The following is a 55,753-nucleotide window of genomic DNA, read 5'->3' as shown; positions in this document are numbered from 1 at the left end:
CCGGCGATTCCGTCGAGGTCGACGAGAAGCTCGTGCCGGTGTTCAAGACCGGCAAGGAACTGCGCCTGCGGCTGAACGGCAAGGCCTGAGCAGCGGATTCCGGAGGTACCGAATGAAGGCTTTCTTCAAGGCGCTCGTGCTTGTCCCGGTGGCGCTGCTGATCGTCCTGTTCTCGGTCGCGAACCGTGCGCCGGTGCGCGTTTCCTTCGATCCGATCAGCCGTGACGCGCCCGTCCTCGCTTTCGATCTGCCGCTTTTCGCCGTCATCCTGGCTGCTATCGCTCTCGGCGTGCTGATCGGCGGCTGCGCCTCCTGGCTCGCCCAGGGCAAGCACCGCAAGGCCGCCCGCATCAATAGGCGCGAGGCCGAGAAGCTGCGCGGCGAGGCACAGTCCCTGCGTGCGGCCGTCCCCGATTCCGCGCTGCCCGCGCTGACCAGCCGAGTCTGAATCTCCTCATGCGTTTCTTCTCCGCCGCCGAGATCGACGGCCTGCTCACCTTTCCTGCGCTCGTCGATGCCCTGGGTGCCGCCTTTCGCGGCGATGTCGTAACTCCGACCCGCCACCACCACGAGATCGCGCGTCCCGATACCGACGGGACCTTGCTGTTGATGCCGGCCTGGACCGGGCCGGAGGTCGTTCCGGCTTATGTCGGCACCAAGGTCGCGACGGTCTATCCGGGCAACGCGGCCAAGGGCGTGCCCAGCGTGATGGGCACTTATCTCCTGATGGACGGCGCCACCGGGCAGCCGCTGGCAGCGCTCGACGGCACGCGTCTGACCTTGTGGCGTACGGCGGCGGCTTCGGCGCTCGCCTCGCGCATGCTGGAGCGGCCGGACAGCAAGCGGATGCTGATGGTCGGAGCCGGTGCGCTCTCGCCCTTCCTGATCAAGGCGCATCGCAGCGTCCGGCATTTCGAGGATGTCGCGATCTGGGCCCGCCGCCCGGAGGCGGCCGCCGAGGTCGTCGCCGAGCTGGCGGCGGACGGCATCGAGGCGCGGGTCGCCGAGGACCTCGAAGCGGAAGCACGCCAGGCCGACCTGATCTCCTGCGCCACGCTCTCGCGCGAGCCGATCGTCCAGGGACGCTGGCTGAAGCGCACCGCCCATCTCGATCTGGTCGGCGCCTTCAACATGTCAATGCGCGAGGCCGATGACGAGGCGCTGCAGCGCGCCCATGTCTTCGTCGATACCGAAGCGGCCCTGCATGAGGGCGGCGATGTCGCCGTCGCGATCAAGTCCGGAACCTATGAGGCGAGCAAGGTGGCCGGCACGCTGGCCGGGCTCTGCCGCAGTGAGTACGATACCGCCGCCGAGCGCGACGACGTCACGCTGTTCAAGTCGGTCGGGACGGCGCTCGAGGATCTCGCTGCTGCGATTCTGGTCTGGCAGCTCGCCAACTGAGCGCTACGCCGGCATCACGGCGGAAGGCGAGCTGCGCCTTCCGCGAACCTTAGCTTCGCTGACGCCTAGACGCGCACCGGCGCGCCGCCGAGCGCCCCGAGCAGCCAGAGCACGAGAACGATCGCCAGTACCAGCCCGACGACGCCGCCAACTCCGGCGCCACCATAGCTGTGATGGCCGTAATAGCCGCCGCCGCCGAGCAGGATGATCAGCAGCACGATGATCAGGACGGTGGACATGATGCGCCTCCTTCGGGTCAGCGCGGCACCGTCGCCGATCGACGGGAGCGCATCCGAAGAACGTCAGGCGGCCGGCGGAAGTTCCGTCTTCGGCTGCCGGGGCAGGGCGCCGGGTCGTTCCTGTCTCGCTGCCCTCGTTCGCTCGTAGCGCGCTTGACCTTTCCTGGCGGAGCTTGCGAGTCTGCTTCGATGTCACGCTTCTGTCGTCTCGCCCTCCTGATTCTGCTGCCGGTCGCTCTCATGGCTGGCGCCGCGCACGCCCAGTCCACTGCCGAGGACGAGGCCAGGCGCCGTGCCGCCAATATCGCCGCCTTCCCGGATGCGGCGCGCGCCCATTTCGGCCAGGTCACGACGCCTGCCGCGGCGATGAGGGCGCGCGCCATCGGCTCCTATGCCCGCGGCTGCCTCGCCGGCGGCAAGGCTCTGGTCCCCGAGGGCGAGAACTGGCAGGTGATGCGCCGGGCCCGCAATCGCAATTGGGGCCACCCGGAGCTAATCAACTATCTCGAAAAATTCGCTCGTGACGTGCCCAAGATCACCGGCTGGGCCGGGCTTCTGGTCGGCGACATCTCCCAGGCCCGGGGCGGACCGATGCTGACCGGCCATGCCTCGCACCAGATCGGCCTCGATGCGGATATCTGGCTGACGCCGATGCCGAGGAAGCGCCTCGATGCCGACGATCTGGAGAACATGCCGGCGGTCAACATGGCCCGTGCGGACTGGCGCGACGTCGACCCGAAGAACTGGACGCCGGCGCATACCCGGCTGATCAAGGCCGCCGCCAGCGAGCCGCGGGTCGAGCGCATCTTCGTCAACTCGGCGCTGAAGGTCGCGCTCTGCCGCGAAGCCGGTTCGGATCGGAGCTGGCTGAACAAGGTCAGGCCGATCTGGGGGCACAACTACCACTTCCACATCAGGATGAGCTGCCCGCCGGGTGTCGAAGGCTGCTCGGGCCAGGAGCCGCCGAATTTCGGGGATGGCTGCGGCGAGGAGCTCTCCGGCTGGATCGAGCGCCAACATCAGGCGATCTTCAATCCGCCCAAGCCGAAGCCCGGCCCGAAGCCGAAACCCAAGCCGCCCATGTCGCTCGACGCGCTGCCGCAGGAATGCCGGCAGGTGCTGGTCTCGCGCTGAGGCGCACGGAAGGCTCCAATTTCAAGCTCGTCCCTGAGCTGGCGGGAGCAGGGAGGCTATTGCGCGCCTTGCTGCGTCCCATGGCCAGTGCCCGCATTTGCGCCTAGCCTGAGCCGTCAGCCAGCGAGAGGGAGGAAGCAATGAGCGTCAAGCCGACGATCGTCCTCGTCCATGGATTCTGGGGCGGAGCGGCCCATTGGGGCAAGGTGATCCTGGAGCTGTCCCGCAAGGGCTATACTGATCTGCGGGCGGTCGAGATGCCGCTGACCTCGCTCGCCGAGGATGCCGAGCGGACCCGCAAGATGGTGAAGCAGCAGCCCGGGCAGGTGCTGCTCGTCGGCCACTCCTATGGCGGTGCGGTCATCACCGAAGCGGGCGACCTGCCCAATGTCGTCGGTCTGGTCTACATCGCGGCCTTCGCGCCCGATGCCGGCGAGAGCCCCGGCGGGATCAGCCAGGCGCTCCCGCCCGCGGCCTTCCCCAATCTGGCGCCGGACAGCGACGGCTATCTCTGGATCAAGTTCGACAAATACCGTGAGAGCTTCTGCCCGGACCTCTCGGCCGACGAGGCACTGGTCATGGCCGTCGGCCAGAAGGCGCCGCTGGCCAGCACCTTCGGCGATGCCGTCACCGCACCGGCCTGGAAGAAGAAGCCGAGCTGGTACCAGCTTTCCAGCCAGGACCGGATGATCCATCCCGACAATCAGAAGCGCATGGCCGAGCGGATGAAGCCGCGCCGGATCCTCACGCTCGACGCCAGCCACGCTTCGCTCGCCTCGCGGCCGGTCGAGGTCGCGGCGCTGATCGACGAGGCGGCGAAGGAGGTCGCGCAGGGCTGACGCCCCGCATGACCGGCCCTGGGTGCGCTAGCGCCTGATCGAGCCTGTCTGTTGGCCGGGGCGGTAGGCGAACGGGTCGTTCTGCGGGGTGATCCCCGCCTCGCCTTCGCCCTGCTGCATCTCGTCGAGGATGCCATTGCCCTCCTCGTCGCCGAGGATCAGCTCTTCGGTCGGCGGCACGGAGCCCGGCAGCATCAGCGGCCCGCGCTGCTCGCTCGGCGTCGGCTCCGGGCGATAGGTCTGCGGCTGGGGCGTATTGTAGCGGGGCGCGCTGAGGCCCGGACCGGCCATCGCATAGGTGCCGTGGCCGATGCCGCCTGGCGGGCGCAATCCGCCTGGCGCCGGAGCCGGCCGGGTCGCCAGCTGTGCCGGCAGGCCCTCATAGCGTGGCTGCGGGGCAGCCGGCGCGAGCGCGACGCTGCGCGCCGGGTCGGGCGGCGGGAGGTTGTAGTTCGGCTCGTACTTGATCGCCGGCTTGCAGATCTGCCGGCCCTTGGAGTGGCGCGCCAGGTCGATATGGAAATGGTCGTAGTGGAAGGCGTCGGCGCCGGGGCCGAGCACGGTCGAGTACATCTGGCAGGCGCCGACGAAGACCTCGCGCAGGAAGGCCTGCTCCTCGGGCGAGCCGCGCCAGCCATCCTTGACGGTGATGTTGCGGCCGTCGTTCAGCCGGAAGGAGAACACGTCGACGGCGTTGCCGAAGGCGTGTTCGGAGGTCCGCCGCGTGCCGGAGCCGTTGTTCATCGCGCGGCAGGAATAGGAGCCGGCCCGAAGCTCGATCACCTGCGCGCCGAGCACGTTCTGGGCCGCCGGCTGCACCACCTCGGCCAGCCATTTGTCGGTGGTCGCGACGATCGGGCAGGCGAGCGTCGCATTGCTGGTCAGGCCGATGCCGCCATTGCTGAAGGCCGAGACCTTGAGCGGCCTTTCCATGCCGCAGGTGCCGGGCCCGTCGATCGGCTTCTCGCGCAGGCTGACATAGGAGGAGAACTGCACCTGGCGGGAGGCCAGGCACTGGGCTTCCGCCTGGTCCCGCCAGGCGGCGCGCTGGGGCTTCTGGAACTTGCCGCAGCCGGCAAGTCCGACACCGATGGCGCCAAGCGCGAGGAGGGCGAGATGAACGCGACGCATATCGATCAAATGCGAGGCGTTGGATGAACGGTTTATTGACCGGCTGCGGCCGGGAAGCCACGGGCGGATTAAGTTTGGCACTGGCGTTAAGCGCCAGTTAATCGGCGGTTTGCGGCCTTTACCAAGCTCTCAGGCGCCACGAGGGTGCGGCGCTCTCGTTCATGCCGGCAGGCGCTGGCATTTCTGCACGGTGATGACGGTTGCGCCGCTGTTGCGGCCGAACCAAGCTGGTAACAACGTCGCGACACCTCCCTGCGGCGTCCTCCCCGAGCGTGGTCGCCTGTCGACCCTTTTGCCATCCGAGGTTCCCGCTGATGTTCGATCTCTCCGCCTTCCCGATCGTGCTGCGCTGGCCGGCGCAGCACCCCGACCGCTTGCAGCTTTACTCCCTGCCGACGCCGAACGGCGTCAAGGTCTCGATCATGCTCGAGGAAATCGGCCTGCCCTATGAGCCGCATACGATCAATATCGGCCAGAACGAGACCTGGACGCCGGAGTTCCTCTCGCTCAATCCCAATGGCAAGATCCCGGCGATCCTCGATCCCGACGGTCCGGGCGGCAAGCCGCTGGCGCTCTTCGAATCCGGCGCGATCCTGGTCTATCTCGCCGAGAAGACCGGCAAGCTGCTGCCGAAGGACCCGGCCGAGCGCTACGAGACGCTGCAATGGGTCTTCTTCCAGATGGCCGCGATCGGCCCAATCTTCGGCCAGCTCGGCTTCTTCCATAAGTTCGCCGGGCGCGAATACGAGGATAAGCGCCCGCGCGACCGCTACGCCAATGAGAGCAAGCGCCTGCTCGGCGTGCTCGAGACCAGGCTGGCCGGCCGCGACTGGCTGATGGGCAGCGAATACACCATCGCCGATATCGCGACGCTGGGCTGGGTCCGCAATCTCGTCGGCTTCTACGGCGCCGGCGAACTCGTCGAATATGACAAGCTCAAGCGCGTTCCGGCCTGGCTCGAGCGCGGCCTGGCGCGGCCGGCTGTCCAGCGTGGTCTGGAGATCCCCAAGCGACCCTGATTGCTGCCGAAGCCGGGCCGGCGCGAAAGCGCAGGCCCGGTCTCGCGAGCGTTCAGCCGCCGAGCTGACCGATCCGCTCGAGCGCCGGGCCGAAGCCGTTAAGCTGGATGTTGAAGCTGATAACCTCGCCGCTGGAGAGGTTGAGCGCGGCGGCGGTCAGCGTCTTGCCGGCCTTCATCGCGTCGGTCGCGACCGTCGGGAAGGAGATCGGCAGGAGGCAGCCGGACGGGACGCAGGTGGAAAAGCGCAGGCCCTGGCCGAGATCCTTCTCGTCGAGCTTGAGTACGGCGCCGTTCTCGAGCTTGACGCCGAACGGCATCAGGATCGTGCCTTCGGCCTTGCCGTCCTTCGGCGCGCGTAGCTCGATCGCGAAGACGCGCTGATTGGTCCGGCTGTCGCCCTGGGTCTGGGTCAGCAGGCACAGCTTCTGCCCGTCGGTGATCCGGCAATCGACCGTCCAGTCGCCATAGACCTCGTTGATCGCCGAGGCGCCGTTCGGCAGCGTCGCCGCGGCCGGCTTCGGCTGGTTCACCGCAGGGGCGGCCTGGGCGGTCGCAGGCCGCGCGGCAGGCTGCCGGGTCGGCTCGCGCTGCTGGGCAAGCGTCGGGCCGGCCAGCAAGGCGAAGGCAGCGGCGAGAATGGCGGTCGAGCAGGTGGTGCTGGCGTTGCGCATGATGTCGGACTTGTTTTCGGGGATCGGCAAGGAAGGTCGCGTGAAGCGGCCGCGCTCTTCTAGCGCAATGGACGTGGCTGTCTACCGCGAACACTGATTTGAGGTTAGGTTGTCGGCCCGTTGGATTGGATGTTTACTGTATTAATTCTAATCTGAGGCTGCCCATTTGCGATTCTGCAGCCGTTTCGAATGGCTGTGACTGAGCCGGCAGCCTGCGACATTCGCCCTGCGGACAACTCCCCGTGGCGACTTGTTTCCGCGACGGCGCGGGGCAACATGTGACGGCGTTTCCCTCCCAGGCCGAGTCTCCCATGCTCTTGCGTTTCGTCGTTCTGTCGCTCGCCGCGATGCTGCTGGCGGGCGGCGGGGCCTTGGCCCAGCGTGCCGAGGTCCCGGCAGAGGTGACCGCCGTCCGGGAGGAGCTTCGGCAGCAATGCGACGGCAAGGCCAGCTTCAAGCCGCGCTTCCAGAGTGTCGCGGACCTGAATGGCGACGGACTGCCCGACTATCTCCTGGACTACGGCGCGGTGGTCTGTGGCGAAGGCAACAAGGTCAACCGGTTCTGCGGCTCCGGCGGCTGCACACTCGATATCTTCATGTCGGGCGCGGGCGGCTATCGCCAGGTCTACGGCGACAATGTCCGCGCCTGGTCGATCAAGCAGGCGAGAGGCAAGCCCGTGCTCGAGCTCAGCCTGCATGGCGGCTATTGCGATCTTGCCGGTTACCAGCCCTGCCATAAGCGGCTGAGCTGGGATGGCGACGATTTCGTCGAGGTCGCCGCCCGCTGAACGGCGGGCCGGCTTGCCGGGTGGACTTCAGCCCGCCGTGCCGAGGCCGCGCCTGCCCGCGATGCCGAAATGGCAGATCGCCTCGCCAAGCTTCGGGGCCTTGTTCGGGAAGATGACGAAGCCGTCGCGCGGCGCGGTGACCGGCGTGCCGTCGGCGCGGCGGGCGATGATCGCGCCGCCCGGCACGGCATCGCCGGTCCGCCAGGGGCCTTCGGCCGCGTCGCCTTGAGTCTCGCAAACCAGGACGTCGACCATTTCGATCACATCCCTGAGGGCGGCGGCCGGACTTTCGGCATCGACCAGTTGTAATTGCGCCAGCGTGTTGCGGATCGCGGCATAACCGATCTCGCCAGCCGTGGGGTCGTCATGCGAGCCGCATTCGAGCGTCACCGCATAGCCGCCGCAGAAGCGCATGAACTCGGTCGTGCCATAGCCCTCGGTCACGGCGAGCCGGGGCACGTCGAGGCGGGCGCGGATCGCGAGCAGCCGGGCATAGTTGTCGAGCCAGCCATGGATGCCGATGGCGACGCCGAGGCAGCCGGCGAGCGCCGCTTCCTCCTCCGCCCGGGCGAAAGGTTCGAGCTCGCCGCGATTGTTCTGCGGCCCGAAGAAGACGAAGGGCTCGCCCTCGCCGCGGAAGGAATGGATGTCGAGCAGAGCATCGTGCTGGCGCAGCAGCGCGCAGAGAGGATTGCCGATCCGATCCTCGTAATCATTGGCGAGCGGCTTCTCGCGCAGGTCGCGGTTGAGGTTGCGGTCGCCCTCGCGCGTCTTCTGGCGCCAGGCCTTGGGGTTGGCGACCGGCACGAAGGTGACCTCGCCGCGCAGTATCTTGAACCGCCCGGCGCGGCAATCCTCGATCGCGCGCAGGATCGCGGTGGGGCCACAGGGTTCATTGCCGTGAACGGCTCCGAGCACGATCAGCTTTGGGCCGGGTTTCAGCCCGGTGAAGCGCACGCTTTCGAGCGGCCCGTCGTCGAGGTCGATGGCAGTCAAGGTCGGTCTCTCATTCGATGCTGATAGCCTATCACGCAAGCTCCGCGGCGCGCAGGCAGCGCACCTCGTGTTCCCTTGCGACCTCGCCGAGGGGGGGCGTCGGAGGCTTGCGGCAGATGTCGCGCACTTCCGGGCAGCGCGGATGGAAGCGGCAGCCGGAAGGCGGCTCCAGCGGGTTCGGCAGTTCGCCGGAGATCTTGACGCCCGGCCGCTCGCCGAACGGGTCGGGAATCGCCGCGATCAGTGCGCGCGTATAGGGGTGCCGCGGGGCGGTGAAGATCGCGTGCCAGCCGCCGGTCTCGACGATGCGGCCGAGATACATCACCGCCACCCGGTCGCTCATATGCTCGACCACGCCGAGATCATGGCTGATCATGATGTAGGAGAGCTCCATCGTCTCCTTCAGCTCGAGCAGCAGGTTGATGATCTGCGCCCGGATCGAGACGTCGAGCGCCGAGACAGGCTCGTCGAGCACTACGATCTTCGGCTTCAGGATCAGCGCCCGGGCGATGCCGATGCGCTGGCGCTGGCCGCCGGAGAATTCATGCGGATAGCGCGCCGCCTGCTCGGGCCGCAGGCCGACATGGCGCAGCATCTCCTCGATCCGGCCGTCGACCTCGGCCTTGTCCGTGATCCCGTGCAGGCGCAGCGGGTCCTCCAGCGTCCGGCGCACGGTCTGGCGCGGATTGAGTGAGGAGTAGGGGTCCTGGAAGACCATCTGGACGATGCGGGCTCGCGCCTTGCGATCGACGCCGGGCGCGGCGATGTCGACCCCGTCGAGCAGGACGCGCCCGCGCGTCGGCGCTTGCAGCCCGAGGATCGAGAGCGCGAGCGTCGACTTCCCGCAGCCGGATTCGCCGACCAAGCCGAGGCATTCGCCCTTCTTGAGGTGCAGGTCGACGCCGTCGACGGCATGGACGGTGCGCCGCTTGCCGCCGAGCAGACCGCCGCCGAGCGGGAAATGCACGGCGAGGTCCTCGACCTTCAGGATCATCTGGTCGGTCTCAGGCATGGTGGTGGCACCTCACCCTGCCGCCGCGCGGCAGCGCGGTCTCTTCGGGGTCTTCCGCGATGCAGATCTCGGTCCTTGCCTGGCAGCGCGGGTTGAAGCGGCAGCCCTCGGGGAAGGCGGTGACCGCCGGCACGACGCCGGAGATTTCCTTTAGCCGGCTGCGGCCATGGCTCGCTCTGGCGCCGAGCAAAGGCAGCGAGGCGACGAGCCCGCCGGTGTAGGGATGGCTCGGCGCGCGGAAGACTTCCTGCGCCGCCCGTTCCTCGACCAGGCGGCCGGCATACATCACGCCAACGCGGGCGCACATATTGGCGATCAGGCCGAGGTCGTGGCTGATCATCAGCACGGCCGTGCCCTGCGCGGCCGAGAGGTCGCGGATCAGCTCCAGGATTTCGGCCTGTACGGTGACGTCGAGCGCAGTCGTCGGCTCGTCGGCGAGCAGGAGGTCCGGCCGGCAGGCGAGGGCGATCGCGATCATCACGCGCTGGCGCATGCCGCCGGAGAGCTGGTGCGGGTAGTCCTTCACCCGCCGGTCCGGGGCGGGCACGCGGACATTGGCGAGCGCCTCGACGGCCTTGCGCTCGGCCTCGTGCCAGGTCGCGCCCTTGTGCAGCACGAACATCTCGGCGATCTGGCGGCCGACCGGCGAGAGCGGGTTCAGCGCCGTCATCGGCTCCTGGAAGATCATCGAGATCGCATTGCCGCGCAGCTTGCGCATCTCGCTGCCCGGCAGGTTCTGGATCTCTCGGCCCTTGAACAGGATACGCCCGCCGCCGAAGGCGAGCGGCGCGCGCAAGAGGCCGATCAGGGCGAGCGCCGTGATGCTCTTGCCGCAGCCGGACTCGCCGACCAGGCCGAAGGTTTCGCCGCGGCCGATGCTGAAGCTGACGTCCTTGACCGCGCCGAAGCGGCGGTCGCCGACGACGAGGTCGAGCCTGAGATTCTCGACCTTGAGGAGCGCTTCGCCGCTCATGCCGTGCGCGCCCGCGATTGCGGATCGAGCACGTCGCGCAGGCCGTCGCCGAGCAGGTTGAGGCCGAGCACGGTCATGAAGATGGCGAGCCCGGGGAAGATCGAGATCCAGGGCGCGGTGGTGATCTGGTCGCGGGCATCGGACAGCATGGAGCCCCAGCTCGGGAAGGGCGGGCGGATGCCGAGGCCGAGGAAGGAGAGCGAGGCTTCGGCCAGCACGGCGCCGCCCATGCCGAGCGTGCCGATGACGATGATCGGTCCGAGGATATTGGGCAGGATCTGGGTCAGCATGATCCGAATGTCGCCATAGCCCAGCACCTTGGCTGCCTGGACATAACCCTGGCTCTTGAGTGACAGCGCCGAGGCCCGCGACAGCCGGCAGGTATAGGACCAGTTGGTCAGCCCGAGCGCGATCAGCAGGCTGGTCAGACCCGGCGTCAGGATCGCCATGATCGCCAGCGCGAAGATCAGCGAGGGGATCGCCAGCATCAGATTGGTCAGCCCGTTGACGAAATCGTCCCACCAGCCGCCCCAATAGGCGGCGGAGAGGCCGAGGCAGACCCCGATCACCGTGTTGATCAATTGCGAGACGATGCCGACGGTCAGCGAGATGCGCGCGCCGTAGAGCACGCGGCTATAGATGTCGCGCCCCTGCGCGTCGGTTCCGAACCAGAATTCGCTGCCGGGCGCGACCTCGGCATTCATCAGATTGGCGTCCATCACCGGGTCGGTATGGGCGAGGAAGGGGGCGAGCGCGCCGGCGACGACCACGGTCGCGAACAGCGCTCCCCCGATCACGAGATTGGCTCTGAGCTTCATCGCAGGCCTCAGCTGTAGCGGATGCGGGGGTCGATGATCGCGGCGAGCACGTCGACCAGCATGTTCACGACCAGGAAGAACAGCACGATCACCAGGATGCAGCCCTGGACCACCGGGATGTCGCGCAGCGAGACGCTGTCGACCAGGAGCGAGCCGAGACCCGGCCAGGCGAACAGCTTCTCGATCACCACCGCCTGGCCGATCACCGAGCCGAATTGCAGGCCGACCGTGGTCAGGACGATGACGAGCGCATTGCGGGCGAGATGCCATTGCACGACGCGGCGCTCGCTCATGCCCTTGGCCCGGGCGGTGCGCACGAAATCGGCGTTCATGATCTCGAGCACCGCGGCGCGCGTGGTACGGGCGAGCAGCGCCAGCGGTGCGACCCCGAGTGCGGTCGAGGGCAGGATCAGGTTGCGAAGCGCCCCGTCGCCATAGCCGAAGCTCGGCAGCCAGCCGAGCTGCAGCGCGAAGAGATACATCAGCATCAGGCCGAGCCAGAATTTCGGCAGTGACAGGCCGGAGACGGCCGTCACCATCGAGACGGTATCGACGATGCCGCCGGGCCGTAACGCCGCGAGGAAGCCCAGCGGTACGCCGATCAGGATCGCGAACATCATCGAGGCGAAGGCGAGCTGCATGGTCGGCCAGAGCCGCTCGCCGATCAGCGTCCAGACCGGTTGGCGGGTCCGGAACGAGGTACCGAGATCGAGCATGGCGAGCTTGCCGACATAGTTCGCGAAGCGCGTCGCCAGCGGCTGGTCGAGGCCGAACTGCCGGTTCATCCGCTCGACCGCTTCGGCGTCCATGACGGCGCGGCCATCGGAGATCTGGGTCGAGGCGAAATTGCCGGGAATGACGCTGAACAGCAGGAAGATCAGGCCCGCGACGGCGAGCAGGATCGGGATCGCCTGCAGCAGGCGCCGGAAGACGAATTGCAGCATGCCGGGTTCCTGGGCCGGGATCCGCTCGGATCAAGGGTGATCCGGGCGGCAAGGCGCTTGCTGGCGGGTGTCCGGCGGCATTGGCGCCGCCGGACATGCGCGCAGGTTCGGTCTACTTCGCCGCCGGCGAGGAGGCGTCGACCCAGAGCTCGTCATATTGCTGCAGGGCGAGCTCGGTCGCGTTGGGCTGCAGGCCCTTCAGCCAGGGCTGATAGGCCATCACGGCCTTGTTGTAGTTGAAGAACCACACCGGTGCGTCGTCATAGATGATCGCATTGGCCTTCTTCAGCAGATCGTTGCGCTTGGCCGGATCGTCGGTGTTGCTGGCCTCGTCGATCAGCTTGTCGACCTCCGGATTCTTGTAGGTCGTGTAGTTGCAGGCGCTCTGCGGCGTCGCGGAGTGGTAGCACTTCAGGATGGTCAGCGGGTCCGGCCCGGAGGTGTTCGACCAGATATAGGCCTGGAAGTCACCCTTCTGGACCGTGCCGCCGAGCGCCGAGCCCTCGATCGGCTTGATCTTCACCTTGACGCCGACCTTGGCCAGCATCGGGATGACCGCCTCGACGATCGGCACGCCCCAGCTCTCGTTCGGCGTTGCCGTCCATTCGAACTCGAAGCCGTCGGGATAGCCGGCCTCGGTCAGGAGCTTCTTCGCCTTGTCGGGGTCGAAGGCATAGGGCTTCATCTCCTTGTCATAGGCCGGCGAGGAGAGCGGCAGCCAGCCGGTGGCGCGGTAGGCCTTGTCGCGAACCAAGCGCTTGATGATCAGCTCGGAATCGATCGCGTGGTTGATCGCCTGCCGCACGCGCTTGTCGGAGAAGGGCTTGAAGGTGGGGTTCATGCCCATATTGCGGGTGAAGACCTCGGCGACCTCGAAGATGCCCTTCGACAGGTTGGGGTCGGCCCGGTAGGCGACATACTGCGTCGGCCCGAGGATCGAGACGTCGATCTCCTTGTTGCGGAAGGCGATGTCGCGCGAGGCGGCCTCGCCCATCGGCGAGATCACCACCTTGTCGGCATAGGGCTTGCCGGGCTTGAAGTACTTCTCCCACCGGTCGAGCACCATGCGCGAGCCCGGCACGTGCTCGACGAACTTGAACGGGCCGAGGCCGATCGGTTTGTTGAAGAAATCGGGCTCCTGCGCTTCCTTCGCCGGATAGATCGCGGTCTGGCCGTAATAGAGGAAGAAGCCCGGATCGGCCTTCTCGACGAGCGTCATCTCGATGGTCTGGTCGTCGACCTTCTTCAGGCCGGAGATCTCCTTGGCCTGGCCCTTCTCTACCTCGACCGCGCCCTTGATGCGTCGGATATGGCGGGCACCGGGATAGCTCTTCGAGCCGTCCATGATGCGCGTATAGCTCCAGATGATGTCGTCGGCCGTCATCTTGCGGCCATTGTGGAAGATCGCGTCGTCGCGCAGCTTGTAGGTCCAGGTCAGCCCGTCCGCCGACTTGCTGACGGCGGTCGCGAGCTCCAGCTCCGGCTTGTTCTCCGCCGCGTTCCAGCGATAGAGCGAACGGTGCAGCGCATAGGTGTAGATCTCGTCCTGGATCTGCGGCGAGACATGGCTGTCATTGCTGGTGAAGGACGTCGCATAGGGTGCCGTGAAGCGGATCGTGCCGCCCCGGCGCGGCTGTTCCTGCGCCTGCACGGTGAAGGCCGCCAGCGTCAGCGCGGTCGTCAGAAACCATTTGTTCAACACGTAGAATCCTCCCAAATTCGGTTGAAATCGCGTCGGGCTTGCCGGTTTTCCGGCTTGGTGCCCGCTTCTTGCACGAACCATTTGTATACGAACCATAGCTGGCTTTCGGCCGCTGTCTCCCCCTTCTCTTTGCGGAGCGCCGTCAGCCGGCGCTTGCGCGGTCGTAGACGATCTCGCCGCCGCGGATGGTGAGGTCGCAGCGCGTATCCTTGAGGATATCCTCTGGCGAGGCGGCGAGAAGATCGCGCGAGAACACCGCGACATCGGCAAGGAAGCCCGGTGCCAGCTTGCCCTTCACCGTCTCCTGCTTCTGCGAGAAGGCGCCATATTCTGTGTAGGCCTGCAGCGCTTCCTCGATCGAGACGCGCTGTCCGGCATCCATCACCGTGCCGCGCCAGGTCTGCCGGGTCAGCATGGTGTGGAAATTCGGGAACGGGTTCGGGTCGCAGACCGGCGCGTCGCTGCCGGTCGCCGGCTTCAGGCCAAGGTCGAACCAGGTCCGGAATGGATAGCTCGGCAGCGCCCGCTCCTCGCCGAGCACCTTGACGTAGGCGTCGCCGAAATCATGGATGAAGACCTGCTGCGGGCAGGGATAGATCCCGGCCTTGACCATCCGCTCATGCTGCTGCGGCGTCGAGAAGCCGCAATGCTCGACGCGGTGGCGCCGGTCGGGATCGGGATAGGCCGCCAGAGCCTTCTCATAGGCGGTGATCAATTGCTCGATCGCCGCATCGCCGATCGCATGGCAGGCGAGCTGGTAGCCCTTGGCATGGGCATCCAGCACCTGGCGTTCGAGATCCTCGTTCGAGAGCATCTGCACGCCGGTGGTCTTGTCCTCGCCGAGATAGGGCTCGCTCATCCAGGCGGTGCGCCCGCCGGCGGAGCCGTCGAGGAAGATCTTGACGGCGCCGACCATCAGCATCTCGTCGCCGGTGCCGGAGATCAGCCCCGCGGCATGGCATTGCGGCACAATCGAGCGGCCCTCGTCGCCGAGCAAGGCGAGCCAGGTCCTGACCGGCAGGCGCCCGTCGCGCTTGGCCCGGTGATAGGCCGCAATCTCGCCGAAGCCGCCCTTCTGGCCGACGGCGGCGTCCATGCAGGAGGTGATGCCAAGCGAGAGCAGGTAATTGCCGCCGCGCTCGATGCCGGAGACCAGGTCTTCCTCCGTCGGCGGCGGGATCACCGCCGTGACGGGCGCGCGGGCATTCTCTGCGAGCAGGCCGGTGAGCTTGCCGTTCTGCTGCTCGATCAGCCCGCCCGGCGGGGTCGGCGAGCCCTCGTCGATGCCGGCGAGCTTGAGCGCCAGCGAGTTGCAGATCGAGATATGGCCGCAGGTCCTGACCAGCATCACCGGATTGTCCGGCGAGGCTCGGTCGAGCTCCTCGCGATAGGGGTGCCGGCCGGTGTCGAGCTTGGTCTGGTCATAGCCGCGCGCCAGCACCCATTCGCCGGGCTTCAGCCGCGCGGCGCGGGCGGCGATCTCTCCGAGCAGGGCTGCCAGCGTCGGCGCATTGGCCGGGCGCGCATCGACCCAGTCCATGGTCATGCCGAGCGAGATCAGATGCAGATGGGAATCGTTCAGCCCCGGCGTCGCCAGCCGGCCGGCGAGGTCGATGATCTTGGTCTGCGCTCCGGTGAGACCGGCGATCTCGGCTTCGCTGCCGGCGGCGAGCACCTTGTCGCCCCAGATCGCCAGCGCCTCGACGACGCCTTCCTCTCGGCCGCACCAGATTGGCCCGCCACGCAGCACGATGTCCGCCTTGACGCTCATGCGTCGGCTCCCGCCGCCAGCCTGCTCCCGATCGCCTTCATGCCTTCCTCCGTCTTGTCGCCGCCGGCGCTTCACGGCCGGTCGGCATGAAACCTTGCAGCCTGCTCAGATGTCGTCCAGCGGGAAGATCGGCCGGCGCACCTTGCGATAAGGCCGATCCTTGAAGTTGCGGGTCGAGAGCGCGCCGCTGTCGACCTCCAGCACCTCGCGTGCGATCGGCTCGAAGGCGGCGCGAAAATGCTGCATCGACTTGACGATCAGAGTCGACTTCCGCGTCGGCTCGACACCGAGGGAGGTGAACTGCGCCGTATCGGTCGCCTGGCCGTTATGGGTGATGACGATGATCTCGACATCGTCGACGCGCAGCAGGGCCGAGAGCCCGTAATTGCGCCAGACGCCGCCGCCCATCGGCCCGTAGCAGATGAAGTGCCCGTCGGTGAGCGCCACGACATGAGCGTCGAGATCGAGCGGGCCGCCGCCCGTCGTCGGATCGACCTTGCCGCCGAGCTTCAGCTTCACCCGGTTGCCGACGCCGGCGGCCTGCGCCGCGAGCGCCGCTTCCGGATCGCGGATCGCATGGAAGCCGACATTCTTGAGGCCCGCGTCGAGCACGGCCCGCAGCAGGTTGGTCGCGTCGCCATAGGCGCCCGAGCCGGGATTGTCCGAATAGTCGGAGATCACCAGCGGCTTGCCGCCGGCCTCCGGCCCGAGCGTGCCTTCGCCCGCCTTGGCCCTGGCCATCGCTTCTTTCAGCGGCGTGAAATGGATCGAGGAGAAGCGCCGCTGCTCCCAGGCATAGTCCATCAGCTCCTCGGCGATGGCCTGCGCCTTGCCGCGATCGTCATGGGTGACGGCGATGGAGGGGCCGATATCGTGGACGTCCGCCGAGGAGAATCCGGCCTGGACGCTGACCACGAGTGCGTCCCCGGCGGCTTCGAGCGCATCGCCGCGACGCAGCAGCTCCTTGAACGGCGGCGAGGTCGTGCGCCCGCCATCGAGCGCATAGAGAATCGGCCGGCGCGCCACCGCGACACGCGGCCGGATTTCGCCCTGCATCGCCCGTTCCAGCAGCTCGGCCGCCTGCCAGGTCCGCTCGTACTGGTCGATATGTGGATAGGTCCGGTAGGAGATCAGCGCGTTGGCGTTGTCGGCCATGAGTTGCGTCAGCGTCGCGTGCAGATCGAGCACCGAGATGATCGGAACGTCCGGGCCGACCTTGGCGCGGATGCGCTTCAGCAATTCGCCTTCGCCATCGTCCGAGCTTTCGGTCGCCATCGCGCCGTGGAGATGCAGCAGCACGCCGTCCAGCCGCTCGCAGGCGGAAAGGATCATGCCGGCAAAGACGTCGAAGGCCGCGTCGGTGACGCGGCCTGAGGGGTTGGCTCCGGTGACGAGCGGATGGACGAGGCTCCAGCCGAATTTTTCGGCGGCTTCGAAAGCGGCGCCCATCGAGGTTCGCGTGCCCTGGAAGGCTTGGGGCACCTCATTGTCGCGGAAGACGCCGTGATGGCGGAACACGGCTTCGTCGGTGAGCTGAACACTGAAGGTGTTCGTCTCGTGCATGAATTCCGCGATCAGAACGCGCTTGGCCATTCCGGTTTCGTCCCCCCTGGAACTATTTTTCTTTTTGTAGCGTGGGCCCGGGCCGTTGCCAGCCCGAACCCGTCATATTTCCCCAGCGTTCCCCACGCTTGCGAGCTTGCGTCGATTGTGCTTCGCGCGCCTCAGGCGGCGCAGGCCGCGTCCAGCTGGTGGCCGACATCCTCGGCGCGGGCATAGGCGCGGCCGAAGCGGTTGGCGAGGAAGGCCTCAAAGCCGATATCTTCCTGTTTGACGAAGCCCTTCTGCGGCAGCTTGCCCTGGGCCAGCAGGTCGAGCACGGCGCAGATGCCGGAGGCGGTGGTGATCTGGATGGCGGAGCGCATTTTGCCGCCGACCACGGCGCTGTAGACCTTGTTGGCGTAGGTCTGCTGGGTCAGCCGGCCGTTCATCCTGCCGCTGACGGTGACGAAGATCACGACCACGTCCTGCAGCGTGCTCGGCAGGGCGTTCTCGAAAATGTCCTTCAGCACGTCGCGGCGGTCGGCGAGGCGCAGATCCTGCAGCAGCGCCTTCATGATCGCGCAATGGCCGGGATAGCGGATGGTGCGGTAGTTCAGCGTGCGGACCTTGCCGGCCAGCGTGTCGCAGAGCGTGCCGAGCCCGCCCGAGGTGTTGAAGGCCTCGTAGGTGACGCCGTCGAGCGAGAACTCCTCGCGCTCTTCCATCGCCGGAACCAGGATGCGCTCGCCGTTGACGATGGCCTCGCAGGGCTCGCAATACTCGTTGATGACCCCGTCCGTGCTCCAGGTCAGATTGTAGTTCAGCGCGTTGGACGGGTATTGCGGCAGGGCGCCGACGCGCAGACGCAGGCTGTCGAGCTGCTCGAAATCGCGCGCGAGATCTGCGGCGACGATCGAGATGAAGCCGGGTGCCAGGCCGCATTGCGGGATCAGCGCCGCCTTGGCATCGACCGCGAGCTCCTTGACCCGGCGGGTCGAGGCGACGTCCTCGGTCAGGTCGAGATAGTGCACGCCGAGCTCGGCCGCCGCTTCGGCGATCCGCGTCGTCAGATCGTAGGGCGCGGCGCTGAGCACGGCGAACTGGCCAGCGAGCGCCTGCCGCAGCGCGGCGGGATCGGTGATGTCGAGCTTGCGGGTCGCGAGCGCGGCGCCGGCCGGGATCGCCGCGAGCTGTTCCTCGGAACGGTCCGCCACGGTGACCCGGTAATCTCCGGTGGCGACCAGCAGGTCGGCGATGGTCGCGCCGATCTTGCCGGCGCCGATGACGACGACGTTCTTCATGAGACTTCTCCTAACGAATTTCGGTACCAAGCGTGGCCGGTGCCTTCGTCAGATAGAAGTAGGCTTCGCGACGATTCATATGGGAATTTTCGGCGATACGCCGTAAGCTATGCGCATTATGCCGATAGACCAGACCGACCGACAGCTCCTGATCCTGCTGACCGAGAACGCCCGCGCGCCGGTGGCCGAGCTCGGCCGCAAGCTCGGACTCTCCCGCACGACGGTGCAAAGCCGGATCGAGCGGCTGGAGCGCCGCGGCGTGATCGGCGGCTACACGGCGCGGCTGTCGGAGGATTACAAGAAGGGTCAGGTCAAGGCCCATATCCTGATCACGGCGGTGACCAAGCTCGCCGCCAAGGTCGAGGCCGAGCTGCGCCGGATTCCGGAAGTGCGCACGCTGCATTCGGTCAGCGGGCATTTCGACATGATCGCCGTGGTGGTCGCGCCGTCGATCGGCGAGCTCGACGCGCTGATCGACCGGATCGGTGCGCTCGACGGCGTCGAGCGCACCATGTCCTCGATCATTCTCTCGACCAGGATCGAGCGCTAGCCCGGCCCGGCCGACCTGCTGCCTCAGCGCTCGATCATCTTGTTCCAGCGGCTGTTCCACTCGGGCCGCTTCGCATTGATCGCGTCCCAGTCGAGCGTCACCGCGGTCTTCATATTGGCGTGGAAGGTCTCGAGCTTCTTCTCGGCTTCCGGCGTCGAGGCCTTGGCCTTGGTGTTGGACGGCACGATGTTGCCGGCGGCCAGGGCCTTGGACTGCGCCTCGGCCGAGAGCAGGTAGGCGGCGAGCTTCTGGGCGAGCTCCGGCTCGGAATTGTTGGCGATCACGCACTGGGCGACCATCAGCACGACCGAACCCTCCTTGGGCTGGGCGTATTCGACGCCGATGCCCTTCTCCTTCAGCGTCGAGATCGCGGTCGGCGTCAGCGGGAAGATCGCGGCCTCGCCGGTCTGCGCCATTTCGGCGATCTTGGCCGAGCTCGGGATGAATTCGAGCACGTTCTTGCCGATCGTGTCGCGGAACTTGCTGAAGCCCGGCTCGACATTGGCCTCGGTGCCGCCCTGGATGCGGTTGAACATCAGGAAGGCGTGCAGGCCGAAGGAGGAGGCCGATGCCGACTGGAACACCACCTTGCCCTTGTACTTCGGGTCGGCGAGATCCATCCACGAGGTCGGCGCGGCCCAGCCCTTCTCGTCGAACAGCTTCTTGTTGTAGCCGAGCCCGGTCATGCCGAGGTCGATGCCGACGGCCATGTCGTCCTTCATGCGGGTGCCGGGCGCGAGCTCGGCCATTTCCGGGCCGCTCTTCAGCTTCTCGCAGAGACCGCCGCCGATGGCGCGGACCATGACGCCGTCATCGAGGAAGATGACGTGCATCTGCGGCTTGTCCTTTGCCGCGGTCGCCTTGGCGAGGATGTCCGAGGAGGTGCCGGGCACGACCACGACCTTGACGTTGTTGGCCTTCTCGAACTCCGGGAAGACCGACTGGGTGAAGGTCTTCTCGAAATTGCCGCCGTTCATGCCGACATAGAGCGTCTTGGTCTGGGCGCTGGCGGCTCCGGCCGCGGCAAGCGCGAAGGCGCCGACGCCGGCCGCCAGGATGCTGCGATAGCTCGTCATGATCTGATCTCCCCTGCTTGGTTTGGCTCTTGGTTTTGCCCCGCACCCGAGCCAGCGTCGGTGCGGGCGGAAGTTGCTGCGAAGCGGCCGATCGAGAAGGCCGCGATCGGGGTCTGGGTCTGCCCATCGCGGACGAGCTCGGCGAGCACCTCGCCGACCCCCGGAGCGATCTGGAAGCCGGCACCGGTGAAGCCGAAGGCGTGGATCAGGCCCGGCGTCGTCAGGCTCGGGCCGATCACCGGGTTCCGGTCCGGCATCGCGCCTTCCGTGCCGCTCCAGAACCGGATCGCCTGGACATGGCGCAGCCCCGGGAACAGGGCGGCGGCATTGTTCATGATCGCCAGCGCGCCTTCGCCGCGCGGCCGCGAGAAGTCGGCATTCGCCAGCGGCAGGGCGCGCTCGCCGCCGACCACGAGATTGCCGCGCTCGACCTGGCGGGCATAGATGCCGCCGCCTTCCATGCCGATGTTCACGGACATCACCTTTTCCGTCGGCTCGGTGACGACCATGGACGGGTAGATGCGTGTGAGCGGCACAGGCTCGCCGAAACTCTCGGCGAAAGGCCCGGCCCAGGCGCCGGCGCAGTTGAGGACGAAGCGCGAAACGAGCGAAAGACCCTCGCCCGCTTCGAGCGCGAAACCCTCGCCGCGGCGCGCGACGCCTCGGACCGGGGTGTTCTCCAGCACATGCACGCCGGCGCGCCGGGCGGCGGCGGCAAAGCCGGTCGAGACGAGCCGCGGATTGGCATGGCCGTCGCCGGCGCAGAACGAGCCGCCGACGACGCCGTCGCCGATCCAGCCGAAGCGTTCGCGCAGGCCGTTATGGCCGATCAGTTCGAGATCGAGGCCCTGCTCGGCGGTTTCGCCGGCATAGGCTTCGAGCGTCGCCATGTCGGCCTCGTTGCGGGCGAGCTTGAGATGGCCGGAGCGCAGGAATTCGCCATCGATCCCGATCAGCGCCTGGAGCTTGGGCCAAACCGCATGCGCGCGCTGCGACAGCGGCAATTGCTCGATCGGACGGCCCTGACGGCGCACCCCGCCATAGTTCACGCCCGAGGCCTGCGCGCCGCAATAGCCCTTGTCGAGCAGGGCGACGGAAAAGCCCATCTGGCGCAGCGCCAGCGCGGCCGAAGAGCCGACCAGCCCGCCGCCGATGATCGCGACATCGATCGAGAGATGCCTGCTCATTCCGCCGCCTCGCGATGGGCATCGAGCGCCAGCGTCAGCGGGATCGGCTTGATCGGCGCCTGGCTGCGCAGGCGCCCGACCGCCGCAAGCTCGCGCCCGGTCTCATGTGCCAGCAATTCGGCGGCGGCGGCGCCGCAGATGCGGCCCTGGCAGCGGCCCATGCCGATGCGGCTGACTGCCTTCAGCCGGTTAAGCTCGTGCACGCCGAAGCCGGCGATGGCGCGGCGGACCTCGCCGGCGTGGATTTCCTCGCAGCGGCAGAGGGTGGTGTCGTCGGCGATCGCCGTCGCCCAATGCGCGGGGAAGGGGAAGGCGGCTTCGAGCACCGCGCGGAAGCGGCCGATGCGCGCCAGTTCAGCTTCCAGAGCCTGCGACCGGGCTGCGTCATGCGGCAGGCCACGATCCTCCAGCAAGGCCAGCGCCGCCCGCTCGCCCGCTCGCTCGGCTGCGTCGGCGCCGGCGATGCCGGCACCGTCTCCGGCGAGATAGACGCCGGGCATGCTGGTGCGCCCTGCCGCGTCGCGCTCAGGCAGGAAGGCGCGGTCGCGCTCATTGAAGGCGAAGCGGCAGCCGGCGAGATCGGCGAGCTGGGTTTCCGAGCGTAGCGCGAGGCCGTAGCCGATACCGTCGCAGGCGAGGCGGCGTTCGCTGCCCGCAGCGCCCCAGGCGATGCCTTCCACCCGGTCCTGGCCGAGGATCCGGACACCGCCGACGCCGTAATGCAGAGCGACTCCGGCCAGCCTGAGCTCTGCCGTCATCCGCAGGCCGCGCAGTACGATCTCCGGAAAGAGCGGCAAGCCGCGCAGAAGGTTGAGCTTGGCGGAGAACGGGGCGGTGTCGAGCACGGCCGCGACCGCGACGCCGGCCTTCATGTACTGCCATGCGACGAGATAAAGCAGTGGTCCCGAGCCGAGGAAGACGATCCTGCTGCCGATCGCGCAGCCCTGGCTCTTCAGCGCGATCTGCGCGCCGCCGAGGGTGAAGACACCCGGAAGCGTCCAGCCGGGGATCGGCAGGATGCGGTCGGTCGCGCCGGTGGCGAGCACGAGGCCGTCATAGGCGACCTGCTTGCTCGCGCCTTCGACCATGATGTCGGCGCGGCCGTCGCGCAGGTTCCAGAGCAGGGATTGCGGCCAGTAGTCGAGCCGTCCCGCCAGCGCCGCGAAATCGCGATGCAAAGCCTCCGCCTTCACCGCCTCCGAGCCGTAGAGATCACGACTGCTGCGGCCATCCGGCACCAGCCGCTGGCGATAGATCTGGCCGCCGCAGGCGGGCGCTTCGTCGACGACGAGCGGGCGCAGGCCGGCCTCGACCAGTGCCTGCGCGGCGCGGATGCCGGCCGGGCCGGCGCCGACGATCAGCGGCTGCGGGCGCTCGCTCATGCTGCCCTCCGATGGCCGGTGACGATGCGCATGCCGGCGACGAGCGCCGTCGAGCAGGCGCGCAGGCGCTCGCCGCTCTCGAGCGCGACCCAGCAATCCTGGCAGGCGCCCATCTGGCAGAAGCCGGCGCGCGGCTCGCCGGAGAAGTCGCTGGCGCGCAGACGCTCGCGCTGCGCCAGGATCGCGGTCAGCAGCGTGTCGCCCTCGCGGCCTTCGCAGGGCGCGCCGTCGAGGACGAAGCCGATCGGCCGGTGGTCCTTGCGGGCGATGCGGTGCAGCAGCGGCATGGCGCGCCTCACTTCTGCCCGACGAGGATCTTGTCGAGCCCGAAGGCCCGGTCGAGCACCAGCATGGCGCCGGCAGTGAGCGCGATCATCAGCGCCGAGACGGCGGCCATCATCGGGTCGATCGATTCCGTCGCGTACATGTACATCCGCACCGGCAGCGTCACGGTCTGCGGCGAGGTCACGAAGATCGACATGGTCAGCTCGTCGAAGCTGTTGATGAAGGCGAGCAGCCAGCCGCCGGTGATGCCGGGCAGGATCATCGGCGCGGTGACGCGCCGGAACACCGTCAAGTGCGAGGCGCCGAGCGTCATCGCCGCCTGCTCGGCCGAGCGGTCGAGCCCGGTGAAGGAGGCCATCACCAGCCGCAGCACATAGGGCGTGACGATGATGACATGGGTCGCGACCAGCCAGGTGAAGCTGCCGGTCGCGCCGATCAGTGCGAAGAGCCGCAGGAAGGCGACACCGAGCACGAGATGCGGGATGATCAGCGGCGAGAGGAAGAGCGCGTTCAGCGCATCGCGGCCGGGGAACTGGTAGCGATCGATGGCAAGCGCCGCCGGCACCGAGATCGCGACCGAGAGCGTCGCGGCGAGCGTCGCCAGCCAGAGGCTGTTGACGAAGGAGGCGACGAAATCGGGATGCGCGAAGATCTCGCGGAACCAGCGCAGCGAGAAGCTGGTGGTCGGGATCGAGAGCGTGTTCTCCGGAGTGAAGGCGACGAGGCAGATGACGACGAGCGGCGCCAGCACGAAGGCGACGACGAGGCCGTGGAAGAGGAGCGCGACGGGGCCGTTCCTGTGCATGGCGCTCACCCCAGGGTCCGGCGGGCGCGGCCTTCGACCACGCGGTTATAGGCCAGCATGATCAAGAGGTTGGCGGCGAGTACGATGATCGCGATGGTGGCGCCGAGCGGCCAGTTCAGCTCGTGCATGTATTCGTCGTAGACCAGCGTCGCGGCCATCTTCAGCCGGCGGCCGCCGAGCAGGCCGGGGATGGCGAAGGCCGAGGCCGAGAGTCCGAAGACGATCAGGCTGCCCGAGAGCATGCCCAGCGAAACCTGCGGCAGCACGACCCGGCGCAGCGCCGTAAAATGCGAGGCGCCCAGGCTCCAGGCTGCTGCCTCGACGGCCGGATCGAGCTTCTGCAACGCCGTCCAGACCGGGATGACCATGAAGGGCAGCATCACATGGACGAGGGCGATGACGATCGCCGTCTCCGTGTAGAGCAGTCGTGCCGGCCCGAAGCCCAGCGCCTGGAGCGCCTGGTTCACCAGCCCGGTCGAGCCGAGAAGCATGCTCCAGCCGAAGGCCCGGACGACCACCGAGACCAAGAGCGGCCCGATGATCACCAAGAGGAAGACCGAGCGCCATGGATCGCGCATCCGCGAGAGGATGTAGGCCTCCGGCGCGCCGATCAGCGCGCAAATCAGGGTCGTCAGCGCGGCGAGGCGCAACGTTCGCCAGAAGATGCCGAGATAGTAGTCGTCCGACAGCACCGCCGCGTAATGGGCGAGGGTGAACTCGTTCTTGATGCCAGTGCTGTGGTCGAAGGCATGGAAGCTGAGGATCACCGTCAGCACCAGCGGCAGGATCACCAGTGCCAGGAAGAACAGGGCGCCGGGGCCGACCAGGAGCCAGGGCGTGCTCGTGGCGCGCGCGCTGCTCATGCCGCCGCTCCCCGGGCCGCCAGCGCCTCGACGCGCAGGCTGGCCGGCGCCCAGTCGAGGGAGACCGCCGCGCCCTGCCGTGCCGGCTCGTCGCCATCGTTCGGTACCGAGACCGAGAACGGGCCGGCCGGGGTTTCGACGGTGAACAGCCAGTAGCTGCCGAGGAAGAAGCGATGCAGGATCGTGCCGTCGAGCCGGCCCTGGCCCTGCGGCCGCAAGGCAATCTTCTCCGGCCGGATCGAGAGCGCGATCGCCTGTCCCTCCGTGAAGCCGCCGGCTTCCGTCGGGAGCGTCACGCCTGCGACCTCCGCGGCGCCCTTGCGCCAGACGCCTTCCAGCCGGTTCATCTTGCCGACGAAGGAGGAAATGAACGGAGTCGCCGGGCGCTCATAGAGCCGGTAGGGCGCATCGATCTGCGTCATCCGGCCCTGTTCCATCACCACGACGCGGTCGCTGATCGAAAGCGCCTCGGCCTGGTCATGGGTGACCATGATCGTGGTGGTACCGACGCTCTGCTGGATGCGGCGCAGCTCGAACTGCATCTCCTCGCGCAGTTTGGCGTCGAGATTGGAGAGCGGCTCGTCGAGCAGCAGCACCGGCGGCTGGATGACGAGGGCGCGGGCGATGGCGACGCGCTGGCGCTGGCCTCCGGAGAGCTGGCGCGGATAGCGCTCGGCGAACCGGGCGAGATGGACGAGGCCGAGCATGGTCTTCACCCGCTCGTCGCGCTCGGCCTTGCCGACCTTGCGCATCTCCAGACCGAAGGAGACGTTCTGCGCCACCGTCATGTGCGGGAATAGCGCATAGCTCTGGAAGACGATGCCGAGCCCGCGATGATTGGGCTTCTGCCGGGTGATGTCGCGGCCATCGAGCCGGATCGTGCCGGCGCTCGGCTCGACCAGCCCAGCGATCATCTGCAGCGTCGTCGTCTTGCCGCAGCCGGAAGGGCCCAGCAGCGAGACGAATTCCCCCTTGTCGACGGCAAGGTCGACATCCTGCACTGCAGCGAGATCACCGTAGATCTTGCTCAGCTTCTCCAGCGTCAGGAAGCCCATCACCACTCCCGCATGGTGTGCCCCGTTATCGGCCGGGGCTTGTGAACGCGATGGCGAAAAAAGGCGGCAGGGTGCCGATTTCGTCAATCTGGAATTTCATTGAAGAGAATTTTTGTTTTCATAATTCCGTTATATGAAATTAATTGGCTTGGGGGTGCTCGCAAATTAACGTGGCGCCATGAGCGATTCGCCCGAGACCTTCTCAAGCCTGCGCCGCGCGCTCTGCCTTTTGCGCCTGCTGGCCGGCGGAGACCCGGCCGGGATCCGGCTGAAGGATCTCGCCGACATGGCCGGCAGCAGCCAGCCGACCGTCCATCGTGCCCTGCGCGACCTGATCGCCGAGGGCTTCGTCGAGCAGGTGGCTGGCGGCAAGCGCTACCGCATGGCGCTGGACTTCTTCGTGCTGGCGGCGCGGGCCGGGCAGGCCGGCGGCCTGCGCGAGCTCGCCCGGCCGGTGTTGCTGCGCCTCTCTGCGACGCTCAGCGACACGATCTTCCTCTTGGTCCGCAATGGCTACGACGCCGTCTGCCTCGACCGGATCGAGGGACCTTTCCCGATCCGCTCCTTCACCGGCGATATCGGCGGCAAGGTTCCGCTCGGCCTGGGGCAGGGGAGTCTCGCCATCCTCGCCCATCTGCCCGAGGCTGAGCGCGAGGCGGTGATCCGCTTCAACATCCCGCGCCTGCTCGACCGTGGTTTTCTCGACGAGGCCGGCCTGCGGATGGCGCTGGCGAAGGCGCGCGAGCAGGGCTGGGTCAATCTCAATACGGGCCTGATCCGGGGCATGGCCGGTGTCGGCGTGCCTGTCTTCGATGCCGAAGGGCGAGCGGTCGCGGCGCTCAGCGTCGGCACCCTGGCCGAGCGCCTCGGCGAGGAGCGCCTGCCGGGCGTCGTCGGCATCCTGAAGGCCGAGGCGGCATCGCTCGGCGCCGGGCTGAACCCGTTCGACATCGCCCTGCGCTATCCCTCGCGCAGCCTGAGCGTCGTCGCCGATCAGATCGGCGCGGAGATCGCGGCGCCGCCTGAGCGCTCGGGACGGAGCCAGCCATGATCCTGGTCTGCGGCGAGGCGCTGGTCGACCTCTTCGTCGGTGCCGCCGAAGGCGGCGAGGTCCCGGCCCGCGCCGTCGCGGGCGGTTCGCCCTTCAACGTCGCGATCGGTCTTGCCCGCCTCGGTGTGGCGGCCGGCTTTCTCGGCGGGGTCTCGCGTGATCATTTCGGGCAGATGCTGGCCGAGCGCCTCGCGACGGAAGGGGTCGATACGGGCCTTCTCGTTCGCAGTGAGCGGCTCTCGACCATTTCGGTCGTTGCCACCGGCGCCGAGGGCCAGCCGAGCTACGCTTTCCATGGCGAGGGCGCGGCGGACCGCTCGCTCACGCCGGCCGAGATGCCGCAAACCCTGCCTGCGGAAGTCGAGGCGCTGACCTTCGGTTCCTACTCAACGGTTGCCGAGCCGGCAGCCTCGGCGCTGGCGGCCCTCGCCGAGCGCGAGGCCGGAAGGCGGGTGATCAGCGTCGATCCCAATCTGCGCCCAGGCGTCGAGCCCGACATGGCGCGCTGGCGTGCCATGGGCGAGCGCTTCTGCCGCTGCGCGACCATCGTCAAGGCAAGCGACGAGGATGTCCGCCTCGCCTGGGAGGGCGGCTTCTCACTCGACGATGCCGCCCGGTACTGGCTCGATTGCGGTGCGGCGCTGGTCGTGATCACGCGCGGTGCCGCAGGTGCGGTTGGGTTTTCGCGCGCCGGCATGGTCGCCGTCGCGGCCCGCCCCGCAGAAGTTCGCGACACGGTCGGCGCCGGCGACAGTTTTCATGCCGCGCTGCTGGCGCAGCTTTCGCAGACCGGAAGGCTGCGGCGTGATGCCATCGCGGCGCTGGCACTGCCCGAGATCGAGGAATTGCTGCGCTACGCCGCCGCGGCGGCCGCGATCACCGTCTCCCGCCGCGGTGCCGATCTTCCGGTCGCCGCCGAAATCGAAACCGCGCTTGCGGCCGGGCGGAGCTGAACAATCTTCAGGCCGCGGCCGTCGCGAAATCCGCGGCCTCGTTGAAGGCGTCGAGCGTCCGCTCCGGCTTCAGCGCCTCGCAGGTTGCGGCATTGCCGAAGCCGTAGCGGGCCCAGAAGGCGGGCACGCCGATATTGCGGGCGAAGCGGATATCGGTCTCGGTATCGCCGAGCATGAAGGTCTGCTCAGGGCGAATATCGGGAAAGCGCGGCGCGATCAGACTGTGATAGCTGTCGGGGCGGGGCTTGCGGACGAAACCGGGGGCATCGCCGATCACCATCTCGAAATGCCCGTCTATGCCGAAATGCTCCAGAGCGGGTGCCAGTGACGCCTCGCCCTTGTTCGAGAGCACGATGCTGCGGCAGCCCGCCGCCGAGAGGCTTTCCAGCCCCTCGCGCACGCCCGGGAAAAGCTCTGTGAGGGCGAGGCCCTCGCCGCCATTATAGATCTCGCGATAGCGACCGGCCCAGGCCGCACGCTGCGGATCCTCCGGCTCCAGCCCGAGCAGCCCGCCGAAGAGGTCGCTTGCGACCGCGCCGCTGCCGATCGCGACGTCGACCACGGCCGCGTCGGGCGCCGGCCGGTCGAAGGAGGCGAAAGTCAGGTCGATGACATGGCGGACCGCGCCATGCGTGCTGCAGATGGTGCCGTCGAAGTCGATGATCGCGAGCTTGAACACGGTTCGGCTGGCCCTTTCCTGACTGGTCGGTCCCCGGCGGTGTCGGGCCTGGCTCTATGGCTCGTCATTCGCGACGATGAGTTCACAGCCGGCTTCGCGGATCATCCGCGTCGTTCCCGCCGGTGGCTGGCGGTCGGTCACCAGGGTGTTGATCTCGCTGAGATGTCCGAGGCGGGACATGGCGGCGCGGCTGAACTTGGTGTGGTCGGCCAGCAGCACGGCGCGCCTGGCATTGCGCAGCATGGCGCGGCCGACCACCGCCTCGTCGTCGCGGTACTCGAGCAGATTGCCCTCGGAATCGATGCCGCCAATGCTCGTCATGTGCAGGTCGCAGCGATAATTCTCGATGAAGGCGGCAGCGTGCATGCCGCCCATGGCGCGGTTCTGGCCGAGCCACATGCCGCCGGTGATCAGGATCGAGATCTCCGGGCATTTGTCGAGGATCGAGGCTGCGGCGGTCGAGTTGGTGACGACGCGCAGGCCGCGTGGCCGCTTTTCGGCGATGGCCTTTGCGAGCGCGTCGACCGTGGTGCCGGGCGTCAGGAACAGCGAGCTGCCCGGCGTCACCAAGGCCGCCGCGGCGCGGGCGATCGCCGCCTTTTCGCTGGCGGTCTCGACATGCCGGAAATCGTAATCGGCGTTGACCGTGCTGAGATTGGCGCTGGCCCCGCCATGGTGGCGGCGCAGGTAGCCGCGGTCCGACAGGTCCTGCAGGTCGCGTCGCAGGGTTTGCGGGGTGACGTTGAACGCCGCCGCCAACTCCTCGATCGCGGCGTATCCGCGCCGGGAGAGGATGTCGAGAATCTCGCTATGGCGTTTGCTCAGCTGGGCCATGACAAGCGGTAAGGAGCACATTTCGTCCCGCGTCAAGCGGAATGCGCGTTTTCGAATATCGAGGTTGCGAAAAGGAAAGATTGCTGCATCATCCCGCTTCGTCGCCATCCTGGCCGACCTGTCCGTCGAGCATCCGGGATTTGCCGGCGCCGGCCCGGCGGTCGCCGCAAGCGGGAATCCCGGTTCGATGAAACGCAAGATCGTCTGCGTCGGAAACCTCGTCCTCGACGAGGTCTTCCAGGTTGCCTCCTTGCCGGCTTCCGGCATCAAGACCGGCGTTCTCGCCTATGAAAAGCGCTATGGCGGGCCGGCTGCGACGGCGGCGGTGGCGATCTGCCGCCTCGGCGGCACAGCATCCTATTGGGGGCGTGTGGCGGACGACCCTGCCGGCGAGGCCGGCATCGCCGCGCTGCGCCAGCATGGCGTGGATTGCGGCGGCGTCGCCGTTCTCCCCGAAGGCCGGACCCTGCGCGCCATCGTGATGGTCGACGCAAGGGGCGAGCGCAGCATCGTCTCGGACCGGCACGGCCTCTCCCTTGATGGCTCGGTGCTGCCGGAAGATCGGCTGGACGAGGCTGGAGCCGTGCTCGTCGACAGCCGCTGGCCGGCCGGGGCGCTGATCGCGCTCGATCGCGCCCGCGCCGCCGGCGTCGTCACCGTGCTCGACGCCGATGGCGGTACAACCGCCGACAATCAGGCCCTGATCGACCGGGCCGATCATGTCGTCTTCTCCAGCGAAGGCCTGCGCGACCATGCCGGCGAGGGCAGCCCGGAAGAGTTGCTGCGCCAATGTGCCGGCGACGCCTCAAGGGTCGTCGCGGTCACCCGCGGTTCCAGCGGCAGCCTCTGGCTGATCGACGGCGAAATCGTCGCGGTTCCCGCCTTCCGGGTCGATGTCGCTGACACCACTGGCTGTGGCGACACCTTCCATGGCGCCTATGCGCTCGGGCTCAGCGAGGGGCGCGATCCGATCGCCGCCGCGCGTTTCGCCTCGGCTGCGGCGGCCGTGAAGGCGCAGCGTGGCCGCGGCTGGGACGGCATGGGCGATCGCGCCGCGATCGAGGCGATGCTGGCATCCGGCGCTGTCCATCCGGTCTGATCCGACCTTGCTAGCCGCGTTTGCGTAGCCCGCGGCGTCCCGCAGCCGCTTTCCGCAGTGGCGGGGGAGGCCCGGCGCTCTCGCCGCCTGCGCTGCGACATGTAAGAAAACGAAAATAGCGCTTGCGATATCGAAACGCGCATGCATCACTAGGCGCAGAAAAGAAGAATTTCGGGAGGCCGGATCTTTCGACCTTCATCATCGGCCGGGTGCGGCAAGGCTTGCGAAAAGTGCGCGGGCCTTGCGGACGCTGCCCTGGCGGCGATCGCTGCGTGTCGCCTGTTCTGGGCGGCGGAGCGGCGACGCATCGGTCGATCGATCGGACGCTGCAGGCGCCTGTCTGCGACGGCGCGAACCTGTGATTATAGCCGGCTAAGGAAACAGCATTCATGGCGTGCTCCTCAATCACCGAACTCCTCGCGGATCTGAAGGCGATCAAGGTCGACCTCTCGGGCCCCAACCCTGATTTCTCGAAGAGCCAACGGCCGCCGGACGAGATGATCGACCGTTGGGCCGAAGCCGCGGCGATCGCCGAGCCGGAGACGCGCGCCGTTGCGATCTGGGCGATCCGTGAGGCGGCGCTCGCCGCCGGCATCGTGCCCTCCTCGGTGCAGGAGCTCTATCTCGCCTGCGCCGCCGGAAAATGGTCGGGCAAGACCGTGCCGGCGATGAACCTGCGCGGCTGGACCTATCATACCTGCCGGGCCGTGTTCCGGGCCGCCAAGGAGCTCGACTCCAAGCTGTTCATCTTCGAGCAGGCCGTTGGCGAGGCGCTCTATGCCCAGCAGCCGCCGATCGAATACGCCGCCGGCGTGCTCGCCGCGGCACTGCGCGAGGGCCATGTCGGCCCGGTCTTCCTGCAGGCCGACCACGACCAGATCAACGCCAAGGCCTATCTCGCCGACCCGAAGGCGGAGGTGCGCAAGCTCGAGAACATCATGCGCGAGCAGGTCGCGGCCGGGCTCTACAGCATCGATATCGATGCCTCGACGGTCGTCGACCTTTCGCTCGCGACGGTCGAGGACCAGCAGCGCGTCAATGCCGAGCTGACCGCCCACTTCACCGAGTTCGTCCGCGGCATCGAGCCGGAGGGCATCACCATCTCGCTCGGCGCTGAGATCGGCGAGGTCGGCCACGAGAATACGACGCCGGAGGAGCTGCGCTCCTTCATGAAGGTCTATCTCGAGGAGATGGCCAAGCGCGGCAGCAAGCTGCCGATCGTCAGCAAGATCTCGATCAATTCCGGCACCTATCACGGCGGCAAGGTCCTGCCGGACGGCACGCTGGCCGCGGTCAATGTCGACTACGAGCTGCTGAAGACGATCTCGACCATCTGCCGCCAGGACTACAACATGGCCGGCGCGGTCCAGCACGGCGCCTCGACCCTGCCGGGCGAGCAGCTCGCCATGCTGCCGAAAGCGGAAACCGTCGAGGTCCACCTCGCGCTCGGCTTCAACAACCTGATCTTCGACCATCCGAGCCTGCCGCAGGCGCTGCGCGACCAGATCCGCGAATACACCTTCGCCAACCACGCCAATGAGCGGGCCGAGGGCGAGACCGACGCGCAGTTCTTCTACAACACCCGCAAGAAGTCCTGGAAGGTGATGAAGAAGCCGTTCTGGGAGATGCCGGCCCAGGCCCAGGCCGACATCATGAAGTCGCTCCAGGACATGTTCCGCAACATGTTCACCTGGATGAATGTCGGCGCAACGAGCAAGCTCGTCACCGACAACACGACGCTCGTGAAGGTCGCGCCGCCGGTGCCTGAGGCGCTGCGCAAGGCCCGCGCGGCCTGAAGGAGGACGATGGACGACGGCGCGCCCGCAACGACGGGCGCGCCCGCTACCCGAAGGCGCCGAACGGCGCTCGCGGACAATGATAATCAACCCGGGAGGAAACGATCATGGATCTGCAACGTAGGTCTTCCTTGCTGAAGTTCGCGGCGCTGTCGCTCGCCTCGATGATCAGCCTGCCGACGCTGGCGCTTGCCCAGCAGAAGGAAGTGCGCTGGGGCCAGTGGAAGGGCACCGAGGTCGGCGAGAAGTTCATGGGCGAGCTCAAGGCCGCCTTCGAGAAGGACCATCCCGACATCAAGCTGACGCCGGTCGATTCCCCCTTCTCCGGCTTCCATGACCGCGCCATCGTCCTGCACCAGGCCAAGAAGCTGCCCGACGTGCTGCTCGTGCAGGTCGACTGGGTGGCGGAGTTCGCCGATCTCGGCATGATCGAGCCGATCGACGAGCGCATCGCCAAGGAGCCGAAGGAGTTCTTCGGCAACATCCCCGTGACCTTCCACCAGAAGTGGCGCGGCAAGCAGTACTATCTGCCGATCGAGAGCGGCGCGGTGGCATTGTTCTACAACACCGACCTGTTCAAGGCCGCCGGTCTCTCCGGCCCGCCGAAGACCTGGGACGAGTTCGCGGAATACTCCCGCAAGCTGACCAATCCCGACAAGCGCCAGTTCGCGATCACCGGCACGCTGCAGGGCGAGCCGCCGACCAACATGACCTACGAGATCTACCCGCTGTTGCTGCAGGCCGGCGCCAAGATCATCGACGCCGAGACCAACAAGGCGGTGTTCAACAGCCCTGAAGGCGTTGCCGCCATCGAGTGGTATGTCGACCGCATCAACAAGGACAAGGTCTCCGTTCCCGGCGTGCTCAGCAATGGCGAGAAGGAAAAGCGCGCCAACTTCGCCTCCGGCAACGTCGCCATGATGTTCGAGGGGCCCTGGGGCATCGCGATCCAGAAGCAGCTCAATCCCAAGCTGAACTACGACATCGCCCCGCTGCCGGTCGGCAAGACCAGCGGCACCATGGTGCGCGGCTCGCTGAACACCATCTCGTCCCAGGCTCAGGACAAGGACGCGGCCTGGACCTTCATGAAGTGGATGTCTGGTCCGAAGGGCATCGAGATGTGGGCGAAGGGTACGGGCGCTTTCCCGGCCCGCACCGACGTCTCCAGCCAGGACTGGTTCAAGGAGCGCACGCTCTTCCAGGCCTTCGTCACCCAGATGGCGGCGGCCAACGCCAGCTCGCCGTTCCTCGTGATGCCCAACGCCGTGCAGATGAACAAGATCATGAGCACGGAAATCCAGAACGTCGTGCAGGGCAAGAAGACCGCCAAGCAGGCTCTGGATGACGCCGCCGCCGAATGGAACAAGATCTTCGCCGCGGCCGCGAAGTAACGCCCATCCGCCCGGGAGGGGCGCCCGCGCCCCTCTCCCATCGTACAGGGGCCGCCTGCCCGAAAAAGACGGGCGGCGGCCCCGCATGATCGGCGTGCCATGCTGACTTTCAAACAGAAGTATCGCGAAGAGCTCCTCGCATTGTCGTTCCTGTGGCCGGCGCTGCTGATCCTGGTCGCGCTGCTGGTCTATCCGCTCGGCGACGTCGTCCGCCTGAGCTTCTACGACAGCAACCTCCAGCGCGAGGTCTGGGTCGGGCTCGGCAACTATGTCGCGCTGTTCAACGACCCGTTGTTCTGGAAGGCCTTCATCCAGACTGTCGTCTTCACCTTCTTCAGCGTGGTGCTGCATCTGGTGATCGGGCTGGCGCTCGCGCTGCTGCTCAACATGCATCTCAACGCCACCTTCCGCAGCCTGGCGCGCGGCCTCCTGATCGTGCCCTGGCTCCTGGCGCCGACCGTCGCGGGCATGATCTGGGTGCTGATGCTGCAGCCGTTCGGCGTCTTCAACGGCCTGCTTGTCTCGCTCGGTCTGCTCGATCCGAACGGCACGATCTCCTGGCTCGGCGATCCCTCGACCGCGCTCGGCTCGGTCACGGCGATGAACGTCTGGCGCGCCTTCCCCTTCTTCATGGTGATGCTGCTCGCCGGCCTGCAGGCGATCCCGAAGCAGCTCTACGAAGCTGCGGAGATCGACGGTGCGACGCTCTGGGAGCAGTTCTGGCACATCACCCTGCCGCAGCTGCGCGGCGTCATGACGACGATCGTGCTGCTCGACTCGATCTGGACCTTCCGCGCCTTCGATCCGGTCTACGTCATGACTGGCGGCGGCCCGGCCCATTCCTCGGAAGTGCTGGCAACGGCGATCTATTTCGACGGCTTCCAGAAGCTGAAGTTCGGCTACGCCTCGGCACAGGCCGTGGTGATGTTCGTCGTGCTCTTCATCGTCAGCGCCATCTATGTGCGCCGCACGATGCGCAACGTCTAAGCTCTACGGGAAAAAGCGATGCCTATGGTCATTTCGGGCAGGCTGGGCCAGCGGGGGCGCGAGCGCCTGCTCAACACCACGGCCTACGCCCTCCTTATCCTGGCGATCCTGATCGTCTTCTTCCCGCTCGCCTGGATGCTCTCGGTCTCCTTCCGGCCGAACATCGAGGTGATGCAGATGCCGCCGGACTGGCTGCCGCAGATCTTCACGCTCGACGGCTACAAGAAGATCTTCACCACGCCGCGCTATCTCGTCGTCTTCCTCAACACGATGGTGATCTCGCTCGTCGTCACCCTGCTCTCGCTCGTGCTCGGGGCGATGGCGGCCTATGCGCTGGCGCGCTTCAACTTCGCCGGGCAGCGCGCCGTGTTGATGTTCCTCATCACCACGCAGATGTTCCCGCTGGTGCTGCTCTGCATTCCCTATTTCCGGATCTTCATCACCTTCGGGCTCTACGACACGCGGACCTCGCTGGTGATCGTCTACCTGACCTTCACCCTGCCGTTCTGCATCCTCATGCTGCGCAGCTACTTCATCAACATTCCCCGCGACATCGAGGAGGCCGCGATGGTCGATGGCTGCTCGCGCCTCGGCGCGATCTTCCGGACCCTGGTGCCGATCTCCTATCCGGCCTTCGTCGGCGCCGGGCTCTACACCTTCCTGCTCGCCTGGAACGAGTTCCTCTTCGCGGTCGTCCTGATTGAGTCCTGGGAGAACCGCGTGCTGACCATGGCGATCTACAGCCTGATGGCGGAGTTCGTCACCGACTGGAACGCGATGATGGCTTTCTCGGTGCTGGCGAGCCTGCCGCTGGTCGTCGCCTTCATCTTCCTGCAGCGCTACATGGTCCAGGGCATGACGGCGGGGGCGCTGACCTCCTGACCACGCCGGCGCTGGGCCGACCGCCACCTCCCAAACTGCGCGCCGGTCCGGCTTCGGGCCGGCGCGGTTCTTTCTCGGCCCTTCACCAAGCCCCTCCGCAGGGCTAGGGATGAGAGGCGTGGCCGCCGCCGGTGGCAGCGCGACCGCGAACCGCAATCCGCAAGCCCGGGAAACCCGCCGTGAGCCGCCTCGTCTATGTCCTGAACGGTCCGAACCTCAACCTGCTCGGCAAGCGCCAGCCGCACATCTACGGCCATACCACCCTGGCCGATGTCGAGGCGGAGTGCCGGGCGCTGGCGGACGAGCTGAAGCTCGAATTGCGCTTCCACCAGAGCAATCGCGAATACGAGATCATCGACTGGGTGCACGAGGCCCGCGAAACCGCCGGCGGCATCGTCATCAACCCGGCCGCCTTCACCCACACTTCGGTTGCCGTGCTCGACGCGCTTAATGCCTTTGACGGGCCGGTCTTCGAGGTCCACATCTCCAATGTCCACAAGCGCGAGGCCTTCCGGCATCATTCCTATGTCTCGCTGCGGGCGGACGGTGTCATTGCCGGCTTCGGCACCCAGGGCTACTCGCTTGCCCTGCGGCGCCTCGCCACGCTGATCGACGGCAAATAGGGGAAAGCCGATGAAGCCAGTCAGACTAGCAGTCATCGGTGCCGGTCTGATCGGCAACCGGCATGCCCAGCACATCGCGGCCGAGCCGAGCCTCGAGCTCGCTGCGATCGTCGATCCCTCGCCGAGCGCCACGTCGCTCGCTTCGTCGCTCGGGACGAACTGGTTCCCGAGCTTCGCCGAGATGCTGGCGCGTGCCCGGCCGGACGGCGTCGTCATCGCGACGCCGAACAACCTGCATCTCGCCAATGGCCTCGAAGCCGCCGCAGCCGGCCTGCCGGCGATCATCGAGAAGCCGCTCGCCGACAGCGTCGCGGCGGCGCAGCAACTGGTCGCGACGTTCGAGAAGGCCGGGATCCCGCTGCTCGCCGGCCATCACCGGCGCTACAACCCGATGATCCGCAAGGCCAAGGAGATCGTCGAAGCCGGGCGGCTCGGCCGGTTGCTGACGCTGCATGGCAGCTTCTGGCTGATGAAGCCGGACGACTATTTCGACGTCGCCTGGCGGCGCGAGAAGGGCGCCGGCCCGGTGATGATGAACCTCAGCCACGACATCGACCTGTTCCGCTATCTCTGCGGCGAGATCGCCTCGGTGCAGGCGCAGGAATCGAACATCGTCCGCGGTAATGCCGTCGAGGAGACGGCGGTGATCATTCTGCGCTTCGTCAATGGCGCGCTCGGCACGGTCAATGTCTCGGATTCGGTCGTCGCGCCCTGGAGCTGGGAGATGACCACCGGCGAGAACCCGGTCTACCCGCAGCAGCAGGATCAGTCCTGCTACCAGCTCGGCGGCACCCATGGCTCGCTGACCGTGCCGCAGCTCGAGCTCTGGTACAATCCGGGCAAGCGCAGCTGGTGGGAGCCGCTGCGCCGCGAGCGCGTGCCTTTCGTCGCCGAGGATCCGCTGCGCGTCCAGGTGCGCCATTTCGGCGAGGTCATCCGCGGCGAGGCCAGGCCCATCGTCTCCGGTCGCGAGGGGCTGGAGACGCTTAAGGTGATCGAGGCCGTCAAGCAGGCCGCCAGCACCGGCGCCGTCGTCACGATCGGCTGATCATGATCGACGGCAACACCATCCTGATCGCCCATCTCGGTTACCCGACGACGACCTTCAAGGCGCCGCTGATCTACAATCCCTATTTCGAGTCGATCGGCGTCAATGCGGTGGTGATGCCGATGGCGGTCGAGGCCGATGTCTATCCGCAGGTGCTCGCCGCGCTGTTCCGCCTGAAGAATATCCGCGGCGCGCTGGTGACGATGCCGCACAAGGTCACGACGACCGGCCTCGTCGACGAACTCTCGACCGCGGCGAGCATCGCCGGCTCCTGCAATGCAGTTCTGCTGCGGCCGGACGGCACGCTGCGCGGCGACATGTTCGATGGCGAAGGTTTCGTTCGCGGCGTGCTGCGCAAGGGCCGTCAGGTGGCGGGCGCGCGGGCGCTGGTCGTCGGCAGCGGCGGCGTCGGTGCAGCCATCGCCGCCTCGCTGGCGGGAGCGGGCGCGGCGGCGCTCGGTCTCTTCGATCTCAACAGCGCCGCCGTGGAAGGCCTCGCCCGCCGGCTGCGCGCGCACTATCCGGCGCTCGCGCTGGAGCTCGGCACGCGCGATCCCGAGGGCTACGACATCGTCGTCAACGCGACGCCGCTCGGCATGAACGACGGTGATCCCCTGCCGATGGACGTCTCGCGGATTGCGCCCGAGAGTTTCGTCGGCGAGGTCGTGCTGAAGAGCGAGGTCACGCCCTTCCTGGCGGCCGCCCAGGCCAAAGGCTGCCAGACGCAGATCGGCACCGACATGCTGTTCGAGCAGATCCCGGCCTATCTTGAATTCTTCGGCTTTCCGACGACGACGCCGGACAATCTGCGGGCGGTTGCTCGGATCAGCTACTGAGCCCAGCCGCGCATGGAGGGCGGCCCTGCACTGGCCGCAGGGCGAGCCTGATTGTCGCCTGACGCTGCGTTGCCTATAGCCGGATCGTCGTCGCGCCTGGCGCGGCGGCTGTCGGAAGCCTTCCGCCTCGTGCCAGCCGGCGCGCGGCAGGACGGGCCCGACCCCGGGGGAAGGCGATGTTTGGCAGCGACGAAGCAAAGCGCCCGGGGGCAGGCTCGAGATCGCGCCCGGTATGACCATCTCCGATATCGAGCCCCCCCCGCCTGGGCTGCGGGGCGAGCGCGCAAGGTGAGTCCTCCGCTACCTAAAGCCACGCATTCCGATGGTGGCCTTGCCGCGCTGGCGCTGGCTCTGGCCGCCTTCAGCCTGTTTGCTGTCGGCGACGCCGCTTCCAAGCTCGTCGTCGTCGAGACGAATCCCGTGATCGCGATGTGGGGGCGCAGCGTGGTCTTCGCTGCCCTCTTCCTGTTCATCCTCCGGCCCGGAGAATGGCGGGCCGCCCTGACGCGCGGCCCGGTCAAGCTCCTGCTGCTGCGTTCGATCTTTCCCTTCCTCGGCGGGATCTGCGTCATCGTCGCGATGGCCTATGTGCCGCTCGCCCAGGTCACCACCATCCTCTTCATCGCGCCGCTGCTCAGCATGGCGCTCGGCAAGTTCCTGCTCGGGGAGCCGGTCAATCGCTGGGGCTGGCTCGCGGTGCTGCTCGGTTTCCTCGGCGTGCTGACGATCATGCGCCCTTTCGGGAGCGCCTTTTCGTGGGCCCTGCTGATCCCGGCGCTAGGCGGCCTCTTCGCCGCCACCGGCCAGGTCATGACCCGGATCGTCGCGCAAAGGGCGAGTTCGCGCGCCGTACTGCTCTACACCATGCTGGTGGCGCTGACCCTGTCCTCGCTGCCTCTGCCCTTCTTCTGGCAGGCGCCGACCGGCGAGCAATGGCTGCTTTTCGGCCTGTCCGGCATCTGCCAGGCCGCCGGTCAGTTCGCCATGATCGCCGCCTATGCCCGGGCGACCGCCTCGCGCCTCGCGCCCTATTCCTACGCCCAGCTCCTGACCGCTACGCTGCTCGGCTTCGCCATCTTCGGCGAGGTGCCGGATGTCTACACGGTCATCGGCGCCGCGCTGATCGTCGCCGGCGGGCTGATCTCGCTACATCTGGCCGGCAGGCCGCCGAAGCCGCGGCAGAGAGGTTGAACGAGCCGTGGCCAAGGATTGACCGGCGCCGGGCAAAACTCCGACATCACGCGTACTTGCCTTTTCCTTCGCAACAGGCCCGAGAGTCACCATGCAGATCCTCGTCACCGGCGGCACCGGCTTCATCGGCGCCTGGATCGTCCGCAGCCTGCTCGCGGCCGGCCACAAGGTCCGCATCTTCGATATCAAGGATGACAGCCGGCTCGTGCGGGCGCTGGCTGGCGAGGCGGCCGCCGAGATCGACTGGCGCATGGGCGACATCCGGGACGGCGAAGCCGTCCATACCGCCGCCAAGGGCTGCGATACCATCGTCCATCTCGCGGCGATCCTGACGCCGGCCTGTCGCGAGCAGCCGGTCCTCGGTGCCGAGGTTATCGTCATCGGCACGCTCAACGTCTTCGAGGCGGCGCGCCGGCACGGCATCGCCAAGGTCGTCTATGCCAGCTCGGCCGGTGTCTTCGGCCCGGAGGACGGGGCGAGGCCGTTGCCGATCACCCATTACGGCGCCTTCAAGCTCGCCACCGAAGGCAGCGCCCGCGCCTATTGGCATGATCACGGCATCGCCAGCGTCGGCTTCCGCCCCTTCGTGGTCTACGGGCCCGGCCGCGAGCTCGGCCTTACTGCCGGCCCGAGCCTCGCCGCTGAGGCTGCTGCGACCGGCGAAGCCTATGAGTTCATCTACACTGGCCAGTCCGACCTGCTCTATGTCGAGGATCTCGCCACTGCTTTCGAGGTCGCGGTCGCGCGCGACATTGCCGGCGCGCATGCCTTCAATCTGGTCGGCGAGGTCGCGACCGTCGACGAGGTCATCGCCGAGATCCGGCGTCAGGTTCCCGATGCGCGTTTGAGCGCCGCCGGGCCGAGCCTGCCTACCGCCCCGGAACTCGCTCTCGATACGACCCTGCCTTCGGTGCTCGGCGCATTGCCGCGGACCGGGCTGGCGGAGGGGCTGGCGCGCACCATCGCCTTCTATCGGAAAGCAGCGCCTGCCCTTCGGTAGATCGGCAGAACAGACTCAAGGGTGAAATCCGAAAGCAGCAAAGGGCATGGATGCCGAACTGGCGCCAAGGCCGAATGGAGGATGCGATGCTGGATATGCTGAGCGGCGAGACCCGGATCTTCGTGATCATTGGCCACCCGATCGCACAGGTTAAGTCTCCGGCCGGCATTACCAGGGGCTTCGTCGAGCGCGGCATCAACGCGGCCCTGGTCCCGATCCATGTCTTGCCCGACGATGTCGACGGCTTCATCGCGGCGCTCGGCCCGGTGCTGAACGTCGACGGCATCGTCGTGACGATCCCGCATAAATTCGCTGCCCGGCAGCACTGCGCGACGCTGTCCGACCGGGCCCGGCTGCTGGAAACGGCAAATGTCCTGCGCCGCGGCAAGGATCGCGCCTGGCATGGCGACATGCTCGACGGGGTCGGCTTCGTGCGCGCCATGCGGCAGGCCGGCGGTGAGCCGGAGGGCAAGCGTGCCCTGCTGATCGGAGCCGGCGGGGCTGGCAGCGCCATCGGCCTGCAGCTGCTCGATTCCGGCGCGTCCGAGCTTGCAATCCACGACATGGATGCCGACCGGCGCGATGCGCTGGTTGCCCGTCTCGCATCCGCCCATCCCGGGCGGGTGCGGGCGGGATCGACCGACCCGACCGGCTTCGGGATCATCGCCAATGCCACGCCGATGGGGATGCGTCCCGACGATCCCCTGCCGGTCGAGGTGGAAAGGCTCGCACCGGACATGTTCATCGGCGACGTCATCACGGCGCCCGAGGTCTCGCCCCTGCTGGAAGCAGGCCGCCGCCTCCGCTGCAAGACCCAGACCGGGGTCAACATGTTCCTGGCGCAGCGCGAGCTGATCGTCGATTTTCTCGAGGGAAAGCCGGTTTAGCTCGGTAGGCGCAATCGCACCGAAGAATCCGTCTGCGGTGCTCAACAGGAAAACCGTGCACGCCGCTCATCCGAGGCCAGCACGTTCCCTGAGCATCAGGACGGCGTCCTCCAGTGCGTTGAGGCAGCGCCGTTTCAGCGCGGCATCATAGCGCGCGATCGGTAGGGCGATGTTGACGGCCGCCAACGGGAAGCCGGAGCGGCCGAGGATCGGGCGCGCCATGCCGACGATGCCTGGCATGAACTCCTCGACCACGAAGGCGATGCCGGTCCGGGCGATCTCCGCCAGCTCCGCCTCCAGCGCCGGCACGGAGTCGATCGTCCGCGGCGTGATCTTTTCGAAGCTGACGCGCGCGAGATAGTCGCGGCGCATCTCCTCGGGCAGATGGGCGAGCAGCGCCTTGCCTCCTGAGGTGGCGTAAAGCGGTGCTGTGTCGCCTTTTCGCATCGTGTAGTGCAGGCGGTGCGAGCCGCTTGCGGTCGCCACCACCTCCGAGACGTCGCCCTTCAGCAGGTTGAGGGCGCAGGTCTCGCGGGTCGCATGGGCGGTGTCGGCCAGCACGTCTTCGGCGATGCTGACGAGATCGCGCGTCTCGGCGCTGCGCTGGCCGAGCGCGACCACGGCCGGGCCGAGGAAGTAGCCTTTGCTGACCGGGTCGTATTCGAGATAGCCGCGGCAGACCAAGGTCTTGAGCAGCTGGGTCAGGCTGCTTTTCGGTATGCCGAGCTGGGCGGCGATCCGGGCATGGGTCTGGCCGGCATTCCAGCGGCGCAGATACTCGAACAGGTCGAGCACGCGCATCGCGGACTTGACTGATCCCAGCTCGGCCGAGGGCATTGCAGATCCGGTTCTGTTCAGCTGCGGCGGTCGGCCCGTTGAAGTGTTGCGCAATAGTGAAGGCCGGACCCGGCAGGTTCAATATCTCTTACGGGTTAACCTCGGCGGATGTGCTTTACTTCGTATGGAAACGTATTCCCGTAGAAGAACAGGCGGCCTCGATGTTCGGGCGCGCGGGCGATAGGCGAGGCCTGGAAGGAGCCTCTGTCGATCCGTGGCCGCGGCCGTCGCCGATCGCGCCATCTTCGTCAGCGACGGTACGCAGTCCGCGCCGCAGCCTAGACGGTTCTCACCGTCAGGCCGCCTGAGGATGCGAGGGGGCGCCGAGATAGCTCGCCTGGAAGGTCGTCATCACCTGGGCGACCATCTCGCGGGCGACATGGAGCTGGTCGTCCTCGAAGGCCATGGCGCGCGGCGAGTTGAGCACGATCTCGTAGCTCGGGAAGTAGTCGACGAAGTCGAAGCGCCGGTAGAGCTCCTCGGCGACCGCACGCAGCACGGATTTCGAGCCGCTATTGGCGACGATCACGTCGGCCTCCTTGAAGGTCGCGCCGAGCGGCACCGGCGAGACGGTGACGATGAAGCGCATCTCCGGATTGCAGTGCTCGCGGATCAGCCCGATGATCTCCAGCATGTCCGACAGCGTCGCGTCGTAGCCGTAGTCGACGAAGCGGAAGCGCTCCGGCATCTTTGCCAGCCAGCTCGGGCCGGGATGGATGTTCATCGCCAGTCCCGTCTGCGAATCCAGCCAGGTCTCGGTCAGGCCGAGCGTGAAGAAGCAGATGCGGGCGTCCTTGATCGTCGCGGTCGCCGTCGTCAGGCGCTGGCGATTGGCGAAGGCCTCCCCGCGGCTAAGCAGTCTGAGGCCGCTGGCATGCGGATCGAACCATTGCCCCGGCGAAAGCTCGATCAGGCCCTCGTCGGGATAGCTCTCCCCGAGGAGGACGCGCTTCAGCTCGTGCGCCATCGAGCGCACCGAGTATTTGTTGAGTGCGCCGCGGGAGAGCTCGCCGCGGTTCGCTCCGCCGCCGCGTCCGCTCTCCTCGTTCCAGCTCTCGAAATGCTCGGCCGGCACGCCGTGCCCGCGCAGCAGCAGCGGCAGCCCGCGCATCATCAGGATGTTTTCGACCTCGCGCGCGAAGCAGGACCCCATGGTGAAGATCGGCCAGGAGGGGTCGATCTGGAACTTCGGCCGGTGCTCGACCTTGAGGAAGTCGCCTGTGGTCAGGCGTTCCTTGGCCATGCGCTCCGGCTTTCCCGAGGTCCAGCCGCGCGCCGGGTTGGCGCGCATGATCGAGAGGGCGGTACCTGCATCGTATTCGATCTTCATCGTTTACGTCTCCTTCTGCTGGAAAGGCCTTGCGCCTTTCGGGGCGGCGACCGGGGCGCTTGCGCCCATGCGTGGTCGTCGCCGGCTCTCGCTCACATCCGGTGCGGAACGCCGTTCTTCTCGAGGAAGTCCCGCATCCGGTCGTAGGATTGGGCGTAGCTTTTCGAGAGCCCGTTCAGCGCCGCCTCCTGGTAGACGGCGCGCCAGCCGCCCTCGGCGAGCGCCGCTTCCGGCACGACGGGAATCTTCAGCGTCTCGGCCAGTTCCTGGCTGCGCGTGTCATAGGCGACGAGCACACCCGGCACGCCATGCGCGACGGCCGGCAAGACGCCATGGACGCGGTAGCCGACGGCAAGGTCGATCGATTGCGCGAACTGGTCGTAGCGCTCGACATCGAAAAACGAGAAGAGCTGCTTCTCGTAGATCCGCCGCATCGCCTGGTCGTCGGGCCCGTCCCACCATTTCGTGCGGACGAATTCCGTGACGGCCTTCTGCTTCGCCGCTTCATCGCGCAGGAAGAAAGCCTTCTCCTCCTGCTCGCCATGGGAGGACATCACCATTTCGCTCTGGCCGTCGACCTTGAGCAGCGCAGCCTTCTGGTTGCGCAGATAGGTCTCGGGATCGGCGGTGTAGCTGTGGTCGGCCTCGCGTCGCAGGCTGAAGGCGACCTTGCGGATCTCGCGCTGGTCGGGCACGCGGATCTGGAGATCGCGATTGCGGGTGCGGAAGATCGACGGGCAGCCGACCACCTCGACATTCCCGATGCCGTTCTGGCGCAGCGTCTCGGCCGAGAAGGCGCCGCGCACGCCGATCGCGGCGGAGCGCTCGGCGACGATCGACCAGAAGCGCTTCGATCCTTCCGAAAGCTCGATCTTGCGGTTCTGGCTGGCCTGCGCCCCGACGCCGATGGCGTAGACCGGCAGCTTCACCTTCTCCAGCACCTCGACGGCGCGGAACCACTCCATCTTCTCATGGATGAAGTTGGAGCCGCGCACGAAGACATAGTCGAACTCGCTGGCATAGCGCTCGATGTCGGCCTCGGTCGGGCTCATGATCTTCATCGGCTCGAGATGCGCGTAGCGCAGGAGCTTCAGCGTCGAGTCGTAGACGATCATGTCGCCGATGTTGAAATAATCGGCGAGCAGCTTCTCCATCGGGGCGCGATACCAGCGCACCTTGTCGTGCTCGTAGACCTCGCCGGCGGGGTAGATTACCAGCGCCCTGAGCTTGGTCTCGGTCGCGATCGGACGCAGGTTCGAGCCCGGGGCGAGCGCGCCCGTTGCTGCGTCTGCGACCGCGACCGAGTGGGGGCGCCCGCCGGGCAGTCTCGGCAGGGGAATGGTGAGTTCGGCCTGTGTCGCATCGCCGGCGGTCAGCGCGGCGGGATGGATCGTCGCGTAGTCGTGCCCGTCGAGCCTGAGGCTCAGCGCCGGCCAGCCGCCTTCGGGCTTGCGGGCGACGGAAATGGTGACCTCGTTGGTCGTGGCGCGCAGGATCTTCAAGGCGTGCTCCGCTGGGTTTCAGGCACGAACCGAACCTTGACGCGTACCAGGTCGCGCTCAGGCCCGACCTTGCAGTCGGTGACGCGCATCTTGCTCATGAACAGGAAGGCCTCGTCGCCGGTCGTCTCGAAATTGCGCGAGGGCGAGGCGGGGTCGGCGACGGCGCCATAGGCGTAGCGCTGCTTGTCGCCGCAGTTCTTGCTCCACATCGTCGGGTGGATCATCAGCGTCTGCAGGGGCGACCAGCGCTTGAGGTCGCTCGACCAGCTATAGGCGACACGCCCGCCGGCGATGCCCTGGCTCGGATCCGGGCCGAGATGGAAGATCGCCAGCCACTGCCCGCTCGCCTCGTGCCGCGTGACCGAGCCGACCGTGGTCGGCAGCGGCTTCAGCGGCTTGCATGGCTTCGCCTGGCTGACATCCTCGCGATAGGGGTCGAGCGCGCGGATGGTGAAGTCGCTGCCGTCATAGGCGCGCCAGGCCGTGGCGTCCTTGATGTCGGTGGTGCGGAACAGGCAGACGCCGCTCTTCTGGCCCTCGCCGCCGGTCGTCGCGATCAGCGCGTACCAGGCGCCGTCCTTCTCGACGATGTTCGAGGGGTTGAAGAAGCCGCGATGCCGGCCCTGGCCGACATCCTGCTTGAAGGCCGGCGCGGCCACCAGCGGATGGGGCTCGTCGACCTTGAAGCTGCGTCCGCCATCGTTCGACCGCGCCGCGGTCACGACATTGTACCAGCAGCTCATCGCGTCCTTGAAGCGGCAGGCGCCGGCATGCTTGTCGGCGTGGTACTCGGCATGGATCAGCGCCTGCACCCGTCGTCCGTCGCCGGTCCAGGTGGCGGCGATCCAGCTCTTGTCGCTGAACTCGGCGGGATCGGCACTGTTCCTGGCCTGGAAGGAGATCGCGCAGCTCTTCCTGATCGAGGAGAGGTCGCGGCCGATCAGCGGGCGACCACGGTAATGGCTGGCGAAGGCGACGACCTCGCCCTTGTCGTCGCGGAAGGCGCGTAAGGGCGCATCCGGCAGGTCCCATTCCTCGCAGCGCTCGCGCGCCCAGGAGATGACCGTCTCTTCCGCCGCGTCGGGCGCGACCTCGAGGCGATAGGCCGGGGTCTGGGCGAATGCCGCGCAGGGCAGGGCCAGCAGCATGAGCGCTGCCGGCAGCCTTGCAAGGCGGAGGTGGGCCACCCTCATGCCACCTTCCTTTCCGGCTCGCGAGCCGGCGGTGCGGAGGGGGCGGCCGCAGCCGTCTTCGCCATCTTGTGGTCGATCTTGTTCTCGCTGAGGAAGGCGCTCATTGCCCGGTAGGTCTGGGCATAGGCCGCGTTGAAGCGGTCGAAGAGAGTCTGGTCCCAGTATTCCTCAAGCGTGAACGGCTTGTCGCCGAAGACGTCGACGCTGGGGATCCTGAAGGTCTCGGCGAACTCGACGGTCCGGCTGTCATAGGTGAAGTAGATCGAGGGCGTGCCGTTGGCGAGCGCCATCAGATTGCCGTGCAGACGGTAGCCGAGCACGAGGTCGAGCCGGCGCACGAGCCGCTCATATTCGGCGACCACGTCCGAATAGAACATCCGGTCGCGGTAGAGCTCCTCCATCCGCTCGTCGAGATACCAGGCGGTCGCCCAGCCGTTCTCGCGTAGCGCCGCCATGCCCTCCTGCTTCTGCTCGGGCGTGCCGAGCGCGAGCTTCTTCTCCTCGACCTCGCCCTGCGACATTAGCGTGACCTCGAAGCGCTCCGCCATCGCCTTCACCAGGTCGCGGTGGACGTTGAGGTAGCGCTTGATGTCCTTGGCGTAGTGCTTGGAGACCTCGCGACGCAGCGTGACGCCGACCTGTTTCACCGTTTCGAGCGCCGGCAGGCGGATGGCAAGGTCGGGCCGGTTGTTGCGGAAGGCGGTCGGGCAGCCGATGATCTTGACGTTCCGGATGCCGAGCTCGTTCATCACCTCCGCCGAATAGGTGCCGCGGACACCGACCGAGGCGGTGGAATCGGCGATCAGCTTGAGGACGGTCTTGCTGTCCTCGCTGAGCTCGAGCTTGCCGCTGACCGGGGCCTGCGCGCCGATGCCGAAGGCGATCACCGGCAGCTTGAGCCGGCGCAGAACCTCGGCGGTGCGGCTCCAGTTCATCTCGGCGTGGACATAGTTGGAGCCGCGCAGGAATACATAGTCGAACTCGGCGTTGAGCCGGTCGATCTGCTGGGGGTCGACGCGCGTGATCGGCAGTTCCTCCAGCTTCTCGAAGTTGAGCAGCTTCAGCGAGGAATCGAAGACGAAGGCGTCGCCGATATTGTGGTAGTGGTTGATGTGGCTTTGCAGGTCGGCGTGCCTGTACCAGCGAACATTGTCGTGGTCGTAGACCTCGCCCGACGGGCTGATCACGAGGATGCGGGCCATGGTTGCGTTCTCCCTTCTTGTCTTCGCGCAGCTCACGCGATCATCGGCGCGGCGGCGCGATTGGCCGGAGCCGGCATGCCCCGTGCAGCGATCAGGCGCTGGTAGAGCGCGAGATGCTGGTTGGCGCAGTCGACATGGCTGAGCGGCTTCTTGATGCCGGAGCGCAGGCGCTCCCAGAGACCGGGCTCGCTCAGCGCCCGGGTCATGCAGTCGACGAGGTCTTCGGGGCTGCCGGAGCGGAAATGCAGCCCGTCCACCTCGTCGGTGATTTTCTCGGCCATGCCGCCGAGATTGCTGGAAAGGATCGGGCGGCCGTGGAAGAAGGCCTCCTGGATCACGATCGGCGAGTTCTCCCACCAGACCGAGGGCATCACCACCCAGTCGACCGAGCGCATCAGGTTCGGCATTTCGTGGTTCTGGAAGGCGCCGCAGAAGCGCACCCGCCGGCCGGCGGCCTCGACGAGGTCGGCGAACTTCTTCTTGTAGGCCTCCGGCTGCCGGTCGAGATTGCCGCCATAGACTAGGAGCACGCCGTCCTCGCCCCAGACTGAGTCCGGAATACGCGTGACGGCGTCGAGCAGGATGTCGGCGCCCTTATAGGGCGTGAGCTGGCCGAAATAGGCAAAGCGCGAGCGCCGGCCCTCGCTGTCCGGCAAGGGCCGCGGCGGCGCGACCTCGGCGACGTCGATGCCGTTCTCGATCACCGAGAAGCGCTCCGCCGCCAGGCCCCATTGCTGGTAGCGCTCGGCTAGGAAGCGGCTTGGCGAGACGAAATGGTCGGCGAGGTTGAGGATGCCCTTGATGAAGGTCTCGCGGGCGAGGAAACGGGCCGGCGCGATCTCGGGGAAGCAGGCGTTGCAGTCGCTCGGCGAGGACCGGTAGCAGAGCTTGAAGGCGCCGGTCTTCACCATCTGGCCGTGATGGTGGCAGATCGAGAGATACTCGTGGAAGGTCACGACGATCAGCGCGTCCGGCAGCGTGTCGCGCACCGCAAACAGGCATTCCAGCCCGAGCCCGATGAAATGGTGGAAATGCACCACATCGGGTTTCAGATCGCGCAGCACCCGGACGAAATCGCGCTCGATCTCCTCGGTCGCCCGGTTCGAGATCAGGAAGTGGTCGTACTCCTCGGCGTAGTAGAGCAGTTCGCCGCCGCGCTGGCGCAGGCTCATCAGCGCCGTGCCGGCATGGCGCGGCGTCGGCGCGCCGACGCGGGCGAGGTAGTGCGTGTCGACCTCGGCACTGGCCTGGAAGCCCTTGTGCAGGTTGTAGGAAGCGATCTCGGCGCCACCGAGCGAGAAGGAGGGGTGGCCGTGCGAGACGACGAGGATACGCATGCTCATCCTCTCATGTTGGAAATGGCCAGCGCCCAGCGCCGGTCGAAGGAAGTGCGGTCGGCGAGGCCGGCGAGGACACCGGCCGGCGCGCGCGCGGCCTCATTGTCCTCGACGACATAGATCTCGACCTCCGGCACCCAGAGCGAGGGCGCGCCGTTCATCCTGAGCTTCAGGCAGAGGTCGAGGCCCTTTTCGCCGGTGGTGAAGTAGTTGCGCGAGAAGCCGCCGGCCTCGATGAAGGCGGCGCGCGAGAGCACGCAGCATTCCGTCGCGCCGGCCGCGACCTCCATCGGGCCGAGGCTGCCGATCGCCTCCAGCGGATAGCCGACGAAGCGGTTGTAGACCCGCCGCTCCGGCCCTTCGCCTTCGAGCCAGGCGCCGGCCCAGCGGATCGAATTGTCCTCGAACAAGAGGGTCGGGCTGGCGACGCAGTGCCCGCCGCGGCCGCGATAGGCCCGCTCCAGCCGGCCGAGCCAGCCTGGCATGCGGATCTGCGCCGCGCCGGAGAGCAGGGCGGCCGTCTGGAAGCGGCAGGCGTGCAGCCCGGCCTCCAGCGCGTCACAGCTGTCCTCGACGCCTTCGACCAGGACGAGGCGGATCGACAGCCCGTAGAAGCGCGCCAGCCGGCGAGCCTCGGCACCGAGCCGGTCGAAGCTCTCGCCCGGCGCCGCCACGACGATCGGCAGCCTGCGCACTTCGGGATCGATGGCGAGCAGGGCGAACAGGCTGGAAAGCTCGCGCTGCCGGTGGTCCAGCCCGATGACGAGGCCGAGTGCCGCATCGGCATTGAAGCTGCCGACATCATGGCTCTCGATCGCCCGCGGCGGCGCGATCTCGGCCGCCTGCAAGGCCGGGGCGATCTGCCGCTCGACCACGGAGCTCGCGGTGGAAGAGCGCGGGTCGAGCAGGCCGAAGACGCGTTCCAGTGCCCGCCGGGCCGGGGCGCGCCCCGGGGACAGCGGCAGGAAGGCCGGACCCTGGCCCTCGATCTCGAACTCGATATAGAGCGGCTGCCCGGGCTCCGGGAGGAGCTTCGGTGCGAAGACGATGAAGCCATGGCTGTTGCGCCGGCTGGCCATGGCCGGGCCGAAGCGCGGATCTTCGAGGAACGCCGCTGCGACGTCCGGGCGCGCCACGCGCGTCCAGCTCGCATCGAGCGTGCAGGACTGGTTGCCGGAGCGCAGGGTCGCGGCCACGACCTTGTTTTCGGGGTCGAACAGCCAGCCGATGATCAGCACGCCGGTGCCCTCGACAATGGTCGCATCGTCGATCCCGGCGCGCACCGGCTGTGCGAGCAGGCAGACCGTGTCGCGCCCGTCGAAGCGCTGCGAGGCACGCTTCAGCTTCTCGGCGGTGGCGGGCGGCGCGCTGCCGCGTTGCAGGCCGTCGCGCAGATGGCCGGGCACCGTTACCGGTTCCAGCAGGACGTGGCGCTCGTAGACTTCGAGCGCGCGCCAGCCGTCATTGCCGCGGAAGAACAGCCGCTCGATCTCGCTGGGATGGCGGATCTCGCACTCCTCGATCAGGCCGAAGAAGCCGCGCGCGCCCTCGCCGAGATCGTCCCTCTCGAAGGTGCCGGCTTCCAGCATGGCCGAGGAGAGGCCGCCATGGGCGATCAGCAGCTGGGTCCGGCCGGCGGTGAAGTTCGCGGTCCAGCCCTGCACGAAGATGCTGTCGTCCTGCGGTCCCATCACCTCGACGAAACCGCCGGGCTTGGCCACCGATTGCAGGAGCATGCCGACGGCGCGCAGCCGCCGCGGGTTCGACTTGCCGGCGAGCAGCACTTCGAGCAGCCCGTCGACCACGGTCGGGAAAGACTGGCCGGCCTCGTCGGCAAGTGCGGCGAGGAACGCCTGGAGGGGCAGGGGCTTCGGCGCCAGGATCAGCCGCAAGGGCCGGCCGGGCCGGCCGAGCAGGATCGCGCCGCCGCCGGCACGGTCATGCGAGGGGGCGGGCGCCAGGCAGAGGAAGCCGACGGCCTGCGAGGCATCGGCCTGCGGCCGGCGCCAGGTCAGCGCCATGGTCTGCGCCTTGTTGCGCGGATTGCCGTCGACCGCGACCGGTACCTTGCCGGGGATCGCGTCGCAGGCGCTCATCACCAGGATCGCGTTCTCGCCGAGCGGCGTCCAGGCGACGGTCGGCGCCGGGCTGAGCCTCGTCTGCTGGGGGATGATGACCTCGTTCACCGCTCAGCCTCCGACCAGCGTCACGGCGAGCGTGGCGAAAGAGAGCAGTGCAGCGAGGCCGGAGAGGAAGCCGAGGATCACCGTGACCTGCCGGAGCGGCGCCCGCGCCTCCTTGCGGATCGCGACCAGCCGGTCGTCGAAGCTCTTCAGCGTTTGGTCGAAGCGCAGTTGGAAGACGTCGATCTCGGCGAGGCGGGCGGCGATTGCGTCCTGGCCCTCGGCCTCGCCGGACTGCTTCGCCTCCTGTTCGCGCTGGCGGTACTCGGTCAGCCGCAGGCCGAGTTCGCCGACCTTGTCGAGCAGCTCCTTCTGGGTGAGCTGCGAGCGCCTCTGCAGGACGATCAGCGCCTCGACCCGGTCGAAGAAGCGCGCCAGCGGCACGGCGATGGCCGCCTCGGCAGCGAGCTCCGCCGGCGGCGGCAGGCGCAGTTCGAGGGCGACGCCGGTGCTCGGCGAGACGCCGATGATGACGAGATCGGCGCGCGCCGCGACCACGCTGTCGTCGAGCTCCATGGCGAAGGCGTGCCGGCCATCGCCGATGCCGTTGCGGCGCAGATCGACGCGGCTCTGGTCGGCCACCACCTCCTGTACGGCGACACCGTCGCGCATGAGGCGCACGGTGAGCCGTTCTTCCGGCCTCGCCTCGTCCCAGATCCAGCCATGCAGCCGGTTCCCGTCGAGCGCATCGACGCGGCCGTTGAGCCTTGCGGGCGCGATTTCGGTCACGGCCGCGCCTTCGGAATTCTGCGCCATCGTCATGCCGCCTCCGCCAGTTTGAGCCGGTCGAACAGCGCCAGGTGCGTCCGGGCGCAGTCTTCCATGCCGGGTGAGGGTTCGATGTTCTCGACGAGCCGCTGCCAGAGCCCGTTGTCCCCGGCCGCTCGCCGCAGGGCGGCGGCGAGGGCAGCAGGGTCGCCCGGCCGGACATGCAGCCCGTCGACGCCGTCGCGGACCATCTCGGCCATGCCGCCGATGCCGCTGGCGATCACCGGCCTGCGATGCTGGAAGGCTTCCTGGATGACGAGGGGAGCGTTCTCGTACCAGATCGAGGGCATCACCACCCAGTCGACCTCGGCCATCAGCTCCGCCATCTCGTCGCGGCGATAGGGCCCGCAATGGGTGACGTTGGCACCGGCTTCGCCCAGGGCCTTCTCCAGCGCGTCGGTGAAAGCCTCGCTCTGGAACGGCGCGCCGCCATGGATGCGCAGCTCGATGCCGGTCTCGCCGGCGCCGTGCAGCAGCTTCGCCGCCTGCAGCAGGGGAAGGATGCCCTTCCACGGGTTGAGGTTGCCGAAATAGCCGAAGCGCGTGCGAGCGCCATGGGTGTGGCGATGCGGTACTGGTGTCTGCGCCGGGCGCGCATTGGCGATGACCTCGATCTTGCCCGGCGCGATGCCCCAGTCGATGTAGCGCTGGCGCAGGAAGCGGCTCGGCGCGACGAAGCGGTCGACGGCGGCAAGATGCGTCTTCAGGAAGCGCTCGCGCAGCAGGAAGCGGTCGGCGCCGATCTCGGGGAAGCAGGAATGGCAGGCAGTGGGCGTCGCGCCGGTGCAGCGCTGCTTGTCGCTCGGCCGCAGCATCAGCCCGTCATGATGGCAGATCGGGTAGTAGTCGTGCAGCGTCATCACGATCGACGCTTGAGGCAGGAGGCGTCGCGCCAGCGCCAGGAATTCCGCGCCGATCAGGACGAGATGGTGGACATGGATCACGTCCGGCCGGAACTCGGTCAGCAGCGTGCCGAGATCCTGCAAGGTGCCGTAATGGTCGATCTGGCTGAGATGGAAGCGGTCGAAATGGCCGCTCCACAACAGGAGGTCGCCATTCTCCCCGGTCGCCTGGAAGGCCGTGCCGGGATGCGGCTCGCGGTGGATCGCATTGGTCGCGCCGAGGAACATGACCTCGCAACCCTCGTCGCGATAGGCCTGCGTCAGATCATGGGCGAAGATCTCGGTCCCGCCGGGATGCAGCGACGGGTGGTTGTGCGCGACGACCAGGATGCGCCGGCTCATCGTGCTTCTCCCGGCTTCACCGCGATCAGCAGATCCTGGTAATGCGCCGCGCTGACGCCGCGCCAATGGCCCTGGCCGAGCCGTTCGGCCGCAAGTCCAGCTTGGGTGGCATGCTCCAGGAGAAAGCCGGCGTCGATCCCGGCGGCGGCCAGCGGCGCCTCTTCGATCGCGTACCAGCCCGGTCCCTCGCCCCAGCGCCGGAACTTCAATCGCTCCTGGCCGGTGCTCTGGCCGTCGAGCGCGAAGGCGGTCAGGAAAAGCCGTCCGCCCGGCGCGAGCAGACGCGCGGCCTCGTTGAGATAGACCACGAGCTCGTCCGGTGGCAGGTGCGTCGCCACCGAGGTCATGATGATGAAATCGAAGCTCTGGTTCGGGAAGCCGAAGCGCACCTCGATCCCGGGCAGCGAGCCCTGCGGGTTATAAAGCGGATGGGCGATGTCGAGCCGCTGGAAGCGGAAGCGCGGATAAGCCGGCGTGATCGTCTGGGCGCACCAGAGGATGCCGTCCATGACCGGGTCGACGCCGTCATAGCTGCCGCGCTCGGGGTCGAGATATTGCGTCAGCGGCACCGCCATGCGGCCGATGCCGCAGCCGATGTCGAAGACCCGTTCATGCGGCTGCAGCCGGCCGAGCCTGACGAAATGGCCAAGGAATTCGGCGCCGATGGCGCGGTAGTCGCCGTCGCCGACGAAGATAGAATCCGGCGGCGGATGCGGCAGGAAGCGGTTGCTCTGGATCTGGCGCATCAGGAAGTCGAGCTCGCGCTGCGCGAGCTCGCTCACCGGCGCCGGCTCCGGCGCGTTCTGTCTCAGGGCCAATGTCGCCGTCATGCCGCTGTCGCTCTCCGGAGGTTGGCGCGGGAAAAGAACTGGGGCTCGCGCGGCAGGCTCTGCTCTGGCAGCGCCTGTTCCGGCAGCTCTGCGGCAGGGCCGTCGAAGGCCGCCATCAGCGCCTCGATCTGGCGGTCCCAGCGCCGGGTCTGGAGCCAGGCATTGTGCTGGGAGGCGACGCCGCGGGTGTAATCGGTGCTCTTCGAGATCGACTGCCGCTCGAGATGGTAGAGCGCGACGCTGGGCACATAGACGACGCCGAGCCCGGCCCGGCCGATCTTCAGGCAGAGGTCGCTGTCCTCGTAGTCGCCGATGACATAGCCGTCGTCGAAGCCGCCGATCTCCATGAACAGGGCCCGCGGCAGCACCACGCAGGCACCGGTGACGCCGGGCACCGGCCGCTCGGCATTGGCCGGACCGTAATGGCTCGGCATGCCCTTGAAGTAATGATGGTTGAGCCAGGTGCCTTTGCTGTCGCGTTTGAAGAAGAGCCCGGCATGCTGCAGCGAGCCATCGTCATAGAGCAGCTTCGGGCCGACAGCGCCGATGCGGTTGCCGCGGTCGAGCCTGCGCACCAATGCAGGCAGCCAGCCATCCCCGGTCGGGATCACGTCGGAATTGACCAGCGCCAGTGCCTCGCCGCGAGAGGCCGCGGCGCCGGCATTGCAGGCGGCGGAGAAGCCACCATTGCGGCCCATCACCACGAGCTGCATCGGCAGGCCGTAGGCGAGGAAGAGCCCGCCGAGGAGATGCGCGACCTCGGCCTCGTGCTCGGGGGAATCGAGCACGTAGATCAGCTCGGCCTCGCCGGCGAAAATGGGGTCCGCGGCGAAGGCGGCGACCTGCACCCGCAGGAAATCGTAGACGCGGTAGAGCGGGATAACCACCGAGACGGAAGGGTTGGCGGGCGCCTTGCCGAAACGCTTCAGCCGCGGTTCCGGCAGGGCCTCGCGCAATTGCTGCTGGCAGGCGGCGAGCACCGGCGCCAGCGTCCGCTCGAGGATTTCGGACGTGAGATGTTGTGGCGGCATGGCTGAGAGCGCCCGCGCCCTTATGGTGGCGGCATCGGCCGGCTGCAGTGCCGGGCGTAGGAACAGGGAGGTGCCGGATTTCAGGCGCATCTCGGCGCGCGGCTGCAGCACGGGCGAGCCCCCGGCATAGCCCGGCACGAGGGCGGCGAAGCCGGTCGCCGGCTTCCGCTCGCCCGCGGTTGCGCCCGGCAGCAGCGCCGGAAAGCGTTCGAGCCGGTCGAGAATCGGCGTCGGATCGCCTTCGCTGCGATGAAGCAGCATCTCGTCGAGCAGTCCCTCGGGATCGCGATACCAGCCGCCGAGCAGCAGCCCGGCCGGCGTCGAGACGGCAAGGTCGAGCTCCGCCGAGGGTAAATCGTCATTGCGCCTGATGTTCTGCACCGCCAGCGGCAGGCGGCGCTGCATCTCGATGGCCAGAAGCCGGCCCTGCTCGGACGATTCGGAGAGCTGTTCGACCAACCAGCTGCGCAGGCCGTCGCGCGCGCTCGCCTTGCCGTTCCACCAGCGGCCGAGAGACGGGATCGCGGGGCGCGCCGGGACGCTGCGGACGACGAGGCCGGAATCCCCCTGCAGGATCAGGAGGCCGCCAGCCTGTGCCGGAAACTCGTCGACGATAAGGTGCAGGGCGCGCGCGCCGGTACGGTCGGCTGCTCCGAGTCGCGGCCGGCAGGAGAGGCGGGCGAGGCCGGCGCCGTCGAGCCGGTAGGCCGCGCGGATGCCGGAGAGCCGGCCGGGCGCGGAGGATTCGATCAGGATCTTGCCCTCGCCGAGCTTGGCGACCGGGTTGGCGGGGGTGGGCTTGCGGGCGAGCAGAAGCAGGAATTGCCGCAGGAAGGTGAGGTAGCTTGCGGTCTCGCTCAGGCCGAACAGGCTCGGCCAATGGCCGATCAGCGCGTTGGCGAGCATCCGCCGGGCTGCGGGCGTGGTGTCGCGCGCAACCTCGCCGGCTTCGGCCATCGCATGGACCAGGCCGGGATCGAAGCGTGCGGTGATGTCACCTCCCGGGCCGTGATCCGCCAGCGTCGCGACCAGCTCTCCGGGGCCGCCATGGCGGAAGGCGACGACGAGACGGACCCGCCCGTCGTCGAGGCCGAGCGCCAGCGATGCCGCGGCCAGTCTCTTGCCGCTGGCCGACAAGGCGATGGTCGGGCGCGTGACGACGGGGGCGTCGATGGTCCAGCTGAGCAGGAAGACCGAGCCGCTCAGCCGCGAGAGATGCAGCTGCGGGCTCAGGCCCTCCGCGACGGGCGCGGGCGCGAGGGTGAGCATCGTGGATGATCCGGCAAGGGGGAAGGGGCGGCACCGGCCGGAAGGCCGGTGCCGCAGTTCGTCAGGCGACCGTGAAATAGGAGTTCGGGTCGGCCTGGATGTCGTCTGCGGTGACGCCGACCAGGGTCAGCGTGTCGCCATCGCCGAGGTCGATGACGGTGTTGCCGCCGACCGTGGTGGCGCGGGCCGCCACGTCCTCGGCCGAGCCGATATCGGTGCCGTTGATGCCCGAGGCGATCTGCAGCACGTCCTGGCCGGCCTCGAAGTCGAGCACGACATCGTTG

The 55,753-nt window shown here is 67.5% G+C and carries 54 protein-coding genes (2 of these 54 only partly in view); 21 read left to right on the top strand and 33 right to left on the bottom strand.

The genetic code is table 11. The features are described 5' to 3' along the window. The 3 genes in view from ihfB to lhpI are tightly spaced (at most 23 nt apart) and all read left to right on the top strand, a layout consistent with a single transcriptional unit that may run on beyond the window. Positions 1-89 carry the end of an integration host factor subunit beta gene (gene ihfB, locus AC1REK_RS23885; RefSeq protein WP_066467435.1) on the top strand. The gene continues 196 nt to the left of window position 1, outside the view, so only the last 89 of its 285 coding nucleotides appear in the window; its start codon lies off the left edge, out of view; its stop codon occupies positions 87-89. 23 nt (positions 90-112) lie between these two features. Next, on the top strand, positions 113-448 hold the full coding sequence (locus AC1REK_RS23880; protein WP_066467433.1) for a lipopolysaccharide assembly protein LapA domain-containing protein: 336 nt from the start codon (positions 113-115) through the stop codon (positions 446-448). An 8-nt stretch (positions 449-456) separates the two neighbouring features. Further along, complete coding sequence (gene lhpI / locus AC1REK_RS23875; protein WP_492269686.1) at positions 457-1,401, top strand: bifunctional Delta(1)-pyrroline-2-carboxylate/Delta(1)-piperideine-2-carboxylate reductase; 945 nt, start codon at positions 457-459, stop codon at positions 1,399-1,401. A gap of 65 nt (positions 1,402-1,466) precedes the next feature. Here lhpI and AC1REK_RS23870 read toward each other — a convergent pair whose 3' ends face one another. Next, positions 1,467-1,640, bottom strand: coding sequence for a DUF3309 family protein (locus AC1REK_RS23870; RefSeq protein ID WP_492269687.1), 174 nt, complete (start codon positions 1,638-1,640; stop codon positions 1,467-1,469). Between the two features lie 189 nt (positions 1,641-1,829). Between AC1REK_RS23870 and mepA the strand changes: the two genes are divergently transcribed. Then, on the top strand, positions 1,830-2,774 hold the full coding sequence (gene mepA, locus AC1REK_RS23865) for a penicillin-insensitive murein endopeptidase (protein ID WP_492269688.1): 945 nt from the start codon (positions 1,830-1,832) through the stop codon (positions 2,772-2,774). A 140-nt stretch (positions 2,775-2,914) separates the two neighbouring features. Beyond that, on the top strand, positions 2,915-3,613 hold the full coding sequence (locus tag AC1REK_RS23860; protein WP_492269689.1) for an alpha/beta hydrolase: 699 nt from the start codon (positions 2,915-2,917) through the stop codon (positions 3,611-3,613). Between the two features lie 27 nt (positions 3,614-3,640). On the opposite strand, the gene AC1REK_RS23855 is transcribed toward AC1REK_RS23860, so the two are convergent. Continuing rightward, the gene (locus AC1REK_RS23855; protein WP_327523837.1) at positions 3,641-4,744 is read right to left on the bottom strand and encodes an extensin-like domain-containing protein; all 1,104 of its coding nucleotides are present in this window, start codon (positions 4,742-4,744) and stop codon (positions 3,641-3,643) included. A 314-nt stretch (positions 4,745-5,058) separates the two neighbouring features. Here AC1REK_RS23855 and AC1REK_RS23850 point away from each other — a divergent pair, with 314 nt between their 5' ends. After that, the gene (locus tag AC1REK_RS23850) at positions 5,059-5,763 is read left to right on the top strand and encodes a glutathione S-transferase N-terminal domain-containing protein (protein WP_316016259.1); all 705 of its coding nucleotides are present in this window, start codon (positions 5,059-5,061) and stop codon (positions 5,761-5,763) included. A 52-nt stretch (positions 5,764-5,815) separates the two neighbouring features. Here AC1REK_RS23850 and AC1REK_RS23845 read toward each other — a convergent pair whose 3' ends face one another. Then, a complete protein-coding gene (locus tag AC1REK_RS23845) occupies positions 5,816-6,466 on the bottom strand; it encodes an invasion associated locus B family protein (protein WP_492269690.1) in 651 nt (216 codons plus the stop codon). A gap of 281 nt (positions 6,467-6,747) precedes the next feature. On the opposite strand from AC1REK_RS23845, the gene AC1REK_RS23840 reads away from it, so the two are divergent. Continuing rightward, positions 6,748-7,224: a hypothetical protein gene (locus AC1REK_RS23840; RefSeq protein WP_327523835.1), complete on the top strand. Its 477-nt coding sequence runs from the start codon at positions 6,748-6,750 to the stop codon at positions 7,222-7,224. A 27-nt stretch (positions 7,225-7,251) separates the two neighbouring features. Here the strand turns inward: AC1REK_RS23840 and AC1REK_RS23835 are convergent, their stop codons facing one another. From AC1REK_RS23835 to AC1REK_RS23795, 9 genes are all read right to left on the bottom strand, one after another. Beyond that, entirely contained in the window at positions 7,252-8,220 is a 969-nt protein-coding gene (locus AC1REK_RS23835) for a M14 family metallopeptidase (protein ID WP_492269691.1), read from the bottom strand. Between the two features lie 31 nt (positions 8,221-8,251). Then, a complete protein-coding gene (locus AC1REK_RS23830; RefSeq protein ID WP_492269692.1) occupies positions 8,252-9,232 on the bottom strand; it encodes an ABC transporter ATP-binding protein in 981 nt (326 codons plus the stop codon). Beyond that, positions 9,225-10,205: an ABC transporter ATP-binding protein gene (locus tag AC1REK_RS23825; RefSeq protein ID WP_492269693.1), complete on the bottom strand. Its 981-nt coding sequence runs from the start codon at positions 10,203-10,205 to the stop codon at positions 9,225-9,227. The genes AC1REK_RS23830 and AC1REK_RS23825 overlap by 8 nt, the downstream gene beginning before the upstream one ends. Beyond that, positions 10,202-11,023, bottom strand: a complete 822-nt coding sequence (locus AC1REK_RS23820) for an ABC transporter permease (protein ID WP_316016253.1) — start codon at positions 11,021-11,023, stop codon at positions 10,202-10,204. The genes AC1REK_RS23825 and AC1REK_RS23820 overlap by 4 nt, the downstream gene beginning before the upstream one ends. 8 nt (positions 11,024-11,031) lie before the next feature. Then, the gene (locus tag AC1REK_RS23815) at positions 11,032-11,967 is read right to left on the bottom strand and encodes an ABC transporter permease (protein WP_492269694.1); all 936 of its coding nucleotides are present in this window, start codon (positions 11,965-11,967) and stop codon (positions 11,032-11,034) included. Between the two features lie 112 nt (positions 11,968-12,079). Next, entirely contained in the window at positions 12,080-13,666 is a 1,587-nt protein-coding gene (locus AC1REK_RS23810; protein WP_492269830.1) for an ABC transporter substrate-binding protein, read from the bottom strand. A gap of 145 nt (positions 13,667-13,811) precedes the next feature. After that, entirely contained in the window at positions 13,812-15,440 is a 1,629-nt protein-coding gene (locus AC1REK_RS23805; RefSeq protein ID WP_492269695.1) for an amidohydrolase, read from the bottom strand. 105 nt (positions 15,441-15,545) lie between these two features. After that, positions 15,546-17,033: a M81 family metallopeptidase gene (locus tag AC1REK_RS23800; RefSeq protein WP_492269696.1), complete on the bottom strand. Its 1,488-nt coding sequence runs from the start codon at positions 17,031-17,033 to the stop codon at positions 15,546-15,548. A 131-nt stretch (positions 17,034-17,164) separates the two neighbouring features. Further along, on the bottom strand, positions 17,165-18,283 hold the full coding sequence (locus AC1REK_RS23795) for a saccharopine dehydrogenase family protein (RefSeq protein WP_492269697.1): 1,119 nt from the start codon (positions 18,281-18,283) through the stop codon (positions 17,165-17,167). A gap of 118 nt (positions 18,284-18,401) precedes the next feature. Between AC1REK_RS23795 and AC1REK_RS23790 the strand changes: the two genes are divergently transcribed. Then, the gene (locus tag AC1REK_RS23790) at positions 18,402-18,833 is read left to right on the top strand and encodes an Lrp/AsnC family transcriptional regulator (RefSeq protein WP_492269698.1); all 432 of its coding nucleotides are present in this window, start codon (positions 18,402-18,404) and stop codon (positions 18,831-18,833) included. Between the two features lie 23 nt (positions 18,834-18,856). On the opposite strand, the gene AC1REK_RS23785 is transcribed toward AC1REK_RS23790, so the two are convergent. The 7 genes from AC1REK_RS23785 to AC1REK_RS23755 are packed head-to-tail and all read right to left on the bottom strand — an operon-like array spanning position 18,857 to position 25,486. Then, the gene (locus tag AC1REK_RS23785; protein ID WP_327523666.1) at positions 18,857-19,909 is read right to left on the bottom strand and encodes a polyamine ABC transporter substrate-binding protein; all 1,053 of its coding nucleotides are present in this window, start codon (positions 19,907-19,909) and stop codon (positions 18,857-18,859) included. After that, a complete protein-coding gene (locus AC1REK_RS23780) occupies positions 19,906-21,096 on the bottom strand; it encodes an NAD(P)/FAD-dependent oxidoreductase (protein WP_492269699.1) in 1,191 nt (396 codons plus the stop codon). The genes AC1REK_RS23785 and AC1REK_RS23780 overlap by 4 nt, the downstream gene beginning before the upstream one ends. Continuing rightward, positions 21,093-22,478 carry an FAD/NAD(P)-dependent oxidoreductase gene (locus tag AC1REK_RS23775; RefSeq protein ID WP_492269700.1) on the bottom strand — a complete coding sequence of 462 codons (1,386 nt, stop codon included), beginning with the start codon at positions 22,476-22,478 and terminating at the stop codon, positions 21,093-21,095. Before AC1REK_RS23775 ends, AC1REK_RS23780 begins: the two co-directional genes overlap by 4 nt. Then, a complete protein-coding gene (locus AC1REK_RS23770) occupies positions 22,475-22,765 on the bottom strand; it encodes a (2Fe-2S)-binding protein (RefSeq protein WP_492269701.1) in 291 nt (96 codons plus the stop codon). The genes AC1REK_RS23775 and AC1REK_RS23770 overlap by 4 nt, the downstream gene beginning before the upstream one ends. A gap of 8 nt (positions 22,766-22,773) precedes the next feature. Then, positions 22,774-23,568, bottom strand: a complete 795-nt coding sequence (locus AC1REK_RS23765) for an ABC transporter permease (RefSeq protein WP_327523670.1) — start codon at positions 23,566-23,568, stop codon at positions 22,774-22,776. Between the two features lie 5 nt (positions 23,569-23,573). After that, the gene (locus tag AC1REK_RS23760) at positions 23,574-24,431 is read right to left on the bottom strand and encodes an ABC transporter permease (protein WP_316016244.1); all 858 of its coding nucleotides are present in this window, start codon (positions 24,429-24,431) and stop codon (positions 23,574-23,576) included. Further along, entirely contained in the window at positions 24,428-25,486 is a 1,059-nt protein-coding gene (locus tag AC1REK_RS23755) for an ABC transporter ATP-binding protein (protein ID WP_492269702.1), read from the bottom strand. The genes AC1REK_RS23760 and AC1REK_RS23755 overlap by 4 nt, the downstream gene beginning before the upstream one ends. Positions 25,487-25,664: 178 nt before the next feature. On the opposite strand from AC1REK_RS23755, the gene AC1REK_RS23750 reads away from it, so the two are divergent. Both AC1REK_RS23750 and AC1REK_RS23745 read left to right on the top strand, forming a co-directional pair. Beyond that, positions 25,665-26,537: an IclR family transcriptional regulator gene (locus tag AC1REK_RS23750; RefSeq protein WP_492269703.1), complete on the top strand. Its 873-nt coding sequence runs from the start codon at positions 25,665-25,667 to the stop codon at positions 26,535-26,537. Further along, the gene (locus AC1REK_RS23745; RefSeq protein WP_492269704.1) at positions 26,534-27,490 is read left to right on the top strand and encodes a carbohydrate kinase family protein; all 957 of its coding nucleotides are present in this window, start codon (positions 26,534-26,536) and stop codon (positions 27,488-27,490) included. Before AC1REK_RS23750 ends, AC1REK_RS23745 begins: the two co-directional genes overlap by 4 nt. Before the next feature lie 7 nt (positions 27,491-27,497). Here the strand turns inward: AC1REK_RS23745 and AC1REK_RS23740 are convergent, their stop codons facing one another. Beyond that, positions 27,498-28,169: an HAD family hydrolase gene (locus AC1REK_RS23740; protein ID WP_492269705.1), complete on the bottom strand. Its 672-nt coding sequence runs from the start codon at positions 28,167-28,169 to the stop codon at positions 27,498-27,500. Positions 28,170-28,223: 54 nt separating this feature from the next. Continuing rightward, a complete protein-coding gene (locus tag AC1REK_RS23735; protein ID WP_316016239.1) occupies positions 28,224-29,003 on the bottom strand; it encodes a DeoR/GlpR family DNA-binding transcription regulator in 780 nt (259 codons plus the stop codon). Between the two features lie 187 nt (positions 29,004-29,190). Here AC1REK_RS23735 and AC1REK_RS23730 point away from each other — a divergent pair, with 187 nt between their 5' ends. From AC1REK_RS23730 to AC1REK_RS23680, 11 genes are all read left to right on the top strand, one after another. Next, on the top strand, positions 29,191-30,102 hold the full coding sequence (locus tag AC1REK_RS23730; protein WP_316016238.1) for a PfkB family carbohydrate kinase: 912 nt from the start codon (positions 29,191-29,193) through the stop codon (positions 30,100-30,102). Positions 30,103-30,491: 389 nt separating this feature from the next. Further along, the gene (locus AC1REK_RS23725; protein WP_492269706.1) at positions 30,492-31,898 is read left to right on the top strand and encodes a hypothetical protein; all 1,407 of its coding nucleotides are present in this window, start codon (positions 30,492-30,494) and stop codon (positions 31,896-31,898) included. Between the two features lie 107 nt (positions 31,899-32,005). Further along, on the top strand, positions 32,006-33,289 hold the full coding sequence (locus AC1REK_RS23720; protein ID WP_316016236.1) for an ABC transporter substrate-binding protein: 1,284 nt from the start codon (positions 32,006-32,008) through the stop codon (positions 33,287-33,289). 99 nt (positions 33,290-33,388) lie between these two features. Continuing rightward, complete coding sequence (locus AC1REK_RS23715) at positions 33,389-34,276, top strand: carbohydrate ABC transporter permease (RefSeq protein WP_316016235.1); 888 nt, start codon at positions 33,389-33,391, stop codon at positions 34,274-34,276. An 18-nt stretch (positions 34,277-34,294) separates the two neighbouring features. Beyond that, positions 34,295-35,158 carry a carbohydrate ABC transporter permease gene (locus AC1REK_RS23710; RefSeq protein WP_316016234.1) on the top strand — a complete coding sequence of 288 codons (864 nt, stop codon included), beginning with the start codon at positions 34,295-34,297 and terminating at the stop codon, positions 35,156-35,158. A gap of 179 nt (positions 35,159-35,337) precedes the next feature. After that, positions 35,338-35,781 carry a type II 3-dehydroquinate dehydratase gene (aroQ, locus tag AC1REK_RS23705; protein WP_316016233.1) on the top strand — a complete coding sequence of 148 codons (444 nt, stop codon included), beginning with the start codon at positions 35,338-35,340 and terminating at the stop codon, positions 35,779-35,781. Between the two features lie 10 nt (positions 35,782-35,791). Next, positions 35,792-36,829, top strand: coding sequence for a Gfo/Idh/MocA family protein (locus AC1REK_RS23700; protein WP_316016232.1), 1,038 nt, complete (start codon positions 35,792-35,794; stop codon positions 36,827-36,829). A gap of 2 nt (positions 36,830-36,831) precedes the next feature. Beyond that, positions 36,832-37,665 carry a shikimate dehydrogenase family protein gene (locus tag AC1REK_RS23695; protein ID WP_492269707.1) on the top strand — a complete coding sequence of 278 codons (834 nt, stop codon included), beginning with the start codon at positions 36,832-36,834 and terminating at the stop codon, positions 37,663-37,665. A gap of 288 nt (positions 37,666-37,953) precedes the next feature. After that, positions 37,954-38,856, top strand: coding sequence for a DMT family transporter (locus AC1REK_RS23690; RefSeq protein ID WP_492269708.1), 903 nt, complete (start codon positions 37,954-37,956; stop codon positions 38,854-38,856). 91 nt (positions 38,857-38,947) lie between these two features. Continuing rightward, positions 38,948-39,856: an NAD-dependent epimerase/dehydratase family protein gene (locus AC1REK_RS23685; protein ID WP_492269709.1), complete on the top strand. Its 909-nt coding sequence runs from the start codon at positions 38,948-38,950 to the stop codon at positions 39,854-39,856. Positions 39,857-39,942: 86 nt separating this feature from the next. Continuing rightward, the gene (locus tag AC1REK_RS23680; RefSeq protein WP_492269710.1) at positions 39,943-40,743 is read left to right on the top strand and encodes a shikimate dehydrogenase family protein; all 801 of its coding nucleotides are present in this window, start codon (positions 39,943-39,945) and stop codon (positions 40,741-40,743) included. A 66-nt stretch (positions 40,744-40,809) separates the two neighbouring features. Here AC1REK_RS23680 and AC1REK_RS23675 read toward each other — a convergent pair whose 3' ends face one another. The 12 genes from AC1REK_RS23675 to AC1REK_RS23620 form a co-directional block, all read right to left on the bottom strand. Then, positions 40,810-41,580 carry an IclR family transcriptional regulator gene (locus AC1REK_RS23675; protein WP_316016227.1) on the bottom strand — a complete coding sequence of 257 codons (771 nt, stop codon included), beginning with the start codon at positions 41,578-41,580 and terminating at the stop codon, positions 40,810-40,812. Positions 41,581-41,875: 295 nt separating this feature from the next. Then, entirely contained in the window at positions 41,876-42,910 is a 1,035-nt protein-coding gene (locus AC1REK_RS23670) for a GSCFA domain-containing protein (RefSeq protein WP_492269711.1), read from the bottom strand. A 92-nt stretch (positions 42,911-43,002) separates the two neighbouring features. Next, positions 43,003-44,412, bottom strand: coding sequence for a polysaccharide pyruvyl transferase family protein (locus AC1REK_RS23665; protein WP_492269712.1), 1,410 nt, complete (start codon positions 44,410-44,412; stop codon positions 43,003-43,005). Next, positions 44,409-45,605 (bottom strand): hypothetical protein, encoded by a 1,197-nt coding sequence (locus AC1REK_RS23660; protein ID WP_492269713.1) that lies wholly within the window; start codon positions 45,603-45,605, stop codon positions 44,409-44,411. Before AC1REK_RS23660 ends, AC1REK_RS23665 begins: the two co-directional genes overlap by 4 nt. Continuing rightward, entirely contained in the window at positions 45,602-46,807 is a 1,206-nt protein-coding gene (locus AC1REK_RS23655) for a polysaccharide pyruvyl transferase family protein (protein WP_492269714.1), read from the bottom strand. The genes AC1REK_RS23660 and AC1REK_RS23655 overlap by 4 nt, the downstream gene beginning before the upstream one ends. 32 nt (positions 46,808-46,839) lie before the next feature. After that, positions 46,840-48,144 carry a glycosyltransferase family 4 protein gene (locus AC1REK_RS23650; RefSeq protein WP_492269715.1) on the bottom strand — a complete coding sequence of 435 codons (1,305 nt, stop codon included), beginning with the start codon at positions 48,142-48,144 and terminating at the stop codon, positions 46,840-46,842. Between the two features lie 2 nt (positions 48,145-48,146). Next, a complete protein-coding gene (locus tag AC1REK_RS23645; RefSeq protein WP_492269716.1) occupies positions 48,147-50,330 on the bottom strand; it encodes a glycosyltransferase family 2 protein in 2,184 nt (727 codons plus the stop codon). A 3-nt stretch (positions 50,331-50,333) separates the two neighbouring features. Next, positions 50,334-51,089: a hypothetical protein gene (locus AC1REK_RS23640; RefSeq protein WP_492269717.1), complete on the bottom strand. Its 756-nt coding sequence runs from the start codon at positions 51,087-51,089 to the stop codon at positions 50,334-50,336. Beyond that, entirely contained in the window at positions 51,086-52,339 is a 1,254-nt protein-coding gene (locus AC1REK_RS23635; RefSeq protein WP_492269718.1) for a glycosyltransferase family 4 protein, read from the bottom strand. The genes AC1REK_RS23640 and AC1REK_RS23635 overlap by 4 nt, the downstream gene beginning before the upstream one ends. Continuing rightward, the gene (locus tag AC1REK_RS23630) at positions 52,336-53,169 is read right to left on the bottom strand and encodes a class I SAM-dependent methyltransferase (RefSeq protein WP_492269719.1); all 834 of its coding nucleotides are present in this window, start codon (positions 53,167-53,169) and stop codon (positions 52,336-52,338) included. The genes AC1REK_RS23635 and AC1REK_RS23630 overlap by 4 nt, the downstream gene beginning before the upstream one ends. Next, positions 53,166-55,469, bottom strand: coding sequence for a glycosyltransferase (locus AC1REK_RS23625; protein ID WP_492269720.1), 2,304 nt, complete (start codon positions 55,467-55,469; stop codon positions 53,166-53,168). The genes AC1REK_RS23630 and AC1REK_RS23625 overlap by 4 nt, the downstream gene beginning before the upstream one ends. Before the next feature lie 61 nt (positions 55,470-55,530). Next, positions 55,531-55,753, bottom strand: partial view of a calcium-binding protein gene (locus AC1REK_RS23620; RefSeq protein ID WP_316016216.1) — the 3' end only. It continues 572 nt past the right edge of the window; the window shows 223 of its 795 coding nt (coding positions 573-795); its start codon lies beyond the right edge, outside the window; it ends in the stop codon at positions 55,531-55,533.

The organism is Allobosea sp. GW823-FHT02B03, from assembly GCF_058797755.1.
The sequence above is the reverse complement of the archived record's forward strand: the minus strand, read 5'-3'. Positions and strand labels throughout refer to the sequence as shown.

Bases quoted from the DNA above. Each gene is read 5' to 3' on its own strand.
- AC1REK_RS23825 (WP_492269693.1), bottom strand. From the start codon at position 10,205: ATGAGCGGCGAAGCGCTCCTCAAGGTCGAGAATCTCAGGCTCGACCTC.
- AC1REK_RS23640 (WP_492269717.1), bottom strand. From the start codon at position 51,089: ATGACGATGGCGCAGAATTCCGAAGGCGCGGCCGTGACCGAAATCGCG.
- AC1REK_RS23730 (WP_316016238.1), top strand. From the start codon at position 29,191: ATGAAACGCAAGATCGTCTGCGTCGGAAACCTCGTCCTCGACGAGGTC.
- AC1REK_RS23880 (WP_066467433.1), top strand. From the start codon at position 113: ATGAAGGCTTTCTTCAAGGCGCTCGTGCTTGTCCCGGTGGCGCTGCTG.
- AC1REK_RS23750 (WP_492269703.1), top strand. From the start codon at position 25,665: ATGAGCGATTCGCCCGAGACCTTCTCAAGCCTGCGCCGCGCGCTCTGC.
- AC1REK_RS23660 (WP_492269713.1), bottom strand. From the start codon at position 45,605: ATGAGGGTGGCCCACCTCCGCCTTGCAAGGCTGCCGGCAGCGCTCATG.
- AC1REK_RS23710 (WP_316016234.1), top strand. From the start codon at position 34,295: ATGCCTATGGTCATTTCGGGCAGGCTGGGCCAGCGGGGGCGCGAGCGC.
- AC1REK_RS23720 (WP_316016236.1), top strand. From the start codon at position 32,006: ATGGATCTGCAACGTAGGTCTTCCTTGCTGAAGTTCGCGGCGCTGTCG.
- AC1REK_RS23870 (WP_492269687.1), bottom strand. From the start codon at position 1,640: ATGTCCACCGTCCTGATCATCGTGCTGCTGATCATCCTGCTCGGCGGC.
- AC1REK_RS23655 (WP_492269714.1), bottom strand. From the start codon at position 46,807: ATGGCCCGCATCCTCGTGATCAGCCCGTCGGGCGAGGTCTACGACCAC.
- AC1REK_RS23830 (WP_492269692.1), bottom strand. From the start codon at position 9,232: ATGCCTGAGACCGACCAGATGATCCTGAAGGTCGAGGACCTCGCCGTG.
- AC1REK_RS23785 (WP_327523666.1), bottom strand. From the start codon at position 19,909: ATGACGAGCTATCGCAGCATCCTGGCGGCCGGCGTCGGCGCCTTCGCG.
- AC1REK_RS23700 (WP_316016232.1), top strand. From the start codon at position 35,792: ATGAAGCCAGTCAGACTAGCAGTCATCGGTGCCGGTCTGATCGGCAAC.
- AC1REK_RS23715 (WP_316016235.1), top strand. From the start codon at position 33,389: ATGCTGACTTTCAAACAGAAGTATCGCGAAGAGCTCCTCGCATTGTCG.
- AC1REK_RS23755 (WP_492269702.1), bottom strand. From the start codon at position 25,486: ATGGGCTTCCTGACGCTGGAGAAGCTGAGCAAGATCTACGGTGATCTC.
- AC1REK_RS23625 (WP_492269720.1), bottom strand. From the start codon at position 55,469: ATGCTCACCCTCGCGCCCGCGCCCGTCGCGGAGGGCCTGAGCCCGCAG.
- AC1REK_RS23775 (WP_492269700.1), bottom strand. From the start codon at position 22,478: ATGAGCGAGCGCCCGCAGCCGCTGATCGTCGGCGCCGGCCCGGCCGGC.
- AC1REK_RS23815 (WP_492269694.1), bottom strand. From the start codon at position 11,967: ATGCTGCAATTCGTCTTCCGGCGCCTGCTGCAGGCGATCCCGATCCTG.
- AC1REK_RS23795 (WP_492269697.1), bottom strand. From the start codon at position 18,283: ATGAAGAACGTCGTCGTCATCGGCGCCGGCAAGATCGGCGCGACCATC.
- AC1REK_RS23630 (WP_492269719.1), bottom strand. From the start codon at position 53,169: ATGACGGCGACATTGGCCCTGAGACAGAACGCGCCGGAGCCGGCGCCG.
- AC1REK_RS23780 (WP_492269699.1), bottom strand. From the start codon at position 21,096: ATGAGCAGGCATCTCTCGATCGATGTCGCGATCATCGGCGGCGGGCTG.
- AC1REK_RS23650 (WP_492269715.1), bottom strand. From the start codon at position 48,144: ATGCGTATCCTCGTCGTCTCGCACGGCCACCCCTCCTTCTCGCTCGGT.
- AC1REK_RS23680 (WP_492269710.1), top strand. From the start codon at position 39,943: ATGCTGGATATGCTGAGCGGCGAGACCCGGATCTTCGTGATCATTGGC.
- AC1REK_RS23725 (WP_492269706.1), top strand. From the start codon at position 30,492: ATGGCGTGCTCCTCAATCACCGAACTCCTCGCGGATCTGAAGGCGATC.
- AC1REK_RS23745 (WP_492269704.1), top strand. From the start codon at position 26,534: ATGATCCTGGTCTGCGGCGAGGCGCTGGTCGACCTCTTCGTCGGTGCC.
- AC1REK_RS23635 (WP_492269718.1), bottom strand. From the start codon at position 52,339: ATGAGCCGGCGCATCCTGGTCGTCGCGCACAACCACCCGTCGCTGCAT.
- AC1REK_RS23820 (WP_316016253.1), bottom strand. From the start codon at position 11,023: ATGAAGCTCAGAGCCAATCTCGTGATCGGGGGAGCGCTGTTCGCGACC.
- AC1REK_RS23765 (WP_327523670.1), bottom strand. From the start codon at position 23,568: ATGCACAGGAACGGCCCCGTCGCGCTCCTCTTCCACGGCCTCGTCGTC.
- AC1REK_RS23760 (WP_316016244.1), bottom strand. From the start codon at position 24,431: ATGAGCAGCGCGCGCGCCACGAGCACGCCCTGGCTCCTGGTCGGCCCC.
- AC1REK_RS23685 (WP_492269709.1), top strand. From the start codon at position 38,948: ATGCAGATCCTCGTCACCGGCGGCACCGGCTTCATCGGCGCCTGGATC.
- AC1REK_RS23675 (WP_316016227.1), bottom strand. From the start codon at position 41,580: ATGCCCTCGGCCGAGCTGGGATCAGTCAAGTCCGCGATGCGCGTGCTC.
- AC1REK_RS23790 (WP_492269698.1), top strand. From the start codon at position 18,402: ATGCCGATAGACCAGACCGACCGACAGCTCCTGATCCTGCTGACCGAG.
- AC1REK_RS23770 (WP_492269701.1), bottom strand. From the start codon at position 22,765: ATGCCGCTGCTGCACCGCATCGCCCGCAAGGACCACCGGCCGATCGGC.
- lhpI (WP_492269686.1), top strand. From the start codon at position 457: ATGCGTTTCTTCTCCGCCGCCGAGATCGACGGCCTGCTCACCTTTCCT.
- AC1REK_RS23670 (WP_492269711.1), bottom strand. From the start codon at position 42,910: ATGAAGATCGAATACGATGCAGGTACCGCCCTCTCGATCATGCGCGCC.
- AC1REK_RS23855 (WP_327523837.1), bottom strand. From the start codon at position 4,744: ATGCGTCGCGTTCATCTCGCCCTCCTCGCGCTTGGCGCCATCGGTGTC.
- AC1REK_RS23805 (WP_492269695.1), bottom strand. From the start codon at position 15,440: ATGAGCGTCAAGGCGGACATCGTGCTGCGTGGCGGGCCAATCTGGTGC.
- AC1REK_RS23860 (WP_492269689.1), top strand. From the start codon at position 2,915: ATGAGCGTCAAGCCGACGATCGTCCTCGTCCATGGATTCTGGGGCGGA.
- AC1REK_RS23695 (WP_492269707.1), top strand. From the start codon at position 36,832: ATGATCGACGGCAACACCATCCTGATCGCCCATCTCGGTTACCCGACG.
- AC1REK_RS23735 (WP_316016239.1), bottom strand. From the start codon at position 29,003: ATGGCCCAGCTGAGCAAACGCCATAGCGAGATTCTCGACATCCTCTCC.
- AC1REK_RS23840 (WP_327523835.1), top strand. From the start codon at position 6,748: ATGCTCTTGCGTTTCGTCGTTCTGTCGCTCGCCGCGATGCTGCTGGCG.
- mepA (WP_492269688.1), top strand. From the start codon at position 1,830: ATGTCACGCTTCTGTCGTCTCGCCCTCCTGATTCTGCTGCCGGTCGCT.
- AC1REK_RS23800 (WP_492269696.1), bottom strand. From the start codon at position 17,033: ATGGCCAAGCGCGTTCTGATCGCGGAATTCATGCACGAGACGAACACC.
- AC1REK_RS23850 (WP_316016259.1), top strand. From the start codon at position 5,059: ATGTTCGATCTCTCCGCCTTCCCGATCGTGCTGCGCTGGCCGGCGCAG.